54 protein-coding genes (1 of these 54 running past the window's edge) are annotated in these 56,039 nt (G+C 62.0%); 20 read left to right on the top strand and 34 right to left on the bottom strand.

Annotated elements, in window-relative coordinates:
* Window positions 1-1,355: the 5' portion of an MFS transporter gene (locus P3T24_RS32835; RefSeq protein ID WP_429440994.1), read on the bottom strand. Its footprint begins 118 nt before the window's first position; the window shows 1,355 of its 1,473 coding nt (coding positions 1-1,355); the start codon lies at window positions 1,353-1,355; its stop codon lies off the left edge, out of view.
* A gap of 171 nt (window positions 1,356-1,526) precedes the next feature.
* Between P3T24_RS32835 and P3T24_RS32830 the strand changes: the two genes are divergently transcribed.
* Window positions 1,527-2,777, top strand: coding sequence for an Hsp70 family protein (locus P3T24_RS32830; protein ID WP_429289341.1), 1,251 nt, complete (start codon window positions 1,527-1,529; stop codon window positions 2,775-2,777).
* Between the two features lie 88 nt (window positions 2,778-2,865).
* Here P3T24_RS32830 and P3T24_RS32825 read toward each other — a convergent pair whose 3' ends face one another.
* The gene (locus P3T24_RS32825; RefSeq protein WP_007180251.1) at window positions 2,866-3,069 is read right to left on the bottom strand and encodes a cold-shock protein; all 204 of its coding nucleotides are present in this window, start codon (window positions 3,067-3,069) and stop codon (window positions 2,866-2,868) included.
* 539 nt (window positions 3,070-3,608) lie between these two features.
* On the opposite strand from P3T24_RS32825, the gene P3T24_RS32820 reads away from it, so the two are divergent.
* Window positions 3,609-5,204 (top strand): APC family permease, encoded by a 1,596-nt coding sequence (locus tag P3T24_RS32820; protein WP_429440992.1) that lies wholly within the window; start codon window positions 3,609-3,611, stop codon window positions 5,202-5,204.
* Between the two features lie 502 nt (window positions 5,205-5,706).
* Here P3T24_RS32820 and P3T24_RS32815 read toward each other — a convergent pair.
* The 7 genes from P3T24_RS32815 to P3T24_RS32785 form a co-directional block, all read right to left on the bottom strand.
* On the bottom strand, window positions 5,707-6,492 hold the full coding sequence (locus tag P3T24_RS32815; RefSeq protein ID WP_429440990.1) for a DODA-type extradiol aromatic ring-opening family dioxygenase: 786 nt from the start codon (window positions 6,490-6,492) through the stop codon (window positions 5,707-5,709).
* Between the two features lie 151 nt (window positions 6,493-6,643).
* The gene (locus P3T24_RS32810) at window positions 6,644-7,246 is read right to left on the bottom strand and encodes a UbiX family flavin prenyltransferase (RefSeq protein WP_429440989.1); all 603 of its coding nucleotides are present in this window, start codon (window positions 7,244-7,246) and stop codon (window positions 6,644-6,646) included.
* 45 nt (window positions 7,247-7,291) lie between these two features.
* Entirely contained in the window at window positions 7,292-7,603 is a 312-nt protein-coding gene (gene grxD, locus P3T24_RS32805; protein ID WP_074262611.1) for a Grx4 family monothiol glutaredoxin, read from the bottom strand.
* A 107-nt stretch (window positions 7,604-7,710) separates the two neighbouring features.
* Complete coding sequence (prmC, locus tag P3T24_RS32800; RefSeq protein ID WP_429440988.1) at window positions 7,711-8,559, bottom strand: peptide chain release factor N(5)-glutamine methyltransferase; 849 nt, start codon at window positions 8,557-8,559, stop codon at window positions 7,711-7,713.
* Window positions 8,560-8,594: 35 nt separating this feature from the next.
* Window positions 8,595-9,677 carry a peptide chain release factor 1 gene (prfA, locus tag P3T24_RS32795; RefSeq protein ID WP_429440986.1) on the bottom strand — a complete coding sequence of 361 codons (1,083 nt, stop codon included), beginning with the start codon at window positions 9,675-9,677 and terminating at the stop codon, window positions 8,595-8,597.
* A 125-nt stretch (window positions 9,678-9,802) separates the two neighbouring features.
* Complete coding sequence (gene hemA / locus P3T24_RS32790; protein WP_074262608.1) at window positions 9,803-11,089, bottom strand: glutamyl-tRNA reductase; 1,287 nt, start codon at window positions 11,087-11,089, stop codon at window positions 9,803-9,805.
* A 65-nt stretch (window positions 11,090-11,154) separates the two neighbouring features.
* A complete protein-coding gene (locus tag P3T24_RS32785) occupies window positions 11,155-11,862 on the bottom strand; it encodes a response regulator transcription factor (RefSeq protein WP_429440985.1) in 708 nt (235 codons plus the stop codon).
* Window positions 11,863-12,055: 193 nt separating this feature from the next.
* On the opposite strand from P3T24_RS32785, the gene P3T24_RS32780 reads away from it, so the two are divergent.
* From P3T24_RS32780 to P3T24_RS32765, 4 genes are all read left to right on the top strand, one after another.
* A complete protein-coding gene (locus P3T24_RS32780; protein ID WP_074262607.1) occupies window positions 12,056-12,310 on the top strand; it encodes a hypothetical protein in 255 nt (84 codons plus the stop codon).
* 18 nt (window positions 12,311-12,328) lie between these two features.
* On the top strand, window positions 12,329-14,143 hold the full coding sequence (locus P3T24_RS32775) for an aminopeptidase P family protein (protein ID WP_429440983.1): 1,815 nt from the start codon (window positions 12,329-12,331) through the stop codon (window positions 14,141-14,143).
* 66 nt (window positions 14,144-14,209) lie between these two features.
* Window positions 14,210-14,761: an isochorismatase family protein gene (locus tag P3T24_RS32770; RefSeq protein WP_429440981.1), complete on the top strand. Its 552-nt coding sequence runs from the start codon at window positions 14,210-14,212 to the stop codon at window positions 14,759-14,761.
* Window positions 14,758-15,381 carry an HAD family hydrolase gene (locus P3T24_RS32765; protein ID WP_429440980.1) on the top strand — a complete coding sequence of 208 codons (624 nt, stop codon included), beginning with the start codon at window positions 14,758-14,760 and terminating at the stop codon, window positions 15,379-15,381. The genes P3T24_RS32770 and P3T24_RS32765 overlap by 4 nt, the downstream gene beginning before the upstream one ends.
* 51 nt (window positions 15,382-15,432) lie before the next feature.
* Here P3T24_RS32765 and P3T24_RS32760 read toward each other — a convergent pair whose 3' ends face one another.
* The 6 genes from P3T24_RS32760 to P3T24_RS32735 all read right to left on the bottom strand — a co-directional run bounded on the left by P3T24_RS32760 (window position 15,433) and on the right by P3T24_RS32735 (window position 22,356).
* A complete protein-coding gene (locus P3T24_RS32760) occupies window positions 15,433-16,161 on the bottom strand; it encodes an SDR family NAD(P)-dependent oxidoreductase (protein WP_429440979.1) in 729 nt (242 codons plus the stop codon).
* 43 nt (window positions 16,162-16,204) lie between these two features.
* Complete coding sequence (locus P3T24_RS32755; protein WP_074262603.1) at window positions 16,205-17,506, bottom strand: MFS transporter; 1,302 nt, start codon at window positions 17,504-17,506, stop codon at window positions 16,205-16,207.
* Between the two features lie 91 nt (window positions 17,507-17,597).
* Window positions 17,598-18,125 (bottom strand): 2,4'-dihydroxyacetophenone dioxygenase family protein, encoded by a 528-nt coding sequence (locus P3T24_RS32750; protein WP_074262602.1) that lies wholly within the window; start codon window positions 18,123-18,125, stop codon window positions 17,598-17,600.
* Window positions 18,126-18,163: 38 nt separating this feature from the next.
* The gene (locus P3T24_RS32745) at window positions 18,164-19,285 is read right to left on the bottom strand and encodes a DUF748 domain-containing protein (RefSeq protein ID WP_429440978.1); all 1,122 of its coding nucleotides are present in this window, start codon (window positions 19,283-19,285) and stop codon (window positions 18,164-18,166) included.
* 141 nt (window positions 19,286-19,426) lie between these two features.
* On the bottom strand, window positions 19,427-21,091 hold the full coding sequence (gene ettA / locus P3T24_RS32740) for an energy-dependent translational throttle protein EttA (protein ID WP_074262600.1): 1,665 nt from the start codon (window positions 21,089-21,091) through the stop codon (window positions 19,427-19,429).
* A gap of 368 nt (window positions 21,092-21,459) precedes the next feature.
* Window positions 21,460-22,356: an NAD-dependent epimerase/dehydratase family protein gene (locus tag P3T24_RS32735; protein WP_429411378.1), complete on the bottom strand. Its 897-nt coding sequence runs from the start codon at window positions 22,354-22,356 to the stop codon at window positions 21,460-21,462.
* Window positions 22,357-22,699: 343 nt separating this feature from the next.
* Between P3T24_RS32735 and P3T24_RS32730 the strand changes: the two genes are divergently transcribed.
* The 4 genes from P3T24_RS32730 to P3T24_RS32715 all read left to right on the top strand — a co-directional run bounded on the left by P3T24_RS32730 (window position 22,700) and on the right by P3T24_RS32715 (window position 26,939).
* Window positions 22,700-23,641: an ABC transporter permease gene (locus P3T24_RS32730; RefSeq protein WP_074265848.1), complete on the top strand. Its 942-nt coding sequence runs from the start codon at window positions 22,700-22,702 to the stop codon at window positions 23,639-23,641.
* A gap of 117 nt (window positions 23,642-23,758) precedes the next feature.
* Window positions 23,759-24,652, top strand: coding sequence for a sugar-binding protein (locus tag P3T24_RS32725; protein WP_429441053.1), 894 nt, complete (start codon window positions 23,759-23,761; stop codon window positions 24,650-24,652).
* A gap of 55 nt (window positions 24,653-24,707) precedes the next feature.
* Window positions 24,708-26,210: a sugar ABC transporter ATP-binding protein gene (locus P3T24_RS32720; protein WP_429440976.1), complete on the top strand. Its 1,503-nt coding sequence runs from the start codon at window positions 24,708-24,710 to the stop codon at window positions 26,208-26,210.
* Window positions 26,211-26,282: 72 nt separating this feature from the next.
* Entirely contained in the window at window positions 26,283-26,939 is a 657-nt protein-coding gene (locus P3T24_RS32715; RefSeq protein ID WP_429440974.1) for an aspartate/glutamate racemase family protein, read from the top strand.
* Here P3T24_RS32715 and P3T24_RS32710 read toward each other — a convergent pair.
* The 5 genes from P3T24_RS32710 to ugpB form a co-directional block, all read right to left on the bottom strand.
* Entirely contained in the window at window positions 26,914-27,678 is a 765-nt protein-coding gene (locus tag P3T24_RS32710; RefSeq protein ID WP_074262596.1) for a Crp/Fnr family transcriptional regulator, read from the bottom strand. The two genes, P3T24_RS32715 and P3T24_RS32710, sit on opposite strands and share 26 nt — an antisense overlap.
* Before the next feature lie 154 nt (window positions 27,679-27,832).
* Window positions 27,833-28,921: a sn-glycerol-3-phosphate import ATP-binding protein UgpC gene (locus P3T24_RS32705; RefSeq protein WP_074262595.1), complete on the bottom strand. Its 1,089-nt coding sequence runs from the start codon at window positions 28,919-28,921 to the stop codon at window positions 27,833-27,835.
* 118 nt (window positions 28,922-29,039) lie between these two features.
* On the bottom strand, window positions 29,040-29,885 hold the full coding sequence (gene ugpE, locus P3T24_RS32700) for a sn-glycerol-3-phosphate ABC transporter permease UgpE (RefSeq protein WP_074262594.1): 846 nt from the start codon (window positions 29,883-29,885) through the stop codon (window positions 29,040-29,042).
* Window positions 29,882-30,766, bottom strand: coding sequence for a sn-glycerol-3-phosphate ABC transporter permease UgpA (gene ugpA, locus P3T24_RS32695; RefSeq protein ID WP_429411369.1), 885 nt, complete (start codon window positions 30,764-30,766; stop codon window positions 29,882-29,884). Before ugpA ends, ugpE begins: the two co-directional genes overlap by 4 nt.
* Before the next feature lie 148 nt (window positions 30,767-30,914).
* The gene (ugpB, locus tag P3T24_RS32690; RefSeq protein ID WP_074262592.1) at window positions 30,915-32,240 is read right to left on the bottom strand and encodes a sn-glycerol-3-phosphate ABC transporter substrate-binding protein UgpB; all 1,326 of its coding nucleotides are present in this window, start codon (window positions 32,238-32,240) and stop codon (window positions 30,915-30,917) included.
* Window positions 32,241-32,559: 319 nt separating this feature from the next.
* Between ugpB and P3T24_RS32685 the strand changes: the two genes are divergently transcribed.
* The 3 genes from P3T24_RS32685 to P3T24_RS32675 are packed head-to-tail and all read left to right on the top strand — an operon-like array spanning window position 32,560 to window position 34,813.
* On the top strand, window positions 32,560-33,552 hold the full coding sequence (locus P3T24_RS32685; RefSeq protein ID WP_429440972.1) for a glycerophosphodiester phosphodiesterase family protein: 993 nt from the start codon (window positions 32,560-32,562) through the stop codon (window positions 33,550-33,552).
* Window positions 33,553-33,560: 8 nt separating this feature from the next.
* On the top strand, window positions 33,561-34,064 hold the full coding sequence (locus tag P3T24_RS32680) for a hypothetical protein (protein WP_429440970.1): 504 nt from the start codon (window positions 33,561-33,563) through the stop codon (window positions 34,062-34,064).
* The gene (locus tag P3T24_RS32675; RefSeq protein WP_429440968.1) at window positions 34,052-34,813 is read left to right on the top strand and encodes a hypothetical protein; all 762 of its coding nucleotides are present in this window, start codon (window positions 34,052-34,054) and stop codon (window positions 34,811-34,813) included. Before P3T24_RS32680 ends, P3T24_RS32675 begins: the two co-directional genes overlap by 13 nt.
* 126 nt (window positions 34,814-34,939) lie before the next feature.
* Here the strand turns inward: P3T24_RS32675 and ychF are convergent, their stop codons facing one another.
* Window positions 34,940-36,034, bottom strand: coding sequence for a redox-regulated ATPase YchF (ychF, locus tag P3T24_RS32670; protein ID WP_074262588.1), 1,095 nt, complete (start codon window positions 36,032-36,034; stop codon window positions 34,940-34,942).
* 120 nt (window positions 36,035-36,154) lie between these two features.
* On the opposite strand from ychF, the gene P3T24_RS32665 reads away from it, so the two are divergent.
* From P3T24_RS32665 to P3T24_RS32650, 4 genes are all read left to right on the top strand, one after another.
* On the top strand, window positions 36,155-37,327 hold the full coding sequence (locus P3T24_RS32665; RefSeq protein ID WP_429440967.1) for a UbiH/UbiF family hydroxylase: 1,173 nt from the start codon (window positions 36,155-36,157) through the stop codon (window positions 37,325-37,327).
* Between the two features lie 105 nt (window positions 37,328-37,432).
* Entirely contained in the window at window positions 37,433-38,161 is a 729-nt protein-coding gene (locus P3T24_RS32660; RefSeq protein WP_074262586.1) for a DsbC family protein, read from the top strand.
* A gap of 82 nt (window positions 38,162-38,243) precedes the next feature.
* A complete protein-coding gene (locus tag P3T24_RS32655) occupies window positions 38,244-40,034 on the top strand; it encodes a M61 family metallopeptidase (protein WP_429440965.1) in 1,791 nt (596 codons plus the stop codon).
* A gap of 163 nt (window positions 40,035-40,197) precedes the next feature.
* Window positions 40,198-40,794, top strand: a complete 597-nt coding sequence (locus P3T24_RS32650; RefSeq protein WP_429440963.1) for an FMN-dependent NADH-azoreductase — start codon at window positions 40,198-40,200, stop codon at window positions 40,792-40,794.
* Between the two features lie 46 nt (window positions 40,795-40,840).
* Here P3T24_RS32650 and P3T24_RS32645 read toward each other — a convergent pair whose 3' ends face one another.
* The 8 genes from P3T24_RS32645 to rpe all read right to left on the bottom strand — a co-directional run bounded on the left by P3T24_RS32645 (window position 40,841) and on the right by rpe (window position 48,218).
* The gene (locus P3T24_RS32645; RefSeq protein ID WP_429440962.1) at window positions 40,841-41,680 is read right to left on the bottom strand and encodes a uracil-DNA glycosylase; all 840 of its coding nucleotides are present in this window, start codon (window positions 41,678-41,680) and stop codon (window positions 40,841-40,843) included.
* A 116-nt stretch (window positions 41,681-41,796) separates the two neighbouring features.
* Entirely contained in the window at window positions 41,797-42,423 is a 627-nt protein-coding gene (locus P3T24_RS32640) for a CYTH domain-containing protein (RefSeq protein WP_429440961.1), read from the bottom strand.
* A gap of 33 nt (window positions 42,424-42,456) precedes the next feature.
* Complete coding sequence (gene trpC / locus P3T24_RS32635) at window positions 42,457-43,242, bottom strand: indole-3-glycerol phosphate synthase TrpC (RefSeq protein ID WP_074262581.1); 786 nt, start codon at window positions 43,240-43,242, stop codon at window positions 42,457-42,459.
* A gap of 19 nt (window positions 43,243-43,261) precedes the next feature.
* On the bottom strand, window positions 43,262-44,293 hold the full coding sequence (gene trpD, locus P3T24_RS32630) for an anthranilate phosphoribosyltransferase (RefSeq protein ID WP_074262580.1): 1,032 nt from the start codon (window positions 44,291-44,293) through the stop codon (window positions 43,262-43,264).
* 17 nt (window positions 44,294-44,310) lie between these two features.
* Complete coding sequence (locus P3T24_RS32625; RefSeq protein ID WP_429440959.1) at window positions 44,311-44,904, bottom strand: aminodeoxychorismate/anthranilate synthase component II; 594 nt, start codon at window positions 44,902-44,904, stop codon at window positions 44,311-44,313.
* A 13-nt stretch (window positions 44,905-44,917) separates the two neighbouring features.
* Window positions 44,918-46,411, bottom strand: a complete 1,494-nt coding sequence (gene trpE / locus P3T24_RS32620; protein ID WP_429411358.1) for an anthranilate synthase component I — start codon at window positions 46,409-46,411, stop codon at window positions 44,918-44,920.
* Between the two features lie 380 nt (window positions 46,412-46,791).
* On the bottom strand, window positions 46,792-47,532 hold the full coding sequence (locus P3T24_RS32615; RefSeq protein ID WP_429411356.1) for a phosphoglycolate phosphatase: 741 nt from the start codon (window positions 47,530-47,532) through the stop codon (window positions 46,792-46,794).
* Window positions 47,529-48,218, bottom strand: a complete 690-nt coding sequence (gene rpe / locus P3T24_RS32610; protein WP_074262576.1) for a ribulose-phosphate 3-epimerase — start codon at window positions 48,216-48,218, stop codon at window positions 47,529-47,531. Before rpe ends, P3T24_RS32615 begins: the two co-directional genes overlap by 4 nt.
* 208 nt (window positions 48,219-48,426) lie before the next feature.
* On the opposite strand from rpe, the gene apaG reads away from it, so the two are divergent.
* Window positions 48,427-48,801, top strand: a complete 375-nt coding sequence (gene apaG, locus P3T24_RS32605; protein ID WP_429440957.1) for a Co2+/Mg2+ efflux protein ApaG — start codon at window positions 48,427-48,429, stop codon at window positions 48,799-48,801.
* Between the two features lie 33 nt (window positions 48,802-48,834).
* Here apaG and P3T24_RS32600 read toward each other — a convergent pair whose 3' ends face one another.
* A complete protein-coding gene (locus tag P3T24_RS32600; protein ID WP_302050847.1) occupies window positions 48,835-48,969 on the bottom strand; it encodes a hypothetical protein in 135 nt (44 codons plus the stop codon).
* Here P3T24_RS32600 and mltA point away from each other — a divergent pair.
* Window positions 48,968-50,119, top strand: coding sequence for a murein transglycosylase A (gene mltA, locus P3T24_RS32595; RefSeq protein ID WP_429440955.1), 1,152 nt, complete (start codon window positions 48,968-48,970; stop codon window positions 50,117-50,119). The two genes, P3T24_RS32600 and mltA, sit on opposite strands and share 2 nt — an antisense overlap.
* 227 nt (window positions 50,120-50,346) lie before the next feature.
* Here the strand turns inward: mltA and paaK are convergent, their stop codons facing one another.
* The 4 genes from paaK to paaN form a co-directional block, all read right to left on the bottom strand.
* The gene (paaK, locus tag P3T24_RS32590) at window positions 50,347-51,651 is read right to left on the bottom strand and encodes a phenylacetate--CoA ligase PaaK (RefSeq protein WP_429440953.1); all 1,305 of its coding nucleotides are present in this window, start codon (window positions 51,649-51,651) and stop codon (window positions 50,347-50,349) included.
* Between the two features lie 81 nt (window positions 51,652-51,732).
* Window positions 51,733-52,125 (bottom strand): hydroxyphenylacetyl-CoA thioesterase PaaI, encoded by a 393-nt coding sequence (gene paaI / locus P3T24_RS32585; protein WP_429411489.1) that lies wholly within the window; start codon window positions 52,123-52,125, stop codon window positions 51,733-51,735.
* A gap of 100 nt (window positions 52,126-52,225) precedes the next feature.
* The gene (gene paaG, locus P3T24_RS32580) at window positions 52,226-53,017 is read right to left on the bottom strand and encodes a 2-(1,2-epoxy-1,2-dihydrophenyl)acetyl-CoA isomerase PaaG (protein ID WP_074262572.1); all 792 of its coding nucleotides are present in this window, start codon (window positions 53,015-53,017) and stop codon (window positions 52,226-52,228) included.
* 169 nt (window positions 53,018-53,186) lie between these two features.
* Window positions 53,187-54,887 carry a phenylacetic acid degradation protein PaaN gene (paaN, locus tag P3T24_RS32575; protein ID WP_429440952.1) on the bottom strand — a complete coding sequence of 567 codons (1,701 nt, stop codon included), beginning with the start codon at window positions 54,885-54,887 and terminating at the stop codon, window positions 53,187-53,189.
* 135 nt (window positions 54,888-55,022) lie between these two features.
* Between paaN and P3T24_RS32570 the strand changes: the two genes are divergently transcribed.
* Window positions 55,023-55,799 carry an enoyl-CoA hydratase gene (locus P3T24_RS32570; RefSeq protein WP_429411347.1) on the top strand — a complete coding sequence of 259 codons (777 nt, stop codon included), beginning with the start codon at window positions 55,023-55,025 and terminating at the stop codon, window positions 55,797-55,799.
* Window positions 55,800-56,039 lie beyond the last annotated feature (240 nt).

Here is a 56,039-nt window from a genome sequence, read left to right as displayed (position 1 = left end):
ACCAGATAGCCGGTAAACACCGCGCTGCGCTGATGCGTATCGATCAGTCGTCCGAAGAATGCCGGCCCAGCAATACCGCCGAGCGCCGTGCCGAATGCGTAGAACACGGCAATGGCCAATGCGCGAATTTCCAGCGGAAACGATTCGCTCACCGTCAGATAAGCCGAGCTCGCTGCCGCGGAAGCGAAGAAGAAAATCACCATCCACGCAATCGTCTGCGTGGTAACAGTGAGAAGGTTGTGTTCGAACAGATAGCCGCTGAGCGTCAGCAAAATGCCCGAGAGCGCATACGTCGTGAAAATCATCTTGCGGCGGCCGATCACATCGAACAGGCGCCCCAGCAGCAGCGGTCCGAGAAAATTTCCGAGCGCAAACGGCAGCAGATACCAGCCGATATGATCGCCCGGTACGTGATAGAAATCCGTGAGCACGAGCGCATAGGTGAAGAAGATCGCGTTGTAGAAAAACGCCTGCGCGGTCATCAACGAAAGGCCCACCAGCGCGCGGCGCCGATGCACCGTAAAGAGCGCGTGGAAGACTTCGCCGAGTGGCGTGTGGTCACGCGTGCGCAGACGCAAGCGGGTGAGCGGCTCGTCCATCGGCGGATGTCCGGCGCGGCGGAAGCGCGCTTCGATGTTCTCGACGATCGTGGTGGCTTCCGGCGCTTCACCGTGTGTGAGCAGCCAGCGCGGGCTTTCCGGCACCCAGACGCGCATCGGCAGAATCGCGAGCGCGAGCACCGCGCCGATTAAAAAGCACGCGCGCCAGCCCCAGTCGGCGGGTAGCAGATGTGGATCGAGCAACACGAGCGAGCCGGCCGCGCCGATTCCCGCGCCCACCCAGAATGTCCCGTTGATGCCGAGGTCAGTCCAGCCGCGTACACGCGCCGGCGTGAATTCCTGGATCGTCGAATTGATCGCCGTGTATTCGCCGCCGATTCCCGCGCCAGTCAGAAAGCGAAACAACAGGAAGCTCACCAGATTCCACGACAGCGCAGTGGCCGCGGTAGCTGTCAGATACAGCGCGAGCGTGATGAAGAACAGCTTGCGCCGGCCAAGCCGGTCAGTGAGCCAGCCGAAGCCGAGCGCACCGAGCACGGCGCCCGCGATATAGGCACTTCCGGCCAGACCTACGTCGCTGTTGGTAAAGTGCAGCGTTGGACTTGTCTTCAGCGCGCTGGCGACGGCGCCGGCCAGCGTCACTTCGAGCCCGTCGAGCAGCCAGGTGATGCCCAACGCGACCACGATGAGGGAATGAAACTGACCCCAAGGCAGACGATCGAGGCGCGACGGCAGATCGGTTTCGATCACATTGCGCGGTTTTTCCTGCACTGCGGCGCTGACAGGCTCGGTCATTGCGGCAAGTCTCCACGTATGGGGTAATTTGAATGGCGTATCCTTCGCCAATGAGCAATTTCCGTTCCGTTGAACCCGTCCGTAGGGACCCGGTTGATACCCGCCGCGCTTTCGTGATACAAAGCCGGTCCACTTTCTGTCCGCGCCAGCCGTGAGCGGCGATTTACTGCCATGACCTATTGCGCGATTGACTTTGGCACATCGAATTCGGCCGTCGCCGTGCCCGACGGCGCGGCGCTGCGGCTTGCGCCGGTCGAAGGTGCCTACACGACGCTGCCCACTGCAGTGTTCTTCAATACGGACGAAAACACCCGCGACTTCGGCCGCGCGGCGCTCGAAGCGTATATAGACGGCTTCGACGGCCGCCTGATGCGCTCGATGAAAAGCATTCTCGGCTCGGCACTGGCGGAAAACTCGACCGACCTCGGCGACGGCTCGGCGATCAAATACACCGAGGTCATCGCGATCTTCGTCGATCACCTGAAGCGCTCCGCGGAAGCCAGCGCCGGTAGCTCAATCAGCCGCGCGGTGCTGGGCCGCCCTGTGTTCTTCGTCGACGATGATCCGCGCGCCGACCAGCTTGCGCAACAGCAACTGGAGGCGGCGGCGCGTTCGGTGGGCCTGCGGGAGATTCATTTCCAGTACGAGCCGATCGCCGCGGCGTTCGATTATGAGTCGCATCTGACCGAAGAGGGGCTCGTGCTGGTGGCCGACATCGGCGGGGGCACGTCGGACTTCTCGCTGGTACGGGTCGGACCGGATCGCATGAAGCGGGTCGAACGCAAGGACGACGTGCTGGCGCATCACGGCGTGCACGTGGCGGGCACGGACTTCGACCGCCGTGTCGAACTTGCCACCATTCTGCGCGAACTGGGTTATCAGACGCTCGATCCGGAAGGACGCGAGATTCCGAACCGTATCTACTTCGACCTTGCCACGTGGCACCTGATCAACACCGTCTACGGGCCCAAGCGGGTCAGCGAACTGACGCTGATGCGGCACCTGTTCACCGACGTGAAGCACCATGACCGCCTCACGCGGGTCGTCGACCGGCGGCTGGGGCATGCCCTGGCGGCGCACGCGGAAGAGGCGAAGATCGGCGTCGCAGCCGGCGGCGAGACGATGATCGATCTGGAACTGGTGGAAGACGACCTGCGCCTCGCCTTCGACGAAACGCAGCTCATCAAGGCGGGGCACGACGAGACGCTGCGTATCGTGCAGGCCGCGCGCGATACCGTGCAGGCGGCCGGCGTGGCGCCGCGCAACGTGGGCGCGATTTACTTCACCGGCGGTTCAACGGGTTTGGCATTTCTCTCCAGTGCGCTGTCCGCGGCCTTTCCTGACGCCCGGCCGGTATTCGGCGATCGCCTCGCCAGCGTGGCGACGGGCCTTGGCATTCACGCGCGGCGGCTATTCGGATAAACGCCGGCCGTCACGTGTATTGCCGACAGACGTAAAAAAACCCCGCCTTGGCGGGGTTTTTTCTTTGCGTCCAGAAGGAAGCGTGCGCTTACACCGGCTTGATGTTAGCTGCTTGCTTGCCCTTCGGGCCCGTCTTCACTTCAAACGTAACCTTTTGGTTTTCTTGCAGCGTCTTGAAGCCTTCCGTGCGGATTTCCGAGAAATGCGCGAACAGATCTTCACCGCCGCCGTCGGGAGTGATGAAGCCGAAGCCCTTTGCGTCATTGAACCACTTGACGGTACCGGTTTCCATATTACTTGTTCCTAAAGATGGTAAATAAGGCCGAAGCCCGTTGGGTGCATGAAAATCAAGGAAGGGGGTAATGGGACCAACCGGAGTACCGTTGATGGGCGAACTACGAAAGACCAATTCACTCGCCGCTTGAAATCCTGCCCGAACGTTATACGGCGATTTCGAGAGAAGGTCAACACTCTCAGCACATCTTTACAAGGTTTTAGGGCCAGGCGCGACGGGCGCTTACGAAACTTGCGTTCCCCTTAATTTCTCGCTAGGGATAACCCTAGCTTCGCCTGCATTCTTTCGGTGCAACCGTTAAACTACGCGCCGCGCCAGGGTTGCACCTGATCCCAGGTATAAGCCTGCGCCCATCATGCCCGTCACCCCGTCTCCAGCGTCAAAGCATTGCCGCGGTGCCGACATGTTTTTGACCTGACCGCATTCGCATGGGACCGGAGTAAGCGCTAAAGCGCTTACTCCGGTCGACCGCAACAAGTTGCATGGGGCCAGAGTAGGCGCTTCAGCGCCAACTCTGGTCGACAATAGGAGAAGACGTGAAAAGTTCTATTCAACGGAACATTGGCCCGTTCGCGCTGATGCTGACCGGCCTCGGCTCGATCATCGGATCGGGCTGGCTGTTCGGTGCGTGGAAGGCGGCAAAAATTGCAGGCCCCGCAGCGATCTGCGCCTGGATAATCGGCGCGGTGGTGATTCTGGCGATCGCACTCACCTATGCTGAACTCGGCGCGATGTTCCCGGAGTCGGGCGGCATGGTGCGTTACGCGCGCTATTCGCACGGCGCGCTGGTCGGTTTTGTTAGCGCATGGGCTAACTGGATCGCGATCGTGTCGGTGATTCCAATCGAAGCCGAAGCGTCGATTCAATACATGAGCACATGGCCATATCCATGGGCTCATGCATTGTTCGTGAATGGGTCATTAACCACGAATGGGTTATTGCTCTCTGCGATCCTCGTGATTATCTATTTCATGCTCAATTATTGGGGCGTGAAGCTGTTTGCACGCGCCAATACGACTATCACGATCTTCAAGTTCGTGATTCCCGCGGCAACGATCGCTGGTTTGATGGCGGCAGGTTTCCATCACGAGAACTTCGGCGAGGCGAGCACGTTTGCGCCGTATGGCTGGTCGGCAGTGTTCACGGCGGTGGCGACGAGCGGTATCGTGTTCGCGTTCAACGGCTTCCAGAGCCCGATCAACCTCGCGGGTGAAGCGCGCAACCCGGCGAAGAGCGTGCCGTTCGCGGTGATCGGCTCGATCCTGCTGGCACTGGTGATCTATGTGCTGCTGCAGATTGCCTATATCGGTGCAGTGAATCCGGTTGACGTGATGAAGGGCTGGAGCCACTTCAGCTTCGCGTCGCCTTTCGCTGAACTGGCGCTTGCACTGAACCTCAACTGGCTGGCGTTCCTGCTGTACGTGGATGCGTTCGTCAGCCCGAGCGGCACAGGTACGACCTATATGGCGACCACGAGCCGCATGATCTACGCCATGGAGCGCAACAACACGATGCCGAAGATGTTCGGCAACGTGCACCCTATCTACGGCGTGCCGCGTCAGGCGATGTGGTTCAACCTGCTGGTTTCGTTCATCTTCCTGTTCTTCTTCCGCGGCTGGAGTTCGCTCGCGGCAGTGATTTCGGTTGCGACCGTGATTTCGTACCTGACGGGTCCGATCAGCCTGATGGCACTGCGCCGCGCGGCGACGGATCTGGATCGTCCGCTGCATATCCCGGGCATGAAGATCATTGCGCCGTTTGCGTTCGTTTGCGCATCGCTGGTGCTGTACTGGGCGAAGTGGCCGCTGACCGGCGAAATCATCCTGCTGATGATCGTCGCTCTGCCGGTGTACTTCTACTTCCAGGCGAAGTCAGGCTTTAGCGGCTACGAGCGCGATCTGAAGGCGGCATGGTGGCTGGTGGCGTACCTGCCGGTGATGGCGGTGCTTTCGCTGATCGGCAGCAAGCAGTTTGGCGGTCACGACGTTCTGCCGTATGGCTGGGACATGCTGACCGTGATCGTCTTCGCGCTGATTTTCTATTACTGGGGCGTGCACACCGGTTATCGCACCGACTACCTTGATGAGCGCGATGTCCACGACGAAGTGCTCGAGGGGATGGGCGCGCATTGATCGTCCGCGCTGCCAGATCCTGGCCCGGATGCCGCGGCTGTATTGCTGGCTCCGGGGTTTCGGGACAAAAAAGCCGCCTGAGTTTCCTGCCCGTACCACAGAGGTGTTGGCGAACGGGCAGGCCTGGTTGGCGATTACTGCGAGCCTCTTCGGAGGCTCGCTTTTTTAGGCGCATTGAAAGCCTATACGGGCCTTGGCCATGCGAAAGCACGGGGTGCCGATACGCTTCACTATATGGCATCAAATTTCTCATAATTGCTTCATTTTAAGGAAGCAATTGTCTTGGATCTGATGCACAGCAAGCCATTGATTGCGAGGCAATTTGCTTCGAACGGCGCTCGCCCAGCCCGATATTGCCGGCAAGAAAAAGACCCGCAATCCCTCCAGGACGCGGGTCTCAGCGCTAATTAGCCCAAAAACCCGACACCGTTGTAGTCCGGATAGCTGAGTCTCCTCAGACGGGCTTTTACTATTCGGCGTGGCCGGCGCGGCGCATTGACGCTTACGCCGTGCCGAACACGTAGTTCGTCATCGCCAGCGACTTCTGGAACGTCCCGAGCGACTGGATCGCGAGCGTGTAGTCGTCGTCTGCCGCGCCGAGCGCAGCGAATACCGGCAACAGGTGCTCGTCGGTTGGATGCATGTACGCGGCGTGCGGTGCCTGGCGGCGATAGTCGAGCAGCGCGTCGATATCGTGCCCGGCCAGCTTCGTTTCGAACCAGTCGGTGAATTCGGTCACGCGCGGATCAGCGTCTTCCGGGCGCGCGGAGAAATCGGCGGCGCGCAGATTGTGCGTGATCTGGCCAGAGCCGGTCACCATCACGCCCTCGTCCCTCAGCGCCCGCAGCGCGCGGCCAAGTCGAAAGTGGTGGGTGGCGTCCATGTGTGGCTGGATCGACAACTGCGCCACCGGGACGTCGGCGTTCGGAAACATCAGCAGCATCGGCACCCAGGCGCCGTGATCGAGGCCGTGCGGCTGCGTATCGGCGAGCAGGCCGTGTTCATTGAGCAGCGCGGCGGCGCGTCGTGCGATATCCGGCGCGCCCGGCGCGGGGTACTGGATCTCGTATAACTGACGCGGAAAGCCGTAGAAATCGTGGATTGTCTCTGGATGCGCAGCGGTGCTCGCCAGCGGTTGAGCGGTGCCCCAGTGGGCCGACAGCATCAGGATGGCTTCCGGACGAGGCAACTGGGCCGACAGCGTGCCGAACTCGGCAGACGGCATCGAAGGGTCGATCGGCAACGTTGGCGCGCCGTGGGACAGGAAAAGCGACGGCATACGGTTCATGGCAGCGAAGTCCGCAGCAAGTGCGGCTCGTAAGTTGGGTTGCTACCAATATAAGGCCGCACTCCCGTTTGATAAACGGGTGAATCCGGATTTGATTGCGTCGCGCGGGTTGTCAATCGGCACGCTTCCCGCATGCCGCGCCGCAGATGAGCTATTCCGCCTGCGAGTTACGCAGCCCCACCCAGGCGGGCGAAAGCGATGGCCCCAGCGCAAAAAGATCTAGCACGCGCGCTACGGTGTGATCGACCATCTCGTCGATCGAGGCAGGCTGGTTATAGAAGGCCGGCAGCGGCGGAAAGATCACGCCGCCCATTTCGGTGACGGCGGTCATATTGCGCAGATGCGCGAGGTTTAGCGGCGTTTCGCGCACCATCAGCACGAGGCGGCGTCGTTCCTTGAGCGTAACGTCGGCGGCGCGGGTGATCAGGTTGTCCGAGAGACCGTGGGCGATGCTCGCCAGCGTCTTCATGGAGCAGGGCGCAACGATCATGCCGTCGGTCGAGAACGAGCCGGATGCAATGCTCGCACCCACATCGCGCACCGAATGGACGACATCCGCCAGCGGATGCACGTCTTCTTTGCTTAACTGGAGTTCGTGCTGGATATTAAGCCAGCCGGCGCTGGAAATCAGCAGATGGGATTCCACGCCGCCCAACCTGCGCAGCGTTTCAAGCAACCGGATGCCGTAGACGGCGCCGGTCGCGCCGGTGATCGCGACGATCAGCCGGCGAGGCGCCGCAGCGCGTGTTTCCATGGCTGGCGGCACCTGAGGTTCAGCTTCTGAAACGGCAGGCGACGATCAGGCTGCAGCAAACAGCTGCTGCAGTTCGCCGTTCTGATACATCTCCATCATGATGTCCGAGCCGCCGATGAACTCGCCCTTCACGTAGAGCTGGGGAATGGTCGGCCAGTTGGAGAATTCCTTGATGCCCTGGCGCACTTCGTCGTCCTCGAGGACGTTGACGGTCTTGGGCGCGTCGACGCCGCAGGCCTTCAGGATCTGGATGGCGCGGCCAGAAAAGCCGCACATCGGGAACTGCGCGGTGCCCTTCATGAAGAGCACGACGGCGTTGTCGTCGACGATTTGCTTGATGCGTTGTTGCGTATCCATGGCTGACCTTGCGGTTCCGGAATGTGGTGGAGATAGATTGAAATGATAGCGGATTTCGTTGCGACGGGCTGACGGCGGTGTCGGCGCGGCTCTCGCGCGATCTTCGTTTATACGCCCGCTCGCCACTCGCCGCCGCTGATGCGTTCGATCCCGGCAAGATCGCATTCCGAGCGCACGGCTGCGAAACCGGCTTGAGCCAGCAGCATGCGCACGGCTGCGGCCTGATCGTAGCCGTGTTCGAGCCAAAGCACCCCGCCGCGTTGTTCGTCGAAGCGAGTGGGCGCGCCGGCGATGATGGCGCGGATCGCGCTGAGGCCGTCCGCCTCATCGGTCAAGGCACCGCGCGGTTCGAAGCGCAAGTCGCCTTCCGTCAGATGCGGGTCGCCGCTGGCAATATACGGTGGATTACTAACGATCACGTCAAAGCGCAGCGCGCGCTCGAGCGCATCGTACCAGTCGCTGCGCTCGAGCTGCACGGGACCGCCGGGGCGCGCCGCGTCCAGCAGCCGGGCGGCATTGCGAGCGGCGACGGCCAACGCTTCACCTGAACGGTCGACGGCCCAGACCTGCGCATCGGGCCTGACCGAGGCGATGGCGACTGCGATCGCGCCGCTGCCCGTGCCGAGATCGAGCATACGCGGCCGCGCGATCCCGTCCAGCGCCGCCAGCGCGGTTTCGACCAGCAGTTCGGTTTCCGGCCGCGGGATCAGCACATCCGGCGTCACTTCGAAATCGAGCCCGAAGAATTCGCGCGCGCCGATCAGCTGCGCCACCGGTTCACCGGCAACACGCCGTGCCTCTAGTGCCTGAAAACGCGCCACGGGTTCGGCGTCGAGCGGCTCGTCGCTGCGCGTGATCAACTCGGTGCGGCGCCAGCCGAGCGCGTGCCCGAGCAGGATCCGCGCTTCGAGCGGCGGCAGGGCCGAGGTGCGCAGCAGGCCGGCGACGTTATTCATGGGCATGGCGGTGGTTTCGCATCCAGCCAATGCGCTTAGTCCGCATCGCCGAGCGACGCCAGCAACTCAGCCTGATGCTCGCTGACCAGCGCGGCGATCAGTTCGTCGAGATCGCCGTCCATGATCGACTCGAGGCGGTACAGTGTCAGGTTGATTCGGTGATCGGTGAGACGCCCCTGGGGGAAGTTGTAGGTACGGATGCGCTCCGAGCGGTCGCCCGAGCCGATCAGACTCTTACGGGTCGCGGCTTCCTTGGCGTGCTGCTCGTGATACTGCTTGTCCTTGATACGAGCGGCCAGCACCTTCAGCGCGCGATCCTTGTTCTTGTGCTGCGAGCGATCGTCCTGGCACTCCACGACGATGCCGGTCGGCAGGTGGGTCACCCGCACGGCCGAATCGGTCTTGTTGATGTGCTGACCGCCGGCACCCGACGCGCGGAACGTATCGATACGCAGATCGGCTGGATTGATCTCCACTTCGCCGATCTCATCCGCTTCCGGCATCACCGCGACCGTACATGCCGAAGTGTGGATTCGCCCTTGGGTTTCAGTCGCTGGAACGCGTTGCACGCGGTGGCCGCCAGACTCGAACTTGAGCTTCGAATACGCCGCTTCCCCGGCGATACGCACGATCACTTCCTTATAGCCGCCCAGATCCGATTCGCTGGCCGACATCATTTCGACCTGCCAACGGTTGCGTTCGGCGAAGCGCAGATACATCCGCAGCAGATCACCCGCGAACAGCGCAGACTCGTCGCCGCCCGTGCCGGCGCGGATTTCGAGGAAGATATTGCGATCGTCGTTGGGGTCTTTCGGCAGCAGCATTTTCTGCAGCTCGGCGCCGAGTTGCTCCATCCGCTCGCGGGCCGTGCGGATCTCTTCTTCGGCGAAATCGCGCATTCCCGCGTCCGCCAGCAGTTCCTGCGCGGTGATTGCGTCGTTGCTGGCCTGGCGCCACAGCGCGTAGTGCTCGACCACCGGCCCGAGCTCGGCGTGTTCACGCGTCAGCTTGCGGTATTGGTCGAGATTCGAGGTGACGTCCTCGCGGCTCAACAGATCGTTCAGTTCGGCCAGCCGGGTGGTGAGCTGGTCGAGCTTGCTTTGCATGCTCGTTTTCATCGGACGGTACGGAGCGGGCTCCGGAAAGGATGGCGTAACTGGGGAGGCGGGCGCAAGCCCTGGAGGTTGGCGCCGGCCTGCCGAAGCGAAATCAAATGGCGAGGCGGCGCGCGGCGGCAGCGCCGCTAACGTTCCGAAGAGCCGGAATGTTTGTAGAAACCGCCCATCAGTTCGATGAGCTTATCGCGATTCTCGCTGCTGGCGCGATTGAGTGCGTGCGTCGGACCATGGATCAGCTTGTTGGTCAGCGCCTGCGACAGCGCCTCGATCACGGCAGCCGGATCCTCGCCGCGCGCGAGCGCCTTTTGCGCGCGTTCGACTTCGGCCCGGCGCAGCAGATCCGCCTGCGTATGCATATGACGGATCACCGGCACGATGCTGCGCGCGTCGAGCCACTGCATGAAATTCTGCACCCGGGTTTCGATGATCGCTTCGGCCTGCGCGACCGCCGCCTGACGCGAGGCGTTGCCTTCACGCACGATGGCGCCGAGATCGTCGACGGTGTAGAGGAAGACGTCTTGAAGCTTGCCGACTTCCGGCTCGATGTCACGCGGCACCGCCAGGTCGACCATGAAAATAGGCCGGTGGCGGCGCGCTTTCACCGCGCGCTCGACCGCGCCCAGACCGATGATCGGCAACGTGGAAGCAGTACACGAGACGATGATGTCGAACTCATGCATCCGCGTGGGCAGTTCAGATAGCGGGATCGCCCGGCCATTGAAGCGCTCGGCGAGTCGCGTGCCGCGCTCCGCGGTGCGGTTCGCCACCACCAGTTCGCGCGGCTGCTGGGCCGCGAAGTGCGTCGCGCACAGCTCGATCATTTCTCCCGCGCCGATGAACAGCACGCGCTGGTTCGACACCTTGTCGAAGATGCGCTGCGCGAGCCGCACGGCTGCTGCCGCCATCGAAACCGATTGCGCCCCGATTTCGGTGGTGCTGCGGACTTCCTTCGCCACCGCGAAGGTGCGCTGGAACAACTGGTTCAGATAGGTGCCCAGGGCGCCGGCTTCCGAAGCCGTGCGCACGGCGTCCTTCATTTGCCCGACGATCTGCGTCTCGCCCAGCACCATCGAATCGAGCCCCGACGCGACCCGGAACGCGTGACGCACGGCTTCCGACTGCGGCAGCGCGTACACGTGCGGCGCCAGTTCACTGACCGGCAGCTTGTGATACTGCGAAAACCACTGGATAGCCGCCTCGCGGACCGCATGATCGTCGGTCGCGCAATAGAGTTCGGTGCGGTTGCAGGTGGAGAGAATGGCTGCTTCAGGCGCGCTCCGGGCGGCGGGGCCGAGCCAGATGTCCTTGAAGGTTGCCAATGCAGGTTTGATCTGTTCGAGCGGAAACGCCACGCGTTCGCGCAAGGCGACGGGCGCGGTGTGGTGATTGATTCCGATCGTTAGAAGCTGCATGTGCGGGACTATGGTTTAGCCCAATATTATAGCGTTTTCGCATTTCTTTCAGTTCTACGGCCGCTTCAGGCTCCCACGGCGCGTTCCGGCGGGACTGCGTCGAGCTGGTAACCGTAGCCGTAGAGCGGGGTCAACAAATAGCCATGCTCAGGGCGCAACTGCAGTTTGGTGCGCACCCGCGACGCGTGCGTGTCGAGCGTACGCGATCTTACGTCACGCCGGCGGCCCCAGACTGTTTCGAGAATGTGCACGCGCGACACCGGCCGCGACACATTAATAAACAGTAGAAGCGCGAAACGGAATTCCTTGGGGGTTAGTGCCACTGTCTGTTCAAGGAATGTAACGGTAAAGTGCGCGGCGTCGAATGCATAAGCGCCGAACACATCGAGCCGGCGGTTGGGCGGACGGCGCAGTCCGGCGCGTCGCAGCAGCGCCTCGACACGGGCTAGCATTTCCGGCCCACGTACCGGTTTAACCAGACAATCGTCGGCGCCGGCATGAAGTGCTGCGACAATCTCACTTTCGCGCGGCGCCGACATCAGCATGATGACCGGCAAGCCTGGCAGAACGCTGCGCGCCCGAGGGATGACATCTTCGGCAGAGCGGTCGCCTGCCCAACTATCGGTCAACAGGAGATCGAAGAACTGGCTGGCCGCGTGCACCAGGAACGGTTCGCTGGCGATGAAGTGTTGGCAGCCGTGGCCGCCGGCGAAAATCAGCCGGTCGACCAGTTCCGCGTGGCGCGGGTCAGGCTCGATGAGAGCGATTCGCATAGAACGCGATTTCAGCGTGGCGGGCGTGGGCGGCATTCCTTTCGGCTTGCCTAAATGTGACCCCGGCCCCTAAACTCGACCGCTATGCGGGAAGCGCCGTGCTGACCTTTATAATTAACGAGAGAAAAATGCTAGCTGTCCGAACGCTTTGCGCATATGGGAAGAGTCCGAAAGTGAGTGAGGTCCCCTACTGATGGGTTGGCCTGGTATCGTGTTGCTGGGCGTGGCCGTCGGCCTTGCGGGCTGGTGGTTCCATCCGCTGCGGCGCGCGAGCCGGGCACGTATCTGGGTGGCGTTGCTGATGGGTGTGCTGGGCGCAGTGTTCGCCAGCCTGGCCGGCAACGTGACTGGTCTCTTCCATGATGGTGATACGCTCGAATGGCCGGTGTGTACGGCTGTTGCGTTGATTGCCGTTGCCGTGACGGTCGGCTTGTTCTCCCGTCGCTGAACTTTGCAGGTGAATCTGATGAATGCCCGACTTCCCGAAACCTCTTCCGTTCCCGAGCGGATCGCCCACCTGCGTGGCGCGATGACGCGCGAGGGCCTCGCGGCCTATCTGGTTCCGTCTGCCGATCCTCACCTATCCGAGTATCTGCCGGGACGCTGGCAGGGTCGCCAATGGCTATCGGGTTTCACCGGCTCGGCCGGCACGCTGGTCGTGACAGACAGCTTTGCCGGCTTGTGGACCGATAGCCGTTATTGGGAGCAGGCCGAAGCGCAACTGACCGGCACCGGCGTCGAGTTGATGAAGATGTTCGGCGGCCAGCAGTCGCAGCCGCACTTCGAATGGATGGCGCAAAACCTGCCGGCTGGCGCGACCGTCGGTGTCGACGGTGCGGTGTTGGGGCTGGCCGCCGCACGCTCGCTGACGCACGCGCTGAGCGCTTACGGAGTAAAGCTGCGCACCGACGTCGATCTGTTCGATGCGATCTGGCTCCAGCGGCCGGCGCTGCCCACCGAAAAGGTGTTCGAGCACACCGCGCCGCACGCCACCGTGGCCCGTTCCGAGAAACTCGACCAGATTCGCCGTGCGATGCAGGACAAGGGCGCGCAATGGCACTTCATTTCGACGCTCGACGATCTCGCGTGGCTGTTCAACCTGCGCGGCGCCGACGTCAGCTACAACCCGGTATTCGTTGCGCATGCGCTGATCGGACTGGACCGCGTCTCGCTGTTCGTGGCCGACGGCAAGGTGCCGCGGGCGCTGGCTGAAGCGCTGGCGCGCGACGGCATCCATGTCGAATCGTATGGCAAGGCCGCCGCGGCCCTCGCGGGGTTGCCTGGCGGTGCGAGCCTGCTGATCGATCCGCGCCGGATCACGTATGGCCTGCTGCAGTCGGTGCCGACGACGGTGAACATCGTCGAGGCAGTGAATCCGTCCACCTTCCTTAAATCGCGCAAGACTGAGGCGGATGCCGAGCACGTACGCGCGACGATGGAGCAGGACGGCGCGGCGCTCACTGAATTCTTCGCCTGGTTCGAAGGCGCGCAGGGTCGCGAAACGATCACCGAGCTGACCGTGGACGAACGTCTGACGGCCGCTCGTGCCCGTCGTCCGGATTTCATTTCGCTGAGCTTTGCGACCATCGCGGGCTTCAACGCCAACGGCGCGATGCCGCACTATCGCGCGAGCGCGGCGTCGCATTCGACCATCGAAGGCAACGGCCTGCTGCTGATCGACTCGGGCGCCCAGTATCTGACGGGCACGACGGATATCACGCGGGTCGTGCCGGTCGGCACGCTGAGCGACGCGCAGCGCCGCGATTGCACAGTGGTGCTGAAGGGGATGATGGCGCTGTCGCGGGCGCGGTTTCCGCGCGGCATCCGCTCGCCGATGCTCGACTCGATCGCGCGCGCGCCGATCTGGGAAGCCGGGGCCGATTACGGTCACGGTACCGGGCATGGTGTCGGCTACTTCCTGAACGTGCACGAAGGCCCGCAGATCATTTCGCACTACGCGCCGGCCGAACCGTTCACGGCAATGGAAGAGGGCATGATCACCTCGGTCGAACCGGGTATTTACCGGCCGGGCAAGTGGGGCGTGCGGATCGAGAACCTCGTGCTGAACCGCGCGGCCGAGAAAACCGAGTTCGGTGATTTCCTCAAGTTCGAGACGCTGACGCTGTGTCCGATCGATACGCGCTGCTTCGACCTGTCGATGCTGCGCGAGGACGAGCGTGCATGGCTGAACGCGTATCACGAGATGGTGCGCACGCGGATTTCGCCGCATGTGTCGGGCGAAGCGAAAGCGTGGCTGGAGACGCGAACGCAGGCCGTCTAGGCGACTTGCGGGAGATAGCGCGTCGCGCGCCGTTGCGGTTCGATTCGATTACGAGGAGTGCTACAGATGACGGGCGTGGCAGTAGTGGTGATCGATGTGCAATATGCGTTCTTCTCCGGCCCGAACGCCGCGTATCGCGGCGCTGAGGTGATCGACGGCATCAACCGTCTGACGGCGGCGGCGCGCGCAGCGGGCGCGCCGGTCTTCATCGTCCAGCACGATGAAGAGGGCGACGAGGAAGTCGAGTACGGTAGCGAGGGCTGGCAACTGCCAGCCGGCCTCGTGCGCACCGGCGGCGACACGCTCATCAGGAAATCGGTTGGCGATTCGTTTCACGAGACTCCGCTTAAAGCGCACCTGGACCGGCTCGGCATCGACCGTCTCGTGATCTGCGGTTACGCCACCGAGTTTTGCATCGACACCGGCGCGCGCCGCGCTGCCTTGCTCGGCTACCGGACGACAGTCGTCTCCGATCTTCACACCACCCAGCAGACTTCACAGCTCACGCCCGAACAGATCGTCGCGCACTACAACCGCGTGTGGGAGCATTCCTCCCTGCAGGGCAACCGCGTCTCGGTTCGCCCGCTCGCCGACGTTCTCGCCACGGAGTTCGCATGAACATCAAGGCGGTGGTGTTCGACTTCGGCGGCGTGCTGATCGACTGGAGCCCTGAATATCTGTTTGGCGAACTGATCCCGGACGAGACCGAGCGCCGCTGGTTTCTGACGCATGTCTGTTCGATGGAGTGGATCCTTCGTCAGGATGGCGGTCAGACGATCGCGGACGGCACGGCCGAACTGATCGCGCAGTTTCCCGATCACGAGCCGTTGATCCGCGCGTTCTACGAGCGCTGGCACGAGATGATCCGCGGCGTGCTCGAGGACACCGTGACGGTCCTCGACAAGCTCGATGCAGCGGGCGTGCCGCTGTTCGGTCTCACCAACTGGTCCGACGAGACGTTTCCGTATGCGTGGGAGAACTTCCCGGTGCTACGGCGCTTCCGCGACGTCGTGGTGTCCGGCCGCGTCAAAATGGTCAAGCCTGATCCGGCGATCTTTGCTGAAATGCACCGGCGCATCGAGGTTCAACTGCCCGGCATCGAAGCGCAGGAACTGGTGTTTATCGACGATGTCACGAGGAACGTCGCGGCCGCGACTGCGCTCGGCTGGAACGCCATCCATCACACGTCTGCAGCGCAGACAGAAGCGAAGCTGCGCGAGCTCGGTTTGCCGGTCTAACCCAGGCGGCGCCCGTTAGGGCGCTGGCGCTCGCCTGATATCGGCCGCCGCTTACGCCACCAGATACCCGCCGTCGACCGGCACGATCGTGCCGGTGATAAACGCCGCTGCGGGCGAGCACAAGAACACCACCGCTTGCGCCACGTCCTCCGGCTCGCCCCAACGCCCGAGCGGCGTACGCTCCAGAATCGCCTGCGAGCGGCCTTCGTCGTCCTGTAGCGCCTGCGTGAGCGGTGTTGCGATCCAGCCGGGCGCGACTGCGTTCACGCGAATCCCGTCCTGCGCGTACGCCAGCGCGAGCGACTTGGTCAATTGCGCGACACCACCTTTGCTCGCGCTATACGCCGGCACCAGACCGCCGCCAAAAAAGCTCAGCATCGACGCCGTGTTGACGATCGTGCCGCGGCTTTTGCCCAGCAGAGCGCGTGCTGCCGAGCAGGCGCGCATCGTTCCCGTCAGGTTCACATTGATGACCTGTTCGAACACGTCGAGCTGATGCTCCTCGACACGGCGGATCATTCCCGCGCAGTTGACCAGGATGTCGAGCGAGGCGAGTGGCGCGAACAGCGCGGCGACCTCGTCGTTCGAGCCGACGTCGAGCGCGGCCACTTCGATGTCGGCTCCGAGGGCGCTACGCTGCGCATCCGTTGGCGCGAGCCCTGCTGCAATCACGCGAGCGCCAAGCGCGGCGAGCTGGCGCGCGATTCCCGCCCCGATGCCTTGCGTGCCACCCGTCACCACAGCGGTTTTGCCTTGAAAAAGATCCTGCTGAAACGTCATGGCCAATGCTTCTCCGAGTGGGTGAAGGTTTCAGGGAACGTGCTCACGCGAGCGTAGCCGCCGCCGCGGTATCGGCGCGCTCGGCAATCGGCGCGCGCACCACGAACATGTAGACGAGCGCAGCCGCGAACGACACACCCGCGCTGATCAGAAATGCGTCGACGAACGAATGGGTCTGATCGACCACCACGCCCGTAATGAACGGCGCAAACGACCCGCCGAAATAACCGCCGAAGTTCTGGATGCTGCCGAGCGACGCCACCAGGTGCCGCGGCGCGGCCACGCTGACGAGCGCCCAGGCGCCGCCGCTCGCCATGTTGATGAAGTACATCGCGAGACACAGATAGACGATGGCAAGCGTGGTATTTGGCGTATAGGCCGCCGGCACCGTGAACACGGCCGCGAAAATCAGCCCGGTGCAGATTGGCCACTTGCGGCTGCGGATCGGCGCGACGCCATGCGCCATCAGTCCATCGGCGACGAACCCGCTCGACAGCATGCCAAGCGTGCCGAACAGATACGGAATCGACACGATCCAGCCAGTCTTCGCAATCGACAGATGCCGTTCGTGTTCGAGATACGCAGGCAGCCAGGTCAGATACAGCCACACCATGTAGATCACGCCCATGAAGCCGAAGATCATGCCCCATGTGGTGCGCGACGCAAACAGCCCGCGCCATTCGGCCCCCGTCATGCGGCGCTCGGCGCGCATCTGCGGCTCCTCCTCGGTCAGGTGCGTGACCTCGTCCGCATTGAGCGTGATTTCGCCGCGATTGCGATACACGATGTACCAGCTGATCGACACCACAATGCCCATCACGCCCATCACGACGAACATCCAGCGCCAGCCGAACGCGAGCAGCAGGCCGGTGAGAATGGGCGGTGCGAGGCCCGGGCCGATCGTCGATGAGGTGGTAAAAATACCGGTGGGTCGACCGCGCTCGCGTAGCGCGTACCATTCGCTGACGACTTTCGCGCCCGCGGGAAACTGCGGCGCTTCGCCAATGCCGAGGCAGATCCGCGCAATCAGGAACTGCTGCAAGGTCTGCACAAGGCCGCCGAAGAACTGCGCCACCGACCAGACGAACATGCCGACGCCCAGCATCAGCCGCGCGCCGAAGCGATCGAGCAGCGCGCCCATCGGCAATTGCGCGAACGCGTACGAGAACGAGAATGCGGACAGCAGCAGACCCATCTGCGAGGCGGAGAGCCCCAGTTCGCCGCTCACCGAGTGATTGGCGATCGACAGCGTGCTGCGGTCGAGATAATTGACGAGGCCCGCGAGCGTCAGAAACGTCACTGCGACCCATTGGATGCGCCGTAAGCGCGGTGTTTTTGCCTGCATGGTTTGTGTCTCCTCCTATGCTCTTTTTTGAAATAGCCTTGAGCGTCTATGGACGGAATGCTGCAACTGCCTGAGGCCCTGAAGGCCTACGCTACCTCACGAACTGGTCCACATAACTCGCGCCGAGCCCGACTTTTTCGAAGTGTGCGCGGCACATCTCCAGCTTGGTGAAGACGTCTTCGTACCCGGTGAAATTGCCGTACGGGTCGCAGTAGTACATCACGCCGTTCACCTGGAAGTAGGTGATCATTTCCTCGACGTCTTCCGGGACATACAGCGTATGGGTTTCGCCCGGCGGCTCGAAGACGTAGCTGCCTTCGGTGGCGATCCAGTCGTGTTCGAGATAGCGCCATTTGCCTTTGAGCACAAATCCGTGCACGGCGGCCGGATGACGGTGACGGCTCAACACCCCCGACTTGCGCACGCGCAGCAGATTCATCCAGTAGCCGGTGGAGACGTTCAGGCACAACGGCCGGAACCACACGTTATCGGCTTGCGGCACCCACAGGCGCTCGTCTTGAGGTATGGCCGATTCGACCACGATCTCGCGCAGCGCCTCGGGCGGGTTGGGGAGCTGATACGGCGTCATCGCGTCGGCGGCAGCGGTGGGTGCTGGCATGGCGTCTCCTTGATTGTCGAGTCTATGGACTTTACGGCTTACTGCCCAAGCAGGTTCTTCAATGCGTTGCCCAAACCTTTGACGGTGTCGCCTGCACCTTTCGCCACCCCTTCGACGCTGACGCCCATCGCCTGTGCGAAGCCAGTACCCAGCTTGGTCAGCAGATTTTCGTTCACCGAGAATTTCGGATCGCGCAAGTTGCCGTCCAGCACGAAATGCACGGTGATGTCGCCGTTGCGCGTCTTCAACGCCGCGACCGCGGCCTTGGTGGGAATCGACAGGAAGGTGTCGAGCGGGTTGCCGTTGTCCGCCAGTTGCAGGTGGTGCAGGGTGATCGCGCCCGGCGCATGCAGATGATAGCTCGTGACCGTGGACTCCACCGTCAGGTCGACCGTGCCCCCGGCGATCTGGGTCTTGGCGCCGGCCTTCTTGAGCAGATACGGATCGAGCATGGCCACATCGACGCCGCGTAGCGTGCTGGTGGTCTGCGAATCCTTGCTGGCGATCTTGATCCAGCCGCCGAACGAGACCGTGCCGGTGTGCGCCGGACCGACGATCGATCCATTCACCGCGACGTTCGTCGGCTCCGTAAGCGCGGGCAGATGCAGATGATCGACGGTGGCGCTCGCGTTGGTGACGGCCACCTTATAGGCCGGCTTGCTGACGGTCAAATCGTAGAACTCGAATGTGCCTTGTTGAAAGGCGATGTGATCGATGAGTTTCTCCTGCTGCACGGACACGTCGCCGACGCTCGCGCCGGTATCCGGCCGGCTCATCGATTCCTTGAGATTGGGTAACAGTTGCAACGTGCCATCTGCTTTGCGCACAACCGAAAGGTCGAAGCCGGTTACGACCGCCGAGCGGATATGTACCCGCTTCTGGAGCAGTTCGCGGACGTCGGGAACGATCGTGATCTGGTCGGCCCGCAGCGAGTCGGGCGCGGGCCAGCCTGGCGGCCCCTTGAGGCGGACGTTGGTCAGGCGTACGGAGGTCAGACCCACATCGATGCTATCAGCGCTGCCGAGCGGTCCGAGCACGGAGATGATCCGCTGTTTGACTTCGTATTGCGCGAAATATAAACCGCCCAGGGCGATAACGAGCAGCACCAGAACGATACCGGCGACGGCAACGGCCACACGTCTTGCAGTCGACATCGCCATGCTTGCCTCCTCGTGGTCGCGCGACGCGCGGCTGGCCGTTTAAAGGTGAGCAAACCTCATGCCGCGCCGCCCGCCGGTTACCGGGCACAAACCGTGCAATGCACGGCCTGGCCGATAACCGGGACGTATGCGGCGAACGTCTTAACGCGCGATCGGCTTATAGCGCAGACGCTTCGGCCGGGCGGCTTCCTCACCCAGACGGTTGCGCTTGTCCGCTTCGTATTCCTGGTAGTTGCCGTCGAAGAACGTCACTTGCGAATCGCCTTCGAATGCCAGGATATGCGTCGCGATGCGGTCGAGGAACCAGCGATCGTGCGAGATCACCATCACGGAGCCCGCGAATTCGAGCAGGGCGTCTTCGAGCGCGCGCAGCGTTTCGACATCGAGGTCGTTCGACGGTTCATCCAGCAGCAGGACGTTGCCGCCCGCGATCAGCGTCTTGGCCAGATGCAGACGGCCGCGCTCACCACCCGAAAGGTTGGAGACGATCTTCTGCTGGTCGCCGCCCTTGAAGTTGAAGCGGCCAATGTAGGCCCGCGACGGCGTTTCATACTTGCCGACCGTCAGCACGTCGGCGCCGCCGGAAATCTCTGCGAACACCGTCTTCGAACCGTCGAGCGCATCGCGGCTTTGATCCACGTAGGCAAGCTTGACCGTCGGCCCTTGCACGATCTCGCCCGAATCCGGCTGTTCCTTGCCCGTGAGCATGCGGAACAGCGTCGACTTGCCGGCGCCGTTCGGCCCGATGATGCCGACGATCGCCCCCGCCGGAATCTTGAAGCTGACGTTGTCGAGCAGCAGACGATCGCCGTAGGCCTTCGACACATTCTTGAACTCGATCACTTCATTGCCGAGACGGTCGCCGACCGGGATGAAGATTTCCGAGGTTTCGTTGCGCTTCTGGTAGTCCTGGCTGTTCAGTTCCTCAAAGCGGGCGATACGTGCCTTCGACTTCGCCTGACGGCCCTTCGGGTTCTGGCGCACCCACTCCAGTTCTTTCTTGATTGCCTTCTGGCGTGCCGATTCCGACGCTTCTTCCTGCTTCAGGCGCTCTTCCTTCTGATCGAGCCAGCTGCTGTAATTGCCCTTCCAAGGAATGCCGTGGCCGCGGTCGAGTTCGAGAATCCACTCGGCGGCGTTGTCGAGGAAGTAGCGATCGTGGGTCACGGCGACCACGGTCCCCGGGAAGCGTGTCAGGAACTGCTCGAGCCAGTCGACCGATTCGGCGTCCAGGTGGTTGGTCGGTTCGTCGAGCAGCAGCATGTCCGGTTTTTCGAGCAGCAGCTTGCACAGCGCGACGCGGCGCTTTTCACCACCCGACAGATGCTCGATTTTCGCGTCCCATGCCGGCAGACGCAGTGCATCCGCGGCGATTTCGATCTGCTGCTCGGCGCTGCCATCCGCGGTGGCGAGGATCGCTTCGTACTTGGCCTGCTCAGCGGCGAGCGCGTCGAAATCCGCGTCCGGCTCGGCATACGCGGCGTAGATTTCGTCGAGCTTCTTCTGCGCGCCGAACACTTCGCCCAGACCCTCTTCGACCGCTTCACGCACCGTCTTTTGCGGATCGAGTTGCGGTTCCTGCGGCAGGTAGCCGATGTTCAGGTTGGGCATCGGCGTGGCTTCGCCTTCGATGTCCTTGTCGACGCCCGCCATGATGCGGATCAGCGTCGACTTGCCCGAGCCGTTCAGGCCGAGCAGACCGATTTTCGCGCCGGGGAAGAATGACAGGGAGATGTCTTTCAGGATTTGACGCTTGGGCGGCACGATCTTGCCGACCCGGTTCATGGTGAAGACGTATTGGGCCATTTTGCTTGCAGTAGGCGTTGACGCCGCCGGCCGCACAGAGGGCGGGCGGTCGTGGGTGGATGGGAATTCGGTGCCGCTGGTTTCCGGCCGGTGCGGCGTGAGCGTCGGTCGATCCTTACGATCGAAGCTTTCGGCATGAGAGCGCGCACGGCGGGAGAGGTGTCATTGTACTTCGGGGCGGGCGGCGCGGGCGTGCAGGGCGTGTCCTGGCGGAATCCGCCGGATAAGAGGGAGAGGTTTGCGCGGCGCGGAGCGTGCGGTGACGGCGCGCTGAGGGGGGAATGTGCGCGCGTGGACGCGCAGGTATGGCGGATGACTGGCGCGCAGGCGCGATCCCTGCGGCCAGTCGTGCGTGGACCTGAGTCAGGCTATTTGGCGCCCGGCTGTTCCCTCCAGCGATACTGCTGCTTCCAGCCAAGCAGGCGCTTCAGTTTTTCATTGCTCAACAGCGTTTCGAACTCGCCCAGCTGCTTTTTCACCGGCACGTTCGGATAGAAGCGTTTGAGCAGTTCCGCGGTCGGCAGATCCGACGAGACGTCGTCCGCCGCCACGTTCATCACCTCGAAGCCCAGACCATCCTTCTCGATGCCGAGGCGGCAGGCCGTAGCCAGATCGCGGCCGTCGATATAGCTCCACGCGATGCGCTTGCGCAGGATCGGATCCTTCAGCCAGGTCGGGAATTTCGCATAGTCGGCCGGATCGAGCACATTGCCGATCCGGAAGCAGTAAATGTCCGCGCCGGTGCGCGCATGAAACGCCTTGCCGGTCACTTCGTTGATGACCTTCGACGTCGCGTAGCTGTCCATCGGATCGACTGGATACTCTTCATCCAGCGGGAAATAGGCCGGGTCGCGGTGACGATGCGCGAACACCACCCCATAGGTCGTTTCGCTCGACGCGAGAATCACCTTCTTGATGCCGTACTTCGAGGCCGCGTCGAGCACGTTGTACGTCGCCATCACGTTGATACGGAACACCTCGTTGTCGGTCGTGACGAGAATCCGCGGAATGGCCGCAAAGTGCACGATCGCATCGATCGGCTTCGGCTCGATGTCGTCGTCGAACTCCTTCGAGGTCGTGCTCGAGGCAAGCGCGTTGAACACCTGGCCCGCGTCGGTCAGGTCTGTAATGAGGGTGCGGGCGGTTTGCTTTGCCATCGGCACGCGGTCGAGGTTCAGCACTTCATAACCGTGCGCGACCAGGTCTTCGACCACCCACTTGCCGGCCAGTCCGCTACCGCCGGTGACAATCACTCGCTTCGTCATCTGCCTTGCTCCTTGTCAGGTTCAGGTGAATCAGGGGGTTAAAACATCATAGACGTTTCCTGCCATGCGTTTCTGTGACGAACGTCATAGTCACGGGGCCGCATCCAGGCACTTCGGGAGAACCCCAATACGTATGTATGACGTACGTCACAGTTTCCTGTGGCGCTCTGATCCTATGATCGGTGCCAGTCCCAAGGTGCGGCGCGTTGGCAGCAAGGCGTAGTCGTGCTCGAAACGCCGCGGGGTAAAAACCGCCGGGCCGCAATGATCTGCATGGAGACGCCCTTTGAGAGCCATCTCGACCAAGACAGGGGAGCCGGCGCACGCCGGCGTGCTGGATACGATGCGCAACTGGCTGAAAATCCGCGAGCTCAACATCCTGTCGGTGCTGATCCTGGTCGGCATCGTCATCAGTATTTTCTCTCCGTACTTCCTGACGACGAACAATCTGATGGGGGTGTTCCGCTCGTTTTCGCTGGTCGGCATCATGTCGATCGGAATGATGCTCGTGATCATCACCGGTGGCATCGATCTGTCGGTCGGCTCGGTGATGGGACTGTCGTCGCTGATGACCGCGCTCGCCTTCCAGCACGGTTGGGGACCGCTGCCCGCGGTGCTGGCGGGCTTGTGCGCCGGATTGATTGTCGGCGCGTTCAACGGTGTCCTGATCACGTGGATCCAGTTGCCGCCGTTTATCGCGACGCTCGGCACGCTCAGCATCGGCCGCGGCCTGATGTACATCATCACCAAAGGCGTGCCGCTCACGCCCGATGTCCCCGACAGCTTCACGTTCATCGGCCAGGGCTATTTCGGCTTCGTGCCGGTGCCCGTCGTGATCATGCTTCTGCTGACCGTGTGCTTCTCCATCCTGATGCGGCGCACGCGCTTTGGCCGTCACGTCTATGCGACAGGCGGCAACGAAGTCGCGGCGCGGCTAAGCGGCGTGCGCACCCACCGCGTCAAGTTCACGGTCTACGCGTTGTCGGGTTTGATCGCCGCACTTGCGGGCGTCGTCAGCTTTTCGCGTTTCGTGTCGGCGGAACCGGCGTCGGGTTTCGGCGCTGAACTCGACGTCATTGCGGCTGCCGCGATTGGCGGCGCGAGTCTCTCGGGCGGCGTAGGCAGCGTCGAAGGCGCGATCATCGGCGCGGCGCTCGCCGGGATCATCACCAATGGCGTCGTGCTCCTCAACATCGACACCTACGCGCAGCAGGCCATCACCGGCTGCGTGATCCTGATCGCGGTCAGCATCGATATCTGGCGTGTGCGGCGCAAAGGCCGCTAGACCGGAGATTTTCGTCACAAGCATCACTTCGCTAACACAAGAAAACAAGGAGACAACGTCATGAACACCAATGCTATGCCCCGCCTGCTGGCAGGCAGCCTGGCCGCAGTTGTACTGATGATGGGATACGGCGCCGCGCAGGCGAAGGATCCAAAGGACATCACGGTGGCGGTGATCCCGAAGGTGGCCGTGCCGTTCTTCGACGATTGCAACAACGGCGCGAAAGCGGCCGCCGAGAAGGCGGGCGTCGGCTATCAATGGGTCGTGCCGCAAAACACCCAGGGCTCGACCCAGGTGCAGATCATCGAGGATCTGATTTCGAAGCACGTCGACGGCATTGCGATTTCGGTCAACGAGCCGAAGTCGGTCGAAGGTGTGATGAAGCGGGCCGAACAGAGCGGCATCAAGGTGCTGACGTACGACTCCGATTCACCGAACAGCGGCCGTTCGATGTATATCGGCACCAACAACGAATCGGCTGGCGCAACCATGGCGGACTCCATGGCGAAGGCGCTGAACGGCCAGGGTGAGGTTGCGATCATCACCGGGCAGCTCGGTGCGGTGAACCTGAACCAGCGCATTGCCGGTATCAAAAAAGAACTCGTCAAATATCCGGGCATCAAGATCGTCGAAACGCAGGGCACGGAGGACGATCTCGCCAAAGGCGTATCGGTGACAGAGACGACGCTGCGGGCGCATCCGCAACTCAAGGGCATCTTCGGCGTGAGCCAGGTAGGCGGCCCAGCGGTGGCGAAGGTGCTCAACACGAAGGAATTCGGCGCGATGAAGGGCAAGCTGCAGGTGTTCGCGTTCGACGATCTGCCGGATACCTTGAAGGGGCTGAAGGAAGGCTACATTCAGGGAATCATGGTGCAGCGTCCGGTGACGATGGGGCGGCTTGCGGTGGAGCATCTGGTGGCCCAGGTGCAAGGGCAGGATAAGGACATCAAGGACATCGATACCGGGGTCACGGTGGTGACGAAGGACAACATGGGAAGCTATACGAAATAACGCCAAGCAGCCCGAAGTAATTTCCGTGTCCGCACGTGCAGGCAGGAGCGATTCGATGACGCCGTTTCTGGAGATGCGCAATATCTCGAAGACGTTTCCGGGCGTGAAAGCGCTCGATCGCGTCAACCTGCACGTGTCGCGCGGCGAAGTGCTTGGACTCGCTGGCGAAAACGGCGCTGGCAAGAGCACGCTGATGAAGATTCTGACCGGCGTCCTCTCGCACGATGTGGGCGGCAGCATTCTCGTCGACGGTCAGGAGATCGTGTTGCGCGACGGCAATCATGCACGCGCACTTGGTATCAACATCATTTACCAGGAACTCTCGGTTGTCGAAAACCTGACGATCGCGGAGAACATCTATCTCGCGAGGGAGCCGCTTAACCGTTTCGGTTTTCTGGACGTTGCTCGCATGAACGAAGACGCGCGCACGGTACTCGAGACGATCGACATGAAGATCGATCCAACCACGCGCGTCAGCGAACTGAGCGTGGGCCAGAAACAGATGATCGAGATCGCCAAGGCGATCTCGTATCAGTCGGCGGTGATCGTGATGGATGAGCCGACGGCTTCGCTCAGCCATCACGAAACGCGTGTGCTGCTGGAGTTGATCAAGCGTTTGCGGCAGAAGGATATCGGCATCATCTATATCTCGCATCGGCTGGAAGAGGTGCTTGAACTCGCCGATCGCGTCACGGTGTTGCGCGACGGTTCGACTGTCGATACACAGCCGATCGCCGACGTGACGCGTGAATCGCTAGTGCGAAAGATGGTGGACCGCGAGCTGAGCGAGCTGTACGCGCCGCCCGTTTCCCATGCGACGAGCGAGGTCGTGCTTGAAGTGCGCGATCTGGCGATGCGGCATCCGCGCGCCGCCGACGTGCACATTCGCGACATCAGCTTCAGGTTGCATCGTGGCGAGATATTGGGGATCGCGGGGCTGGTGGGCTCGGGCCGCACCGAAATCATGGAGATGATTTTCGGCATTCGGCCGTGCGCAGGCGAGATTTTCGTCGACGGCAAAGCGGTGACGATCCGCAAGCCGCACGAGGCGATTGCGCATGGCATTGGCTTTGTCACCGAAGACCGTAAGGCTCAAGGTCTGGTGCTGGAGATGAGCGTGCGCGAAAACTTCAGTCTTACGCATCTCGAAGCGTATTCGCCGTTTCAGTTCCTGCAGCGCGCGAAGGAAGATGAAATCTGCAAACAGTTCGTCCGCACGTTGAGCGTCAAGACGCCTTCAATCGAGCAGAAGGTGATCAACCTGAGCGGCGGCAATCAGCAGAAGGTCGTGCTGGCGAAATGGGTGGCGCGCAATCCGCGCGTGCTGATCGTGGATGAACCGACGCGTGGCATCGACATTGGCGCGAAGGCCGAAGTGCACGCGTTGCTGGCGCGGCTCGCAGCGCAGGGGATCGGGATCATCGTGATTTCGTCGGACCTGCTGGAAGTGCTGGCCGTGAGCGACCGCGTGCTGGTCGTGCGCGAAGGACGCCTCAATGGCGAACTGACGCGCGCTGAAGCTACCCAGGAACGCGTGATGGCTGCTGCCACCGCATGACGGCTTTGCTTGCAACGGTCCGCTTTATGTTTTGTTTGTCTTGCGTTTGTCTCGATAGGGAGTGTTAGTGCAATGACCACGATTGTCGTAATTCACACCGGGCCGGTGACGGTGCAGCCGCTCAAGGATCAGTTCAAGGAACAGCTCGCCGATGCACGCGTGATCAATATCGTCGACGACAGCCTGTTAAATGACGTGCGCAGCGCCGGTCATCTGACGCCCGAGGTGACGAGCCGCATCTATAGCTACATGCAGAACGCGCAGTCGATGGGCGCCGACCTGATACTCAACGCCTGCTCGTCGGTAGGTGAGGCCACCGACCTGCTGCGCGGGATGATCCGCACACCCATCATCAAGGTGGATGAGGTCATGACCGAAGAGGCAAGCCGCATCGGGCAGCGCGTCGGCGTGGTCGCGACGGTGTCGACGACGCTGGAACCGACGGTGCGATTGATCCGGAAGAAAGCCGCTGAAAACAAGCGCGACGTGACGGTCGTGGAGCGCATCGCCGACGGTGCGTTCGACGCATTGCTCGCCGGCGACGCCGCGCGCCACGACGACATCCTGAAGCGCACCATCGTTGCCCTGATGGACGAAGTGGATGTGGTCGTGCTCGCGCAGGTATCGATGGCGCGCCTCGTGCCCTTGCTCGGGTCGACCAAGGTGCCCGTGCTGGCGAGTCCGCAGAGCGGCGTCGCCGAGGTCAGGCGCGCGCTAGCGGCGCTTTGAGGCTTTCGGCAGCGAGCGAGCGGGCGCGCGCCAGCACCTGATTCGCCGCCGACGGCGCCAGATATTGACCGACGAACGTGGGTGTCAACACGATCTTGCGTTCGTGCGTGTCGACGAGACCCGCCGCTTTCAGATCGCTAAAGTGCCGGTTCACCGATTCACGCGACGTGCCGATGAAATCCGCCAGCTTGTCCTGAGCAATCGTCAGGTCGATCAGGATCGCGCCCGGCTCGTCGTGATACGTGAAATCGCAACCGATCTGCGCGGCGAACATGGTGAGAATATTGGTGAGGCGCTTACGGACGTCGTGCAGCGAAAGGTTTTCGATCAACTGCTGGGCTTCCTGCCAGCGCTGATAGTGGCTCTTGAGCACGAACTGGTTGATCACGTCGTAGCGCCGCAGCAGTTCCTTGAAATCCGGCTTGCGGATATAGCAGATCATGCTGGGCGCGAGTGTTTGCGCATAGTGCGAATAACTGGGCTCGTTGAGGACATCGCCGTCGCCGAAAATCATGCCCGCCTTGATGAACGACAGCGTGATTTCCTGGCCATCCTCGGTGAGCCGATACAGCCGGACGCTGCCTTTCTTCAGCAGATAGACGCAGTCGCTGCGGTCCTCCGGACGATAAACGGTGGTGTTCTTGCGTAGATGTCTGTGATCGCTGAACGCAGGCATTACCTCGTCGAGGCAATTCAGCTGGATCAGCGACAGCAACTCGCTTTTGCCGACGAACCACATCGCGTGTCTCCTTGACTCTGTTGGGTCAACGGGCCGCGTCGAGGCACATCGTCCGACGTGGCATCGCTTTATGTCATTCGGCTCATTCTACACATCGTCTTGTGGCGCCGCTTGCGAGGCCGCAGCGGCGCCAGACAGCGAGTCGGACCCCAAATCAGTTTGCCCGCTTGCCGCTCGCCGGATCGAAGAAATGCAGGTGTTTCGCAGGCAGCGCTACGGGCAGTGCTTCTCCGTTGGCCGGCCGGTGGGTGTGCGGCAGGCGCACGGTCACGTCGTGTTTGCCCCAGCGGCCATGCACGAGGTTGTCCGCCCCGAGCAGTTCGCATGAATCGACCGCGATGCTCACGTGCGGTGCGTCCGGGAATCCCGGTGTCATATGCTCCGGCCGGATGCCGAGGACCCAATCGCGCCCGGCCGCTACCTCGCTACCGATGCACGGCACGCCCGCGAGCGGCAGCTTCGGACCATTGCCGGCGACCTCGAAAGCAGCGCCGTCGTCCGATACGCGGCCTTCCAGCAGATTCATCCCCGGTGAGCCGATGAAGCTCGCAACGAAGACCGTCGCCGGCCGTTCGTAGACGTCGACCGGCGCGCCGATCTGCTCGGCGTGGCCGCGGTTCATCACGATCACACGCTGGGCGAGTGTCATCGCTTCGATCTGGTCATGCGTGACGTACAGGCTGGTGGTCGCGAGACGCGCGTGCAACCGCTGGATTTCGAGGCGCATCTGCACGCGCAGCCGGGCATCGAGGTTCGACAGCGGCTCGTCGAACAGAAACACGGCGGGCTCCCGCACGATCGCGCGACCCATTGCCACGCGCTGCCGCTGGCCGCCCGACAGCTCGCGCGGTTTGCGTTCAAGCAGCGGCCCGAGTTCGAGAATCTGCGCGGCGGCCTGCACGCGCCGGTCGATCTCCGCACGGTCCACGCCGCCGATCTTGAGCGCGTAGCCCATGTTTTGCGCCACGCTCATGTGTGGATAGAGCGCGTAGTTCTGGAACACCATCGCGATGTTGCGGTCTTTCGGCTCGAGCTGATTGACCACCTTGTCGTTGATCGAGATCGTGCCCTCGGAAATGCTTTCGAGGCCCGCCACCATCCGCAGCAAGGTCGACTTGCCGCAGCCCGACGGTCCGACCATCACGACGAATTCACCATCGGTCACGTCCACGTCGATGCCGTGCAGTACGAACTGTTTGCTGTCGTAGCTTTTCTTTACGCCCTTTAGCGTCAATGCAGCCATTCCATCCGCCTTTCTTTTTCATCTGCGGTTACGCTTGCCCCAAGAGCTGCGTGTCGCCGCGAAGTTATTCGGTTCCGGAGCCGGCTGTGGAGTCGCTCGTTGCGCCGGCACGGTCGGCTTATTTTTCAGAGTCCACGAGTCCGCGTACGAACCAGCGCTGCATTGTCAGCACCACCGCGAGCGGCGGCAACATTGCGAGCAGCGTCGCGGTCATCACGAGATGCCACTCAGTGGCGGTGTCGCCCGACGCGATCATGCTCTTGATACCCACCACCGCCGTGGTCAACGATTGCTGGCTCGTGATCAGGATCGGCCACAGATACTGGTTCCAGCCGTAGATGAAGGTGATCACGAAGAGCGCGGCGATATTGGTTTTCGACAGCGGCAATACGATGTCCCAGAAGAATCGCAGCGCACCCGCACCGTCGATACGCGCAGCCTCCATCAGCTCGTCGGGCAGCGTCATGAAGAACTGCCGGAACAGGAACGTGGCGGTAGCCGACGCGATCAGCGGCAGCGTGAGTCCGGCGTACGTGTTGGACATGTGCATCGACGATACGACTTGCACGGTTGGGAAAATGCGCACTTCAACGGGCAGCATCAACGTGACGAAGATCAGCCAGAACGAGAGATTCCTGAACGGGAAGCGGAAGAATACGATCGCGTAGGCGGAGATCATCGAAATCGCGATTTTGCCGATGCAGATCACCAGCGCCATCACGAGACTGTTCATCAGCATGCGGCCGAACGGGGCGGCCGCGTTGCCGCTGCCGTGCACCCAGACGTTAGCGATGTTCTCGAACAGATGCGTGCTCGGGATCAGCGAAAGCGGCACAGAAAAGATTTCGTGCTCATTCATGGTGGCGGCGCAAAACGCGACGTACACCGGGAACACGATCAGCGCGACGCCGATGATCAGCACCGCATGGCAGAAGAGGTCGAAACCACGGCGATTCTCGATCATGAGTATTGAACCCTCCGCTCGATGAAACGGAATTGCACGACGGTCAGCGCGATCACGATCAGCATCAGCACGACCGACTGCGCGCCCGAGCTACCGATGTCGAGGCCTTGGAAGCCCTCGGCGAAGATCCGGTAGATCAGCGTGCGGGTGGCCTGGGCCGGTCCGCCGCCCGTGGCGGCATCGATAATCGGAAAGGTGTCGAAGAACGCGTAGACCAGATTGATGGTGAGCAGAAAGAAGCTCGTCGGCGACAGCAGCGGCAGCGCGATGCCGAAAAAGCGCCGCACGGGTCCGGCGCCGTCGATGGCGGCCGCCTCGATCAGCGAGCGCGGAATGGCCTGCAGGCCGGCATAGAAAAACAGGAAGTTGTAGCTAACCTGCTTCCACACTGACGCCAGCACGACCAGGAACATGGCCTGGCCCGGATTGAGCGCGTGATTCCAGACGATGCCGTACTTCGCAAGCGCGTATGTTACGAGCCCGATGCTCGGATTAAACAGGAACGACCACAGCACCGCGGCAATCGCGGGCGCGACCGCATACGGCCAGATCAGCAAGGTCTGATACGCCTTCGCGCCGCGCGTCACACGATCGGCGCAGACCGCGAGCAGTAGCGAGATAACCAGTCCGCTGACGGTGACGAGCACGCAAAAGAACAGCGTAGTGTTAAACGACGCCAGATAAAGCGGATCGGCGAACAGTTGCTTGAAGTTGGCGAGGCCCACGAATTCGCTCGACGTGCCGAACGCATCCTGGCTTTGCGTGGACTGCCACAGCGCGACGCCGGCAGGCCAAAGAAAGAACACTAGCGTGATCGCCAGCTGCGGACCTACCAGCAGATAAGGCAGCACGCCAGTCCCGAAGCGGGATCGCTTTTCCATGAAGCATCTCTCTGAAGATAATGCTGGAGCGGCTCAGCTTTGCTTGTCCGCCCGGTGTACGAAGTGCGAGGCGACGGAACGAAACGCTCCGTCATACTAACGGACGCGCCTCGCTGAGGCGCGTCCGCCGGGTGGGGCAGGTCGACGCTTAGCTGCCGGCCTTCTCGAAGCGGCGCAGCAGTTCATTGCCGCGTTCGACCGCGGAGTCGAGCGCTTCCTTAGGCGTCTTCTTCCCGCTCCAGACCTGCTCGAGTTCCTCGTCGACCACCGTACGGATCTGCGGCATGTTGCCCAGACGCAGGCCCTTCGTGAACGGCAGCGGCGGCTTGTTGAGCATCTGCTTGATTGCGGTATCGCTGCCCGGGTTCTTCGTGTAGAAGCCCTGCTGTTGCGTCAGCTGATAGGCGGCAGTCGTGATAGGCAGATAGCCAGTGTCCTGATGCCACTTTGCCGCAACTTGCGGCGTGGCCAGGTACGCGAGGAACTTTGCCACGCCCTTGTAGACGCTCGGATCCTTGCCCGACAGTACCCACAAACTTGCGCCGCCGATGATCGCGTTTTGCGGTGCACCCTTCACGTTGGCGTCGTAGGGCATCATGCCGGTGCCGAAGTCGAACTTGGCGTACTTCTTGATGTTGGCAAGCGAGCCCGACGAGTTCGTGATGATGCCGCAGTCGCCGCTATAGAACTTGGATACCGGTTCGTCCTTGCGGCCGACATAGGTGAACGAGCCTTCCTTCGCCATGTCCTGAAGGAACTGGATATGGGCGATCTGCTGCGGCTTGTTGAATTCGAGTTGCGCGTCGGCGCCATCGAAGCCGTTGTTTTCCGTCGCAAACGGCAGACCGTGCCAGGCACTGTAGTTTTCGAGCTGGATCCAGCTCTGCCAGCCCGATGAGTAACCGCACGACATGCCTGACGCCTTCAGCTTCTGCGCGTCCTTGCGCAGTTCGTCCCACGTCTTCGGCGGCTGGTTAGGATCGAGCCCGGCCTTCTTGAACGCATCCTTGTTGTAATACAACACCGGCGTCGAGCTGTTGAACGGCATCGAAATCAGCTCATCGGTCTTGGAGTCGCTGTAATAGCTCGCGATAGTGGGCACGAAGGCCTTTTCGTCGAGCGGCACGCCAGCCTGTTTGAATACTTCGGATACCGGAATCACTGCTTTCTTCGCCTGAATCATCGTGGCCGTGCCGACTTCGTACACCTGAAGGATCGCCGGCGCGTTGCCGCTGCGATAGGCGGCGATGCCGGCCGCGAGCGTCTGGTCGTAGGAACCCTTGAAGACCGGGACGATCTTGTAGTCGGATTGTGATGCGTTGAAGTCGTTGGCGATGTCGTTCAGATGCTCGCCGAGGGCGGCTTCCATGGCATGCCAGAACTGGATTTCCGTCGCGGCCTGAGCGGCCTGATTGACGCCGAGAGCGAGAACAGCCGCCGCGGCAAGCGTACGGAACAGGGGTTTGCAACTCATCAATGGTCTCCTTGGTCGGAAGGGGTGCAACTTGAGGTTGCGCGATTCTAATTGGACTCGATGACAGACAGAAGTTGAGCGTTGTTATGTTGTGCTCGCTATCGGTGCTGGCAATGGCCGGCTTCTGCGGCGCCGGAAGCCGCAATTTAACACCAGCAGAATTGAAACTGAAGCTAACTTTCGGACACCGTCGCCTGGCGGGATTTTGATGCCTGCCAATGGCTGCTTTTGTGCTGGAGCCGCTTGCTTTGGCTTGTTTTGAGACCGTTGACCCGTAACATGGGTGGTTCGGTTTCGTCTGTTCTAGTCAGGAGTCCAGATGCCTCGTCTGATTTGCGCCGGGTTGGTCGTTGTGTTCTGTAGTGCTTTTTTGTCCGGTTGTGCTGCGCCTTCCGAGAGGCCAGTTGATACGTCCGCGTCTGACTCTGCGCTGCCGCAGATCATCGCGCATCGTGGCGGTACGGGTGATGCGCCTGAGAACACGCTGGAGGCGGTTCGTCTCGCGCTCGCGCACCACGCCGACGCCATGTGGTTGACGGTGCAACTGAGCAAGGATGGCGTGCCGGTGCTGTACCGGCCGGCGGATCTGTCCGCGTTGACGGATGCCAGCGGGCCAGTCTCGACGCGTACGGCGGCAGAGCTTGCCCATGTCAACGCGGGGTGGAGTTTTCGTCTGGCTGACGCTCAAGGGGTGGAGGATTACCCGTACCGGAGCCGACCGGTTGGCATTCCTACGTTGCGCGAGGCTCTACGCGCTATACCGGCTTCGATGCCGGTCGTCCTCGATATGAAAGCGCTGCCGGCGGAGCCGCAGACACGGGCGGTCGCGCAGGTGCTGAGCGAAGAAAACGCCTGGTCGCGGGTGACGCTTTATTCAACGGAGGCTGAATATCAGCGTGGTTTCGCGGCATATCCGCAGGCGAAGGTCTTTGAATCGCGCGATGCGACGCGCACTCGTTTAGTGCGCGTTTTGCTTGATCAAGGGTGTCTGGACGCGCCGGCTGAACATGCTTCGGCCGCGTTCGAGCTGCATCGGGCGGTGACCGTGGTCGAGAGATTTACGCTTGGGGAAGGGCGCTCGGAGGTGAACGCGACGCTGTGGACGCCCGCAACGGTGGCGTGTTTTCGGACGCATCCGGACGTGCATATCGTCGCGATTGCGGTGAACGACGCGGATGATTATCGTGCCGCGGCGTGTCTCGGGATTGACGCGGTGCTGTCGGACTCGCCGGAGAAGATGACGGCGATTCGGGCGGGGATGGTGGGGGCGTTGCGGTGTGGTTCAGGTCGGACAAGGTCAAACAGGCAATAAGGTGCAATGTGAAGCCGCGAGAACTGAAAGAGCATAAGGATGCTGCAAAGAAGCTGACGGAATTACCGGCGTTTCAACCAATGAAGCGCGGCAAGCTGCCCAAGCCATTTAACAAGCTGGGAGGCGGGCGCATGCACTCGACAAAGCAGATCCGGGTCTCGACGCACCATCAAGTGCTGTTTTGGTGGCGCGACGGTGAGACTTTGGCGGACAGATCGTTTTACGGATATCTGATGTGTGATCTGGCGCAGGACGCGCTGGGCATCGTGTTCGAGTTCCACTGGCATCCAAGTCACAAGGGAATCCACTGTAAGGTCCCATGTGAAACTGAACTAAACTACACCAATCGATTTCTGGTCGGCGCTCCTGAATTAGGCCTGTCCGGCTCGAGGCTACTCGACCCTCGAAACGAAAATGACCGACAACAACTGATGATCCGCTTTTGGGATGCGTGCGGCATAACCCTCGCGGCAAAAGAGGATCCGGTGCAACCAGACCTATGGAACTTCTAAAGGACGACATAAAGCGCTCCATCTGCTCGCTGTTCGACGTCTATTCCGACGAGAACGGCGTGCAGCGGATCGTCACGCCTATCGAGTACCCGGGGACGGCCGATAAGGTCGTGGTGCGGGTACGCCCGGCGCCCGGCGGCGGTTTCACTATCGACGAGAACGGCGAAGCCGCGCTCTATGCTTCGATGGCTGGCGGCGACATCGATTCCGAGCCCATGAAGCGCTGGCTTGAGGAGTTGTCGTCGGCGGGCCCCGTCACCCTGACGGATGACGAAGTGCTGGTGTGTTCAGGAAGCAATCAGAAGCTGGTGGCGCCATACATTTTCAGGATCGCGGAAGCAGCGCAGCAACTGTACGCTATCGCCACTTCACGGGCAGAGCGGCAATTCAGTGACTTCAAAGCGAAGCTCGCCGGTATCGTGATGGAGGTGGCACGGGACGTGGGGGTTAAGGTCGACTCAGATGTCAGCCTTCCGTTGGCGGGCGGCATGGTTGCCGATTACGTAGTTCATGCTCGCGAGCCTATCATTATCGTCGCTGCAACCAGCACCACTCGGTTGCTCGAAGCGGAGCTGATTCAGGTGCAATACCGTTTGTCAAAGCAGGCGGGAAAGGTCTTGGCGATATGCGAGAGCCAGGCGTCCGTGGGACGTAAGCAATTCGAACGCGCCGGATACTTCACGTGGAAGACACTAACGTTCAGCGGGCATGATCTGGGCCCCATGTTGGCAAGCCAGTTGAGCAGTTGATAGCCTGTCGGCGGGCTGCCCTCGGCGGGCAAACGATCGAGTGGAACCGTGTGAAACGCCCTTGAAAACAGAAGACTGCTTTCAAGGGCCAACGACGTCACCTGATTGATACGTCTGCGCCGAAGGTCAGACGTTAAACAGGAAATTCATCACATCCCCGTCGTGCACGACATATTCCTTACCTTCCGCCCGCATTTTGCCGGCTTCCTTCGCGCCTTGCTCACCTTTGTAAGCCACGAAGTCATTGAAGCCAATCGTCTGTGCACGGATGAAGCCACGTTCGAAGTCAGTGTGAATCACGCCCGCGGCCTGCGGCGCCGTGTCGCCGATATGGATTGTCCACGCCCGCACTTCCTTCACACCAGCCGTGAAGTACGTCTGCAGACCGAGTAGTTTGAAACCGGCGCGGATCACGCGATTGAGGCCCGGCTCCTCCATGCCCAAGTCGGCGAGGAAAACCTGCTTGTCTTCGTCTTCCAGATCGGCGATTTCCGCTTCGATGGCCGCGCACACCGCGACGACCGGCGCCTTCTCAGCGTCCGCGAACTTGCGTACGGCGTCCAGGTGCGGGTTGTTATCGAAACCGTCTTCCTTCACGTTGGCGACGTACATCGTCGGCTTGGCGGTGATCAGGCAGAACGGCTTGAGGAGCACCTGCTCTTCATCCGACAGGTCGAGCGCGCGCACCGGCTTGGCCTGGTCGAGCTGCGCACGGACCCTTTCCAGCACCGCGGCGAGCTTGATCGCTTCCTTGTCGTTGCCCGATTTAGCAGCCTTCGAATAACGCGAAAGCGACTTTTCGACCGTCGCCAGATCGGCCAGCGCCAGTTCGGTATTGATGACTTCAATATCCGACAGCGGATCCACCTTGCCGGCGACGTGAATCACGTTATCGTCTTCGAAGCAGCGCACAACGTGCGTGATGGCGTCGGTTTCGCGGATGTTGGCGAGGAACTGGTTGCCAAGCCCTTCACCCTTGCTCGCGCCGGCGACAAGACCGGCAATATCGACGAATTCCACCACCGCCGGCATGATGCGCTCGGGCTTGACGATGTCGGCGAGCGCCTTCAGCCGCGCGTCCGGCACTTCGACGATGCCGACATTCGGCTCGATCGTGCAGAACGGATAGTTTTCGGCGGCAATGCCTGCCTTGGTTAGCGCGTTGAACAGGGTGGACTTGCCGACGTTAGGCAGGCCGACGATGCCGCATTTGAGGCTCATGGGGTTTCTCTAGACTGATGCATGACGTGAATCACGGAATCCGCAATTGTAACCCTGTCCGGCGCCGCCTTCGCGCATCCACGATCCGGCCCCGCCACCCCCCGCAGCTATAATGCGGGCATGACTGCTCACCTCCAGACCTTTGACGTCGCCGTGATCGGCGGCGGGCTCGTCGGCAAGACTGCGGCGCTCGCGTTGGCGCAAGGCGGCCTGCGCGTCGGCCTGCTGGCGCAACCGTGTGCCTCGCTGCCAGCCGGTTCGATTTTCGATGCGCGGGTCTATGCGCTGTCCTCCAGTTCGCAGGCCCTGCTCGAGCGGCTGCGGGTCTGGCAGGCGCTCGACACCGCACGCCTCGGCCCGGTCTACGACATGCGGGTCTATGGCGATGCTCACGCCGAACTGCACTTCTCGGCGTTTCAGGCGTCCGTGCCGCAACTGGCGTGGATCGCGGAATCGTCGCTGATCGAGCGCGCGCTCGATGCCGCGCTGCGGTTCCAGCCGAGTCTCGAATGGATCGATTCGCGCGCCCAGGGGCTCGACGTGAAGCCGGGCGGCGCGACCATCGGTCTTGCCAACGGCAAAATGCTTGACGCGGATCTGGTGGTCGGCGCGGACGGCGCCCACTCCTGGGTACGTGCGCAGATCGGGTCGAAGGTCATCCGCCAGGACTATAAACAGACCGGCGTGGTCGCCAACTTCAAGGCCGAAAAGCCGCACGGCGAAACGGCCTATCAGTGGTTCAAGGACGGCGAGATCATCGCGTTGCTGCCGCTGCCTGATGGACACGTCTCGCTCGTGTGGTCGGCGCGTACCGAGCACGCGCAGGAACTGCTCGCGCTCGATCCTGCGCAGCTCGCCGCGGAAGTCGAACGCATCACGGGCGGCCAGGTGGGCGCGCTCGACTGCGTGACGCCGGCGCAGGGTTTTCCGCTCGCGCTGCAAACCGTCGACCGGCTCGTTGCACCGCGGGTCGCCCTGGTGGGCGACGCCGCGCACCTGATCCATCCGCTCGCGGGGCAAGGCATGAACCTTGGACTGCGTGACGTTGCGGCGCTCGCCGATACGATCGCCGGCAAGGAAGCTTTCCGTGATCTCGGCGACACCGTGTTACTGCGGCGTTACGAACGGGCACGCCGCGAAGACATCCGCTCGCTGATGGTCGCCACCGATGGCCTGCAAAAGCTGTTCTCCGTTCCGGGCCCGGTTGCCCGCGTCCTGCGCAACACGGGCATGGCTTTCGTAGGCGCGCAGCCGCTAATCAAGCGCTGGCTCGTTTCGGCGGCTTTGGGCTAAGAGGGCACGGCGCGCGAGTATGATGAACGGGTGGGCCGCCCGCCTGTCCGAGACGTACCAAGCGAAGACGCGTGATGCGTGTTCGAATGAACCAGGATATCCAGTATGAAAAAGCACCTCCGAATCGCCGCGCTCACCCTTGCCGTGGCCGTCGCGACACTCGGCTGCTCCGCGCAGGCCGACCAGGCCACCGACAAACTCAAGGCGACCTTGCAGGCTCGTCTCGGCGACGACGCGACCATCAAGAGCATCTCGAAATCGCCGATTGCCGGGTTGTACGAGATCAACCTTGGCACGCAGATCGTCTATAGCGACGCGAACGGCGACTACCTGCTGCTCGGCGATATCGTCGACGCGAAGACCCGCAAGAATCTGACTGAAGCACGCTTGTCCGAAACCAACCGCATCGACTTTGCGAGCCTGCCGTTCGCGAACGCGGTGAAGGTGGTGAAGGGCAATGGCAGCCGCAAGATGGCGGTGTTCTCGGATCCGAACTGCCCGTATTGCAAGCAGCTCGAAACCACGCTGAAGTCTATCGACAACGTCACCGTGTACACCTTCCTGTATCCGGTGCTGTCGCCGGATTCGACGGTGAAATCGAAGTCGATCTGGTGTTCGTCGGACCGCGCCAAGGCCTGGGAATCGTGGATGCAGGACCGTCAGGCGCCGACCGCCGCAGGCACCTGTGACACAGCCGCCATCGAAAAGAACCTCGATCTTGGCCACGCCATGAACGTGGACGGCACGCCCACCATCTTCCTCGCCGACGGCCGCCGCCTGCCAGGCGCGGTGCCGGCCGACCGGCTGGACAAAGAACTCTCCTCGGTGCACTAAACTGCTCGCATCGTCAGACCGGAGGCGCACTTTGCGCCTCCTGCCATTTCTGGACCCCTGATTTTTCTAACCTACCCCGCCGATGAAGCCGATCCGCTACAGCATCGTTCCGAAGCAACCCGCCGCCCACCTGTTCGAAGTCACCATCACCGTCGCCGATCCTGATCCTTCTGGTCAGCGTTTCATGCTGCCGGTGTGGATTCCCGGCAGTTACATGGTGCGCGAATTCGCCCGCAATATCGTCACGCTGCGTGCGGTCAACGAAGCCGGGCGCAAGGTGCGGGTGGAAAAGACCGACAAGCAGACGTGGCAAGCCGCGCCGGTCAACGGTCCGCTGACGCTGCGCTACGAGGTGTACGCGTGGGATATGTCGGTGCGGGCGGCGCATCTGGACGATACGACGGGGTTCTTCAACGGGACCAGCGTGTTCCTCGCGGCCTTGGGCCATGAGGATGCGCCGTGTCTGGTGGACATCCAGAAGCCGGCCGGCCCGGCTTACCGGAGCTGGCGCGTCGCTACGGCGTTGCCGGAAGCGCGCGGTACCCGACGCTACGGCTTCGGTGAGTACAGCGCGCAGAACTATGACGAACTGGCCGACCATCCGGTGACGCTCGGCGAATTTGCGCTGGCGACCTTCAAGGCGCATGGCGTGCCGCACGACATTGTGATTGCCGGCCGCGTGGTCGCGCTCGATATGGCGCGTCTCGCCGCGGATCTGAAGCGCATCTGCGAAGCGCAGATTGCCTTGTTCGAGCCGAAATCGAAGAAGGCGCCGGTCGAACGCTATGTATTCATGACCCAGGCCGTGAGCGATGGCTACGGCGGACTCGAGCATCGCGCTTCGACTGCGCTGATCTGCAACCGGTCGGATCTGCCGGTTGAAGGCCGCCCGCAGACCACGGAAGGCTACCGGACGTACCTCGGCCTGTGCAGCCACGAATACTTCCACACGTGGAACGTGAAGCGCATCAAGCCGGCCGCCTTCGCGCCGTACGATCTGACGCGTGAGAACTACACCTCGCTGTTGTGGCTGTTCGAAGGGTTCACGTCGTACTACGACGATCTGATTCTGGTGCGCACCGGTCTTATCTCGCCGGAAGAGTATTTCGCGCTGCTCGGCAAGGTGGTGGGCGGCGTGATGCGGGGCAGCGGCCGCCTGAAGCAGACCGTCGCGGAAAGCTCGTTCGATGCCTGGGTGAAGTACTACCGGCAGGACGAGAATGCGCCGAACGCGATCGTCAGCTATTACACGAAGGGTTCGCTGGTCGCGCTGGCGTTTGATTTGACGATTCGCGCGCAGACCAACAACCGCAAGTCGCTCGATGACGTGATGCGCCTTCTGTGGCAGCGTTTCGGACGCGACTTCTATCGCGGCAAGCCGGTCGGTGTGGCTGAGGACGAGGTCGAAGAGATTTTCGCCGAGGCAACCGGCGCTGACCTTGGCGCGCTATTCGAACAGGCGGTGCGCAGCACGCGCGATCTGCCGCTCGAGACAATGCTCGAGCCGTTTGGCATTTCGCTCGCTCCGGAGCGCGACAAGAACGCCAGGCCAACGCTCGGCGCCCGCGTGCGCGGCGGCGGGGATTGCACGCTCGCCGCCGTCCACGACGGCAGCGCAGCGCAGAAAGCCGGGCTTTCCGCGGGCGACGTGCTGGTAGCGATCGACGGTCTGCGGGTGACTGGCGCGAATCTTGATGCGCTGCTCTCGCGCTATCTGCCGGGCGCAAAAGTGGAAGTGCACGCGTTCCGCCGCGACGAGCTGCGCACCGTGCAAGTCAAGCTGGACGGCCCTGAGGTGTCGCGCTATTCGCTGACCGTCACCGACCGGCGCACGGCGGCGCGCAACTGGCGCGAGCGTTGGCTGGCGGCCTGAAGGCGGCGAAACGTCCTTTCAGTCTGCTTAAATCGCGAGATTCAGCGTCGGATTGTTCTACCCATGCAACAATCCTTCGCTGCCGCACGGCTTTTTCGCGGGCCGGTAAAAAAACACAATGGCTCCACTCGCGCAACACTGCGCGCCCCTACTGGAGTCAACCATGACCACGATCCTGCAAATCAACTCGGCAGCCCGCTCACAAGGCGCTCAATCGACGCTGCTCGTCAACGAACTGACTGAGAAGCTGCAACAATCGAATCCGGGCGCGCAAGTCGTCGTCCGTAACCTGCAAGCTGAACCGCTGCCCCACCTCGACGATGTGATCCTCGGCGCGTTCTTCACGCCGGCTGATCAACGCACGCCGGAACAGGCTGCCATCTCTGCCCGCAGCGAAGCGCTGATCGCCGAACTGCAAGCGGCCGACATCATCGTGATCGGCGCGCCGATGTACAACTTCGGTGTGTCGTCGCAACTGAAGACGTACTTCGACTTCATCGCTCGCGCTGGCATCACGTTCAAGTACACGGAAACCGGCCCTGAAGGCCTTGTGAAGGGCAAGAAGGTGTTCGTGGTTTCGGCTCGCGGCGGCAAATATCTCGGCACCCCGAACGACAGCCAGACACCGTATCTGAAGGCCTTCCTCGGCTTCCTCGGCATGACCGACGTGAACTTCATCTACGCTGAAGGCCTGAACATGGGCCCGGATGCAGCGACCGCCGCTCTGGCCGGCGCACGCGAAGCGATCGCCGCGTTCTAAGGTTCGCGCGGGGATGATCCGCGTCGTCGCGTGTCGCCTTGCGTTACTAAGCGAGCGTCTGCGCTTCGTCGGGCAGACGCCAGTCGATCGGCTGACGCTTGTGTTCGGTGAGGTACTCGTTAGCGAGCGCAAAGTGCCCGCAACCGAGAAAGCCCCGATGCGCCGACAGCGGCGACGGATGCGGCGCCTCCAGCACGTAGTGTGATTTGCCGCCGAGCAAGGCCCGCTTGGCTTGTGCGTGCGCGCCCCACAGCATGAACACGAGGCCGTCGTGACGCTGCGCCAGTTCGTGGATCAGCGTGTCCGTGCACTTCTCCCAGCCGCGTTTCGCGTGGCTTGCCGCCGAGTCGCGCTCGACGGTCAGCACGGTGTTCAGCAGCAGCACGCCCTGTTTTGCCCAAGCATCAAGGCAGCCGTGACGCGGCGGCTCGTGGCCCAGACTCGCGGCAATTTCCTTGAAGATATTGCGCAGCGACGGCGGCGGACGCACAGCCGGCGGTACCGAGAACGCCAGCCCGTGAGCCTGCGGTGTGCCGTGATCTTCACCGTGGTAAGGATCCTGGCCGAGGATCACGACTTTGACCTCGTCCGGACTGGTGAGGCGCAGTGCGCGGAATACGTCGGCGGGATAAACCGTCTTGCCCGCAGCGCGCTCGCCGTCGACGAAACGGCACAACGAGTCGTACGCCTCGCTCTCGATGAACGGTCGCAGATGGGTTCGCCATGCAGGCGGCAACGCATCGAATTGGGCTTCGAGCGTGGGCGTAGACGTGGACTTCATGGATGACGTGGCCGGCGTTTGCGCTTCAGCAGGGTGATCGGACGATTCGTCGCCAAACAGCGAGGCTTGCGACGAGGGGGAACGGGTACGGGAGGCGGAGTTCATGACGCGCAAGTGTCGCAGCAAACTGGGCGTAGCTCAAGGCATGCGGTCAGAGGCCGTGCTGCGGCGTCAGGTCTCGCGTTTTGCTCGATGTCACCGTTGACCCAGAGCAAGGACGCTTACTGCTCCCGCAGCCGATACCCGCGTTGCGCCTTGCTGACATCGTCCGGCGCGAGTCCGGGGACCTTGGCGCGGAGTTCATCCGCCAGCGCATGTAGTGCGGCTTCGTCTCCGCTTTTCAGCTCAAGTTCGACTTCGAGAATCGGTGCGCGGCGTGTTTCACCATCGACCTTGGCGATCACGTCGCCCTGATCGATTGCCGCTTCCACCGTGGCGCCGCTGTGCGCCACCTGCCACAGAGTGCGGGTGAAATTCGTACGGAACAGCTCCATCAGGTCCGGGGCGGCGCCGCGCAGCGCGGCGGCCACCGTGGGTTCGTCGCAGGCGTGCAGCAGCGCGTCGATCTCCAGCTTCTCGCCGGCTACCGGCATTTCCCACTCGTGTCGGCTGTGCATGCCGGCGCTTGCATTGCCGGCGGTCTTGAAGGTTTGCAGCCAGCCGTCCGGCGTGTGACGAAGGCGCAGCGCGCTTTTCGAGCGCGCCAACGTCAGAGCGGGCGTGTCGAAGTAGATATTGGCAAGCGCGATTGGACGGCCCGCGGTGCCGGTGCGTGCGACGAACCAGCGCGTCGCCGCGTCTATCTGGTCGGCGGGCAATGCCAGCTTGATTTCTCGTTCCATGCCCATGGCGGTGTTTTCCTGGTTAGCTCAAAACGAAGCTCAGAAAAACATCCGCGCAAGTTCTGCGCCCGGTTCCTCGGCCCGCATGAACGCTTCGCCGACGAGGAACGTATGCACATCCATCTCGCGCAGGCGATCCACGTCCGCGCGCGCCAGGATGCCCGATTCGGTCACGACGATGCGATCCTCCGGGATCAGGTCGAGCATGCCGATGGTCGTTTCGATCGATGTTTCGAACGTGCGCAGATTACGGTTGTTGACGCCGATCAGCGGCGTCTTCAGCGTCAGCGCTTCCATCAATTCGTTCCTGTCATGCACTTCGACGAGTACCGCGAGCCCCAGCGAATGCGCGAACGCTTCGAGATCCTGCATCTGCGAGGTTTCGAGCGCGGCGGCGATCAGCAAGATCGCGTCGGCGCCCATCGCGCGCGCTTCGACGATCTGATACGGATCGATGATGAAGTCTTTGCGCAGGACCGGCAGATCGCAGGCGGCGCGCGCTTGTTCCAGGTAGGCGGCGCTGCCCTGGAAAAACTGCACGTCGGTGAGGACGGACAGGCAGGCGGCGCCGTGCTTCGCATACGAACGCGCAATCTCAGCCGGCACGAAATGCTCGCGTAGCACGCCCTTTGAAGGGCTCGCCTTTTTCACTTCGGCGATTACCGCGGCCTGACCCAAGGCATGTTTGGCGCGCAGCGCGCCGACAAAGTCGCGCTTGTCGCGCGCCGAGGCTTCGAGGCGCAGTTCCTCGAGCGGTGCGCTCAGTTGCCCCGCGCGGACCTCCTGGCGCTTGACGTCGATGATGCGTTCCAGAATATCGCTCATAGATTTCTCGATACAGAATTTAGTGCTTGAATTGCTGGGTGAAGCGAACCAGATCGTCGACCTTCGCCCGCGCCTTGCCGTTTGCGATCGCTTCGCGCGCCAGTTCGATGCCGTCCGCGATCGAGGCCGCCACATTCGCAGCATAGAGCGCTGTGCCGGCGTTCAGTGTGACAATCTCACGCGCCACGCCCGGTTTGTTATCGAGCGCTTCGAGCAGCATCAGTTTGGATTCGGTGGCATCAGCCACTTTCAGCGAGCGGTTCGAGACCATCTGCATGCCGAAGTCTTCCGGGTGAATCTCGTACTCCAGAATCTCCCCGTTGCGCAGTTCGCCGACTTGCGTTGCCGCGCCTAGCGAAACCTCGTCCATGCCGTCCATGCCGTAGACGACCAGCACGTGCTTGGCGCCAAGGCGCTGCATCACGCGCACCTGGATGCCAACCAGGTCCCCATGGAACACGCCCATCAACTGATTCGGCGCGCTGGCCGGGTTGGTCAACGGTCCGAGGATGTTGAAGAGGGTCCGCACGCCGAGTTCGCGACGCACTGGGGCGATATTCTTCATGGCGGGGTGATGGTTCGGCGCGAACATGAAACCCATGCCGGTTTCTGCAATCGAGGCCGCTACTTGTTCCGGCTGCAGATCGATATTGACGCCGAGCGCTTCGAGCACATCCGCGCTACCCGACTTGCTCGATACGCTGCGCCCGCCGTGCTTCGCGACCTTGGCGCCGGCCGCGGCCGTGACGAACATCGTCGCCGTGGAGATGTTGAACGTGTGCGCGCCGTCGCCGCCAGTTCCGACGATATCGACAAAGTTCGAGTTGTCCTGCACCTCAACGTGCCGGGCAAACTCACGCATCACCGTGGCGGCCGCGGTGATTTCGCCGATGGTCTCTTTTTTGACGCGCAGTCCGGTGATGATTGCGGCCGCCATTACCGGCGATAGCTCGCCGCGCATGATGAGGCGCATCAGATGCAGCATCTCGTCGTGGAAAATCTCGCGGTGCTCGATCGTGCGCTGCAACGCTTCCTGGGGGGTAATCGTCATGATTTCGCCTCCGGTGATCAAGCGTTGCGTTTCGCTGAAGCGGCTTTCGACTGCTTCACGAAGTTCTCGAGCAGTGCGTGGCCGTGTTCGGACAGGATCGATTCCGGGTGGAACTGCACGCCTTCAACGGCCAGTTTCTTGTGACGCACGCCCATGATCTCGCCGTCGTCGGTCCATGCGGACACTTCGAGGCAATCGGGCAGCGACTCGCGCTCGATGGCGAGCGAGTGATAACGCGTCACGACGAAGTGCTTCGGCAGGTCGGCGAAGACGCCTTTGCAGTCGGTTTCGATCGTGCTCACCTTGCCGTGCATGATGGTCTGCGCGCGCACGACACGACCGCCAAATGCTTCGCCGATGGCCTGATGGCCGAGGCACACGCCGAGGATCGGATACTTGCCCGAGAACTCGCGCAGCACGTCGAGCGTGATGCCCGCGTGTTGCGGGTTGCTCGGTCCAGGCGACAGGCAAATCCGCTCGGGATTGAGCTTCGCGATCTCGTCCAGCGTGATCTCGTCGTTGCGGTAGGTCCGAACGTCTTCGCCGAGTTCGCCGAAGTACTGGACCAGGTTGTAGGTGAATGAGTCGTAGTTGTCGATCATCAGCAGCATGGTCTGTCTCCGGTCAGAAGTCGCTATCGAGGCCGTCTTGCACCTGCTCGGCGGCGCGCAATACCGCGCGCGCCTTGTTTTCGGTCTCTTGCCATTCGGATTCGGGCACCGAATCAGCGACGATACCCGCTGCCGCCTGCACATACAGATTGCCGTTGGCGATCACACCCGTGCGGATCGTGATGGCCAGATCCATTTCGCCGGTGAACGAGAGGTAGCCGACCGCGCCGCCATACAGGCCTCGCTTGACCGGTTCGAGTTCGTCGATCAGTTCCATCGCGCGGACCTTCGGCGCGCCGGACAGCGTGCCGGCCGGGAAGGTGGCGCGCAGCACGTCGAAATTGGTGGTACCGGGTTTCAGCTTGCCTTCGACCGAACTCACGATGTGCTGCACGTGCGAGTACTTCTCGATCACCATCTTGTCGGTGACGACCACCGAGCCGATCTGCGCGATGCGGCCCACGTCGTTACGCGCGAGGTCGATCAGCATGACGTGCTCGGCGATTTCCTTCGGGTCGTTCAGCAGCTCGGTGGCGAGTTCGGCATCGCGCTCGGGCGTGTTGCCACGCGGACGGGTACCGGCGAGCGGGCGGATGGTGACGATGCGATCTTCACCGCGCTTTTCCTGACGCACCAGAATTTCCGGCGATGCGCCGACCACGTGGAAGTCGCCGAAGTTGTAGTAATACATGTACGGCGACGGGTTCAGCGAACGCAGCGCTCGGTATAGCGAAAGCGGATTGTCGCGATACGGTTTCGTCAGACGTTGGCCGACCTGTACCTGCATCAGCTCGCCGGCGGCGATGTATTCCTTCGCCTTGCGCACAGCGGTGAGGTAATCGTCTTTGGCGAATTCGCGGTAGGTTTCGGTGCGTACGCTCGCCGAAGTCACCGGCGGCTGCACGGTCGTGCGCAGGCGTTGACGCAGATCGCGCAGACGTTGTTTGGCGCGGGTGTAGGCCTCGGGTGTGGTGGGATCGGCGTAGACCACGAGGTATAGCTTGCCCGCGAGGTTATCGATCACCGCGACTTCTTCAGTCAGCAGCAACTGGATGTCCGGCAGGTTCAGGTCGTCCGGCGGCGCGCTGTGCGCAAGTTTCTTCTCGATGTAGCGGACTGCGTCATAACCAAAATACCCTGCGAGACCGCCTGCAAAACGCGGCAATCCCGGGCGTTGCGCCACTTTGAAGCGTCCCTGGAATTGCTGGATGAAGTCAAGCGGGTCGCCTTCGTGCGTTTCGACCACGCTACCGTCGCGCACCACTTCCGATACCCCGTTGCGGGTGCGCAGCAGCGTGCGGGCCGGCAGGCCGATGAATGAATAGCGTCCGAACCGTTCGCCACCCACCACGGATTCCAGCAGGAACGAGTTGGCGCCGTTGCGCTCGGGTTGCGCGAGCTTCAGATACAGCGACAGCGGCGTTTCCAGGTCGGCGAGCGCTTCGGCGATCAGCGGGATGCGGTTATAGCCCTCGTTCGCGAGGGACTGGAATTCGAGTTCGGTCATGTTCCGATCCTGTTCATAGGTCCGTGCGCGGCGTGCGACGGACAAAGCGGGGCGATGCGCTGTCTACGTGGCCGGTTTGGGCGAAGCCTGGTCTGGCGATGCTTAAGACAAGGTTAGGCCAACCGGCGCGAGCTTTCCCACGAAGCGTGTACGGGACGGGCGTGCCACCGTACCTAAGGTACACGACGGCCGCATGAACCGATGCGACGAGAACTACTGGGAAAGGCGCGTGAGCGCAGCGAAGCAAAAAACGGTGCCGAAGACGAGCTTCAGCGTACCTCAGGCGAGGTTAGCGCGACCAGCGACGCCAGGGCCAGGCTCCCCGGTCGATGCTGCTCAGACTCCGTTTTTTGTTCAGAAACATGAGGATGATGGACTTGTTAAGTCGATGTATGGTGAGCTGCGTGTTGCGCTGCAATGGCCTTGGCGGCTTCGAGCAGCGAGGCAACTATACCATCCGATTTTATTGTTTGTATAGCCTGGCCATGGTTGTATCCGTAAGGCACGGTTAGCGTCGCCATGCCCGCTGCGCGGCCGGCCAGCGCGTCGTTTTCGGAGTCGCCGATCGCTACCGTCGCCTCGGGCTCGACCTGCAATTGCGCGCAGGCGGTGAGCATCGGCAGCGGATCCGGCTTCTTTTTCGACAGACTGTCGCCGCCGAGCACGACGCTGAAATAGCTGGCAAGCCCGTATTGCGCCAGGAGTTCTACAGCGAATCGGTACGGCTTGTTCGTCACGCACGCGAGCTTGAGGCCGGCGTCGCGCATGGCTTTCAGGCCGGCCTCGACGTCCGGGTACAGTCGCGTATGGTGGCCGTTGATCCGCGCGTACTCTTCCTGGTAGATCGCGAGTGCCTCGTCGAAGCGGTCCTGTGCCAGGGCCGCCTCGAAGCGCGGCGCGAGCACGCTGCGGATCAGATGCTCCGAGCCCTTGCCGACATAACCCACCACTTCCTCGCGCGAGGTTTCCGCCGCATCGAGTTGGGCGAGCATGCCGTTCAGACCTGCTGTGAAGTCGTCGGCGGTGTCGACCATCGTGCCGTCCAGGTCGATGATCGCCGCGAGAATGCGCGGGCCGCTGAACACGGGCGCGGCAAACTGCGGCGTTGCACTTGCCGTCATGCGCGCTGCTCGACTTTCGCCAGTTCGGCGCGCATCTCGGCGATGATCGTCTTGTAGTCGTGATGGCCGAAAATGGCCGAGCCGGCTACGAAGGTGTCCGCGCCCGCTGCCGCGATCGCGGCGATGTTGTCGATCTTCACGCCGCCGTCCACTTCGAGATGGATCTCGCGGCCGGTTTTTTCCTTGTACGCGTCGATGCGCTTGCGGGCCTCTCGCAACTTGACGAGCGCTTCGGGGATGAACGACTGGCCGCCAAAACCCGGATTCACCGACATGATCAGCACCAGATCGACCTTGTCCATGACGTAATCGAGGTGGCTCAACGACGTGGCCGGATTGAACACGAGACCGGCCTTGCAGCCGTGATCGCGGATCAGCGACAGTGTGCGGTCGATGTGGTCCGAGCCTTCAGGGTGAAAGCTGATCACGTTGGCGCCCGCCTTGGCGAAGTCGGGCACGATCCGGTCGACGGGGCGCACCATCAGATGCACGTCGATCGGCACGCTGCAGTGCGGACGGAGCGCCTCGCAGACGAGCGGACCGATGGTCAGGTTCGGCACGTAATGGTTGTCCATTACGTCGAAGTGGATCCAGTCGGCGCCGGCGGCGATGACGCTGCGGACTTCTTCGCCGAGCCGCGAGAAGTCGGCCGACAGAATGCTGGGGGAGATGCGAAATTGCGTCATGGCGGTGGCGGGCGGTAGGCGAAAAAACCCATTTTACCGTCTTGTGGGTTTCCGGGCCGTGTCCGGACGGGACGGCCGGGTTGCGGGCATGCCGTGCATAAAGCAGAATGCGGGACAATAATGAAGCCTTTGCCGGCGCGCCTGACGGCATGGGCGCCCGAGCCTCTCGCAGCCTTTCACGACACCGCTTCACCAGACCGGAATCAGGATGAGCCAGTACGAATTCAGCGTAGCGGCGCAGGTCCAGTACCTGCCCGACGAGTCGGACCCGGAGCGCCGTCAGTATGCGTTCGCCTACACGCTGACTATCCGCAACAGCGGTCAGGTGCCGGCACAACTGATTGCGCGCCATTGGGTGATCACCGACAGCGACAAGCACGAGCAGGAGGTGAAGGGACTGGGCGTGGTCGGGCACCAGCCGCTGCTCAAGCCGGGCGAGCAATTCGAATATACGAGTTGGGCCGTGATTGCGACGCCTATCGGCACCATGCGCGGAGAGTATTTCTGCGTCGCCGAAGACGGCGAGCGCTTTGAAGCGCCGGTGCCGGAATTTGTCCTGCGCATGCCGCGCACGCTGCATTGAACCGGCGGCGTTGCTTGCGGTCTTTAAACAGCGCTAGCGTTGTTTGTCGCGGTTCGCTTTCTTCTTGCCGGACGACATATAGATAACGATGAAGACGACCAGGAAGAGCGCTATCAGCAATTCCGGTACGAGCATGAGCATCGGGTATTCGTCGAACAGATCAGACATGGCGGTTTCCATCAAGTACGAACATTGTAGGGGTTTTGTCCGCGCGGTCGGCGGCTGGCTGGGGGCGCTTTCAGTTGCGGTGATGCTGGCTTCGTGCGGAGGCGGCGGTGCGGTACGGCCGTCCGGGCCGCCGACCGGCGCGGCGTTTGTTCCTGGTCAGGTGGCTGCGGCGAGGCTCACGCAGGTAGCGTGGCAACAGGTGCCTGGCTGGCAGGATGACTCGCTGATCGGGGCGACGGCCGCGCTGCGGCAGAACTGCGTGCGGCTCGCGCGTCTGCCGAACTGGCAACGCGCCTGTGCGGCGGCGGCGCAGATCGACGATCTGGATCTGACGAGCGCCCGCGCTTTCTTCGAAGCCTACTTCACCCCGTTCCAGTTCTCGAATACCGACGGCACGCTCGATGGACTGGTGACCGGTTACTACGAGCCGTTGCTGCGTGGCTCGCGGACCCAGCATGGTGTTTATCAGACGGCGTTATATCGGTGGCCGGCGGGTTATCGTCCCGGCGCTGAGATGCCGAGCCGGGCACAGCTTGAGCGCTCGGGTGTGCTCAATGGCAATGAACTTGTCTGGGTCGACGATCCGATCGAAGCGTTTTTCCTGCAGGTGCAAGGCTCGGGAAGGATCGTGATGGAAGACGGCAGCGTCATGCGGCTCGGCTTTGGCGGCACCAATAATCAGCCGTATAAGTCGATTGGGCGTTGGTTGCTCGATCGCGGTGAGCTGACGCCGTCTCAGGCCACGATGCAGGGGATCAAGGCGTGGGCGCGTGCTAATCCGACGCGTGTCGATATGCTGCTGGATAGGAATCCGCGCTTTGTTTTCTTTCGAGAGATGCCTTCCGCGGAGGGTACTTCGGGCGGCGGGGCCGATGGTCCAATCGGCGCCTTGGGCGTGCCTTTGACACCCGAGCGGTCGATTGCCGTCGACCCGTCTTCGATTCCGCTAGGGACGCCCGTGTTTTTGCAGACTACTCGTCCGTTGACCAATTCGCCGATGAACCGTCTGGTTTTTGCGCAGGATACGGGGTCGGCCATCAAGGGTGGTGTGCGGGCGGATTATTTCTGGGGCCTTGGTGATGATGCGGGCGATCTGGCTGGAAAGATGAGGCAGGCCGGGCGGATGTGGTTGTTGTTGCCGAATTCGTGATTTTTTGGGGTAGGGCGGCGGAGTGTATGGATGGCTGTGGGCGATGCCGAGGCTGCTGGGCAGGTTGAGGTTGAGCGGTGTCGGGGCTGGAGCGCCATGTCGCTGGAGCAGGCTTAGGCGGCTATCCACGACCGCCGGCACGCCCGCCTCGCTAGTACTGCCGCTACCTTCACCGCTACCTCCGTCCCCCGCTACCTCTCCCTCCGCGGACAACGCCGCCGACGTTCTCAGACGCTCGCCTTACGCTTGTCCACGACACGCCGTGCTTTTCCCACCGAGCGTTCGATGCCGTTCACCGGTAACACGTTGACCACGGCGCTTATGCCGATCAACGCCTTGATGTCGTAACTCAAAGCCTGTTTTGCCGCGGCGAGCGCTGCAGTATCGGGTGCTGTCTCGGGGCACGCTTCGACATTCAGTGTCAGCACATCGAGCGGACCCTCTTTCGTCAGAACGATCTGGTAGTGCGGCGCGAGCACGTGCCGTTTCAGCAGCAACTCCTCGATTTGCGTCGGGAAGACGTTCACGCCGCGCACGATCATCATGTCGTCCGAGCGACCGGTGATTTTTTCCATCCGGCGCATCGTTCGGGCAGTGCCGGGCAGCAGTCGTGTGAGATCGCGGGTGCGATAGCGGATGATCGGCAGGGCTTCTTTCGTCAATGAGGTGAACACCAGTTCGCCCAGTTCGCCGTCTGGCAGCACGTTGCCGGTTTCTGGATCGATGATCTCGGGGTAAAAGTGATCTTCCCAGATGGTCGGGCCGTCCTTGGTCTCCGCACATTCCGATGCCACGCCCGGTCCCATTACTTCGGAGAGGCCGTAGATGTCGACCGCGTCGATGCCCATGCGTTTTTCGATCGCGCCGCGCATGTCGTTGGTCCACGGCTCGGCACCGAAGATGCCGATGCGCAGCGAACATTGGGCAGGGTCGATGCCCTGACGTTCGAACTCGTCGGCGATCGACAACATATAGCTTGGCGTCACCATGATGACGTCAGGGCGGAAATCCTGAATGAGCTGAACCTGCTTTTCGGTCTGGCCGCCGCCGAACGGAATCACGGTGAGGCCGGCACGTTCCGCCCCGTAGTGGGCGCCGAGTCCGCCGGTGAACAGGCCGTAGCCGTAGCTTATGTGCACCTTGTCACCGCGCCGCGCGCCAGCCGCGCGGATCGAGCGGGCCACTACGTTGGCCCATGTGTCGATGTCCCGCGCCGTGTATCCGACCACCGTCGGTTTGCCGGTTGTACCTGAGGACGCATGAATCCGCGATACCTGCTCCTGTGGGACTGCGAACATTCCGAACGGATAGTTATCGCGCAGATCCTTCTTGGTGGTGAACGGAAAGCGCGACAGGTCCGCGAGCGTCTTCACCTCACCCGGATGGACGCCAGCCTCGTCGAATTTGCGCCGATAGACCGGCGAGTTCTCATAAGCGTGCGTGAGCGACCATTTCAGTCGTTCAAGCTGAAGTGCGGCGAGTTCGTCGCGGCTCGCCGTTTCGATCGGCTCGAGCGGGAGCGAGGTGTTCATCGAATGTCTCCTTGCTTCTTTCAGAATGGGTTGCGGTGCGCGCGACCGCCTTCGGCTTTGGGTATCGGTCGGGTTGCCGGTTCAGCTTTCTGTTGGAATCACACTGCCTCTGATCTGGGCAGATTTGCCGCGAAACATCGCTACGGTTTCGTCCGCGCGATTGGTGACACGAATGTCGTAAATGCCTGTTCGGCCGCTTAATGTCTGCTCGACGGCCTCGGCGGTCAGCACATCGCCGCCTTGTACCGGCCGCAGAAATTCGATCGAACAACCCGATGCCACCGTGCTGAGGTTGTAGCTGTTGCAGGCGAATGCGAACGTGGAGTCGGCCAGCGTGAAGATCAGGCCGCCATGGCAGATCTGGTGGCCGTTCAGGAAGTCGGGTCGCACCACCATGCGTAGACGCGCGTAACCGGGCCGGACTTCCAGCAGTTCCAGTCCTAGCGCGCGGCTGCAGGCATCGGCGGCGTACATGGCATCCGCGGTGGCACGGGCCAGTTCGTCGGGCGACAGCGCGGCGCCGCTGAGCGGTTTGGGCGCGATGTTGACGGCGTGTTCGGGCTGTAAGGACATCTCAACGGCCCTCGAAGCGCGGTGCGCGTTTCTCGATGAACGCTTGCACACCTTCCGCGTAGTCATGGGATGCGCCTAGCTCGCGCTGCAAATCGCGCTCCAGGTCGAGCTGCTGATCGAGCGTTTGCGTGACGCTGGCGCGCATGGCGTGCTTGATCGCGGCGATTGCACGGGTGGGTTGTTGGGCGAGTTGGGCTGCCAGTTTGGCGGACATCGGGGCGAGGTCCGCGTCGTCGACGACTTGCCACACGAGTCCCCAGCTTTCGGCTTTCTCGGCGCTGAGTTTGTCGCCTGTCAGGGCGAGCCCGAGCGCCCGGGCCATACCGACGCGCTGCGGCAGGAACCATGTGCCGCCGGAGTCCGGCACCAGACCGATTTTCACGAACGCCTGGATAAAGCTGGCCGAACGTGCTGCGAGGACGATGTCGCAGGCAAGTGCGAGATTTGCCCCCGCGCCGGCCGCTGTGCCATTCACGGCGGCGATTACCGGCAGGGGCAACGCTTGCAGGCGACGGATCAGTGGATTGAAGTGAGCGTCAATCAACTCGCCCAGGTCGGTCATGGCGCCGGGTGTGAAGTCGAGGTCGGCAAGATCCTGCCCTGCGCAAAAGCCGCGGCCTGCACCGGTCAGCACAAGGGCTCGTGCTCCACCAGCGACGACTTCGTCGAGCGCGGCGCTCAGTTCCTGATGCATGGAGCGCGTGAAGCTGTTGAGCTTCTCGGGGCGGTTCAGCGTCACGGTGGCAACGCGGCTCGAAGCGTCGAAATCGACGCGGATCGCTTCATATGACATCGGCTTCTCCTGTCTCCTGCTAGCGATTGAATGGCCATTGAGCGCGATACAGCTGCTTCAGACGCGCTCAATGGCAAGTGCAATACCTTGGCATGTTAGGCGTGGTGGGCCGCGTATTCCATTCGGCCAAATGGCCTAGGACGCATCGACTCTTTCCGGCTTATGACTTTCAGCCGACTGCCGCCGGCGCCGCTTTCGGTTCAACATGAACACGACTCTGAACCACGCGGTAACGGTTTGCCACGAATGCTGCATCTGCGAGAGCTGCGTTGGCTGCCGGGTTTGCTCCTGTGCCGTGAAAATCGGAGAATGCGGCCGACTGATTGACGAAAACACCGCCAGTCAGATTGATGGACAGCGCCACGCCGCCTTGGATCGAAGCTTCGTGAGCCGCTTCGATGACGGCTTCATCCGTGCTGTACACCGAGAGAGTAAGCGCGCCGTGCTCCGCGGCCAGCTTGCCGGCCAGCTGCAATGACTGCGTCGTCGAGTCTGTCGCGACGACGAACGAGATTGGGCCGAACCATTCCTTGGCGAACTTCGCCGCGTCGGTGGCGGCGTCGAGTTGCAGGACAAGCGGCGTAAGCACGCGGGAGCCAGCAAAGGCAGGATGTTCGAGCGATTGGCTTTCCACCAGCACGCGGCCAAGCTTGCGAGCTTCGTCGACGCGCGTGGCGACGCCTTGATTCTGAATTGCGCCCAACAGTTCGACGGCGCGGGCGGGATCGGCAACCAGCTTTTGCACGGCTTCGGCGAGAGCCTGCGCGACCGCGTCAAAGCTGAGTGTGCCTTCGGCGGTGCGGATGCCGTCACGTGGCACATAGATGTTTTGGGGCGCCGTGCACATCTGGCCGGAATAGAGCGCGAGCGAGAAAGCGATATTGCGCGCAACGGCCTTGATGTCGGCGACCGAGTCGATCACGATCTGGTTGACGCCGGCTTTCTCCGTGTACACCTGTGCCTGGTGTGCATGGCGTTCGAGCCAGGTGCCGTTTTGTGTGCTGCCGGTGAAATCGATCAGCTTGATTTCAGGACGCAACGCGAGATCCTGGACCAGCGCGCCGTCATCCGGGTTAGTCGTGAGCAGGGTGACGACGTTCGGATCGAAGCCGGCTTCCCGCAGAACGTCGCGCGCGATGCGCACGGTAATAGCGAGCGGCAGAATGGCACCCGGGTGCGGTTTGACGACGACCGTGTTGCCGGTTGCGAGATCGGCGAACAATCCCGGATAACCGTTCCATGTTGGGAATGTGCAGCAGCCGAGTACGAGGCCGGTACCACGTGGCACGACGGTATAGCGCTTATGCATCGCAAGTGGCGGATTTTTGCCTTGCGGTTTTTCCCAGTGGGCGTCAGCCGGGATACGACGCAGTTGATCCCATGCGTAGACGACGGCTTCGAGCGCGCGGTCCTGGGCATGGGGGCCGCCCGCCTGAAACGCCATCATGAACGCTTGCCCCGTTGTGTGCATGACGCTGTAACCAATCTCGAAGCTCGCGCGATTTATGCGCGCCAGAATTTCGAGGCTCACGCCGACCCACGCTTTCGGACCGGCGGCGCGCCAGCTTGCTTGTGCGGCGGCAGCGGAGGCAAGCAGGACGTCGGGGTCGGCTTTGGGGTAGCGGATGCCGAGCGGAAAGCCAAACGGCGAGATTTCGGCTCCGACGGTTTCGCCGGTAGTCGGTTGGTCCAGTTTGAAGGCCTGATTCAGGTGCGCCTTGAATGCCACCTCGCCATCGGCGTTCGCTGATTCCCCGTACACTTTCGGACTGGGCATCTCGACGAATGGGCTCCAGTAGCCGCGCGTTTCGATGGCGGCGAGCGCCTTTTGCAACGTGTCTTCGTGCTTGGAAAATAGCGGGTGTGTCATGGCGAAATGGAAGCTGAAGGTTAGGAGAAATCCTGTCGAATAATTGACCGACCGGTTGGTTGGTGAATGTTAGCATTATTAAGATCTCGGTGCGAAGCGTTTTCGCGCTACTCACTCTTCATACAAGGAGGCTGCATGGCTTACGAGAATATTTTGATCGAGACCCGTGGGCGGGTCGGTCTTGTCACGCTGAATCGCCCGAAGGCGCTGAATGCGTTGAACGATGCGCTAATGGATGAGTTGGGCGCGGCTTTGAAGACCTTCGACGCTGACGATGAGATTGGAGCGATTGTCATCACGGGCAGCGAAAAGGCATTCGCTGCAGGTGCCGATATCGGCATGATGGCGACCTACACCTATATGGATGTGTACAAAGGCGACTACATCACGCGCAATTGGGAAACCGTACGCTCTATCCGTAAGCCGATCATTGCGGCCGTTGCTGGCTTTGCGCTTGGTGGTGGCTGTGAACTAGCAATGATGTGCGACATTATCCTCGCGGCAGATACGGCCAAGTTTGGTCAGCCCGAAATCAAGCTCGGCATCATGCCGGGTGCGGGCGGTACGCAACGGTTGCCGCGCGCAGTGTCGAAAGCGAAGGCAATGGATCTGTGCCTGACCGCGCGCTTTATGGATGCGGCCGAGGCAGAGCGTGCAGGACTGGTGTCGCGGGTTGTTCCCGCTGCGACGTTGCTCGACGAAGCGGTTGCTGCTGCGGCGACGATCGCCGAGTTCCCCTTGCCCGCAGTCATGATGGTCAAGGAGTCGGTGAATCGCGCCTACGAAACCACGCTTGCAGAGGGTGTCCATTTCGAGCGCCGGCTGTTTCATTCGCTGTTCGCGACTGAGGATCAGAAGGAAGGGATGGCGGCCTTCGTGGAGAAGCGCAAACCGGTATTCAAGCACCGGTAATAAGGCTATCCAAATAACGCTTGCAAGCCATGTGCTGTGTCGCTAGAATCTCGTTCTTTCGCGCTTCGGACACCGGAGCGCGGGGAGCGGGAGAGCCAGCAGTGGCAAGGCTTTCGGCGAGTCGGGCAGGTCAGGCTGGTGCAAGAAACCTGTTGACGACGTAGCGGAAGTTCTTCATAATCTCGTTTCTCTGCTGCTGATGCAGCGACGCAGAACGAAGCGGTACCGAAGGGTTGTGAA

Origin of the sequence: Paraburkholderia sp. GAS33, from assembly GCF_050436645.1 — a bacterium.
Lineage (GTDB): Bacteria > Pseudomonadota > Gammaproteobacteria > Burkholderiales > Burkholderiaceae > Paraburkholderia > Paraburkholderia phenazinium_B.
This window is presented reverse-complemented; position numbering and strand designations above follow the sequence as displayed.

Coding starts and splice junctions, on each gene's coding strand:
- P3T24_RS32830 (WP_429289341.1), top strand. CDS start 1,527: ATGACCTATTGCGCGATTGACTTTGGCACATCGAATTCGGCCGTCGCC.
- P3T24_RS32825 (WP_007180251.1), bottom strand. CDS start 3,069: ATGGAAACCGGTACCGTCAAGTGGTTCAATGACGCAAAGGGCTTCGGC.
- P3T24_RS32815 (WP_429440990.1), bottom strand. CDS start 6,492: ATGAACCGTATGCCGTCGCTTTTCCTGTCCCACGGCGCGCCAACGTTG.
- P3T24_RS32810 (WP_429440989.1), bottom strand. CDS start 7,246: ATGGAAACACGCGCTGCGGCGCCTCGCCGGCTGATCGTCGCGATCACC.
- grxD (WP_074262611.1), bottom strand. CDS start 7,603: ATGGATACGCAACAACGCATCAAGCAAATCGTCGACGACAACGCCGTC.
- prmC (WP_429440988.1), bottom strand. CDS start 8,559: ATGAATAACGTCGCCGGCCTGCTGCGCACCTCGGCCCTGCCGCCGCTC.
- prfA (WP_429440986.1), bottom strand. CDS start 9,677: ATGAAAACGAGCATGCAAAGCAAGCTCGACCAGCTCACCACCCGGCTG.
- hemA (WP_074262608.1), bottom strand. CDS start 11,089: ATGCAGCTTCTAACGATCGGAATCAATCACCACACCGCGCCCGTCGCC.
- P3T24_RS32785 (WP_429440985.1), bottom strand. CDS start 11,862: ATGCGAATCGCTCTCATCGAGCCTGACCCGCGCCACGCGGAACTGGTC.
- P3T24_RS32780 (WP_074262607.1), top strand. CDS start 12,056: ATGGGTTGGCCTGGTATCGTGTTGCTGGGCGTGGCCGTCGGCCTTGCG.
- P3T24_RS32775 (WP_429440983.1), top strand. CDS start 12,329: ATGAATGCCCGACTTCCCGAAACCTCTTCCGTTCCCGAGCGGATCGCC.
- P3T24_RS32770 (WP_429440981.1), top strand. CDS start 14,210: ATGACGGGCGTGGCAGTAGTGGTGATCGATGTGCAATATGCGTTCTTC.
- P3T24_RS32765 (WP_429440980.1), top strand. CDS start 14,758: ATGAACATCAAGGCGGTGGTGTTCGACTTCGGCGGCGTGCTGATCGAC.
- P3T24_RS32760 (WP_429440979.1), bottom strand. CDS start 16,161: ATGACGTTTCAGCAGGATCTTTTTCAAGGCAAAACCGCTGTGGTGACG.
- P3T24_RS32755 (WP_074262603.1), bottom strand. CDS start 17,506: ATGCAGGCAAAAACACCGCGCTTACGGCGCATCCAATGGGTCGCAGTG.
- P3T24_RS32750 (WP_074262602.1), bottom strand. CDS start 18,125: ATGCCAGCACCCACCGCTGCCGCCGACGCGATGACGCCGTATCAGCTC.
- P3T24_RS32745 (WP_429440978.1), bottom strand. CDS start 19,285: ATGGCGATGTCGACTGCAAGACGTGTGGCCGTTGCCGTCGCCGGTATC.
- ettA (WP_074262600.1), bottom strand. CDS start 21,091: ATGGCCCAATACGTCTTCACCATGAACCGGGTCGGCAAGATCGTGCCG.
- P3T24_RS32735 (WP_429411378.1), bottom strand. CDS start 22,356: ATGACGAAGCGAGTGATTGTCACCGGCGGTAGCGGACTGGCCGGCAAG.
- P3T24_RS32730 (WP_074265848.1), top strand. CDS start 22,700: ATGCGCAACTGGCTGAAAATCCGCGAGCTCAACATCCTGTCGGTGCTG.
- P3T24_RS32725 (WP_429441053.1), top strand. CDS start 23,759: ATGATGGGATACGGCGCCGCGCAGGCGAAGGATCCAAAGGACATCACG.
- P3T24_RS32720 (WP_429440976.1), top strand. CDS start 24,708: ATGACGCCGTTTCTGGAGATGCGCAATATCTCGAAGACGTTTCCGGGC.
- P3T24_RS32715 (WP_429440974.1), top strand. CDS start 26,283: ATGACCACGATTGTCGTAATTCACACCGGGCCGGTGACGGTGCAGCCG.
- P3T24_RS32710 (WP_074262596.1), bottom strand. CDS start 27,678: ATGTGGTTCGTCGGCAAAAGCGAGTTGCTGTCGCTGATCCAGCTGAAT.
- P3T24_RS32705 (WP_074262595.1), bottom strand. CDS start 28,921: ATGGCTGCATTGACGCTAAAGGGCGTAAAGAAAAGCTACGACAGCAAA.
- ugpE (WP_074262594.1), bottom strand. CDS start 29,885: ATGATCGAGAATCGCCGTGGTTTCGACCTCTTCTGCCATGCGGTGCTG.
- ugpA (WP_429411369.1), bottom strand. CDS start 30,766: ATGGAAAAGCGATCCCGCTTCGGGACTGGCGTGCTGCCTTATCTGCTG.
- ugpB (WP_074262592.1), bottom strand. CDS start 32,240: ATGAGTTGCAAACCCCTGTTCCGTACGCTTGCCGCGGCGGCTGTTCTC.
- P3T24_RS32685 (WP_429440972.1), top strand. CDS start 32,560: ATGCCTCGTCTGATTTGCGCCGGGTTGGTCGTTGTGTTCTGTAGTGCT.
- P3T24_RS32675 (WP_429440968.1), top strand. CDS start 34,052: ATGGAACTTCTAAAGGACGACATAAAGCGCTCCATCTGCTCGCTGTTC.
- ychF (WP_074262588.1), bottom strand. CDS start 36,034: ATGAGCCTCAAATGCGGCATCGTCGGCCTGCCTAACGTCGGCAAGTCC.
- P3T24_RS32665 (WP_429440967.1), top strand. CDS start 36,155: ATGACTGCTCACCTCCAGACCTTTGACGTCGCCGTGATCGGCGGCGGG.
- P3T24_RS32660 (WP_074262586.1), top strand. CDS start 37,433: ATGAAAAAGCACCTCCGAATCGCCGCGCTCACCCTTGCCGTGGCCGTC.
- P3T24_RS32655 (WP_429440965.1), top strand. CDS start 38,244: ATGAAGCCGATCCGCTACAGCATCGTTCCGAAGCAACCCGCCGCCCAC.
- P3T24_RS32650 (WP_429440963.1), top strand. CDS start 40,198: ATGACCACGATCCTGCAAATCAACTCGGCAGCCCGCTCACAAGGCGCT.
- P3T24_RS32645 (WP_429440962.1), bottom strand. CDS start 41,680: ATGAACTCCGCCTCCCGTACCCGTTCCCCCTCGTCGCAAGCCTCGCTG.
- P3T24_RS32640 (WP_429440961.1), bottom strand. CDS start 42,423: ATGGGCATGGAACGAGAAATCAAGCTGGCATTGCCCGCCGACCAGATA.
- trpC (WP_074262581.1), bottom strand. CDS start 43,242: ATGAGCGATATTCTGGAACGCATCATCGACGTCAAGCGCCAGGAGGTC.
- trpD (WP_074262580.1), bottom strand. CDS start 44,293: ATGACGATTACCCCCCAGGAAGCGTTGCAGCGCACGATCGAGCACCGC.
- P3T24_RS32625 (WP_429440959.1), bottom strand. CDS start 44,904: ATGCTGCTGATGATCGACAACTACGACTCATTCACCTACAACCTGGTC.
- trpE (WP_429411358.1), bottom strand. CDS start 46,411: ATGACCGAACTCGAATTCCAGTCCCTCGCGAACGAGGGCTATAACCGC.
- P3T24_RS32615 (WP_429411356.1), bottom strand. CDS start 47,532: ATGACGGCAAGTGCAACGCCGCAGTTTGCCGCGCCCGTGTTCAGCGGC.
- rpe (WP_074262576.1), bottom strand. CDS start 48,218: ATGACGCAATTTCGCATCTCCCCCAGCATTCTGTCGGCCGACTTCTCG.
- apaG (WP_429440957.1), top strand. CDS start 48,427: ATGAGCCAGTACGAATTCAGCGTAGCGGCGCAGGTCCAGTACCTGCCC.
- mltA (WP_429440955.1), top strand. CDS start 48,968: ATGGCGGTTTCCATCAAGTACGAACATTGTAGGGGTTTTGTCCGCGCG.
- P3T24_RS32600 (WP_302050847.1), bottom strand. CDS start 48,969: ATGTCTGATCTGTTCGACGAATACCCGATGCTCATGCTCGTACCGGAA.
- paaK (WP_429440953.1), bottom strand. CDS start 51,651: ATGAACACCTCGCTCCCGCTCGAGCCGATCGAAACGGCGAGCCGCGAC.
- paaI (WP_429411489.1), bottom strand. CDS start 52,125: ATGTACGCCGCCGATGCCTGCAGCCGCGCGCTAGGACTGGAACTGCTG.
- paaG (WP_074262572.1), bottom strand. CDS start 53,017: ATGTCATATGAAGCGATCCGCGTCGATTTCGACGCTTCGAGCCGCGTT.
- paaN (WP_429440952.1), bottom strand. CDS start 54,887: ATGACACACCCGCTATTTTCCAAGCACGAAGACACGTTGCAAAAGGCG.
- P3T24_RS32570 (WP_429411347.1), top strand. CDS start 55,023: ATGGCTTACGAGAATATTTTGATCGAGACCCGTGGGCGGGTCGGTCTT.